35 protein-coding genes and 1 tRNA gene (2 of these 36 running past the window's edge) are annotated in these 57,671 nt (G+C 38.6%); 11 read left to right on the top strand and 25 right to left on the bottom strand.

Translation table 11 applies throughout. The annotated features are described in order from the left end of the window. The 7 genes from ACN9MR_RS06950 to ACN9MR_RS06920 form a co-directional block, all read right to left on the bottom strand. Window positions 1-1,537, bottom strand: the 5' portion of a protein-coding gene (locus ACN9MR_RS06950) for an efflux RND transporter permease subunit (protein WP_426328888.1). The gene continues 1,487 nt to the left of window position 1, outside the view; the window shows 1,537 of its 3,024 coding nt (coding positions 1-1,537); it begins with the start codon at window positions 1,535-1,537; the stop codon falls past the left edge of the window. Window positions 1,538-1,539: 2 nt separating this feature from the next. Beyond that, complete coding sequence (locus ACN9MR_RS06945; RefSeq protein ID WP_426328887.1) at window positions 1,540-2,466, bottom strand: efflux RND transporter periplasmic adaptor subunit; 927 nt, start codon at window positions 2,464-2,466, stop codon at window positions 1,540-1,542. A 2-nt stretch (window positions 2,467-2,468) separates the two neighbouring features. Continuing rightward, window positions 2,469-3,716 (bottom strand): hypothetical protein, encoded by a 1,248-nt coding sequence (locus ACN9MR_RS06940; RefSeq protein WP_426328886.1) that lies wholly within the window; start codon window positions 3,714-3,716, stop codon window positions 2,469-2,471. Between the two features lie 37 nt (window positions 3,717-3,753). Then, window positions 3,754-4,566, bottom strand: coding sequence for a phosphatase PAP2 family protein (locus tag ACN9MR_RS06935; RefSeq protein ID WP_426328885.1), 813 nt, complete (start codon window positions 4,564-4,566; stop codon window positions 3,754-3,756). Between the two features lie 265 nt (window positions 4,567-4,831). Beyond that, window positions 4,832-6,085, bottom strand: a complete 1,254-nt coding sequence (locus ACN9MR_RS06930; protein ID WP_426328884.1) for a sensor histidine kinase — start codon at window positions 6,083-6,085, stop codon at window positions 4,832-4,834. After that, entirely contained in the window at window positions 6,082-6,759 is a 678-nt protein-coding gene (locus ACN9MR_RS06925; protein ID WP_426328883.1) for a response regulator transcription factor, read from the bottom strand. The genes ACN9MR_RS06930 and ACN9MR_RS06925 overlap by 4 nt, the downstream gene beginning before the upstream one ends. Before the next feature lie 75 nt (window positions 6,760-6,834). Then, window positions 6,835-7,434, bottom strand: a complete 600-nt coding sequence (locus ACN9MR_RS06920) for an HD domain-containing protein (protein ID WP_426328881.1) — start codon at window positions 7,432-7,434, stop codon at window positions 6,835-6,837. A 271-nt stretch (window positions 7,435-7,705) separates the two neighbouring features. Here ACN9MR_RS06920 and ACN9MR_RS06915 point away from each other — a divergent pair, with 271 nt between their 5' ends. The 3 genes from ACN9MR_RS06915 to ACN9MR_RS06905 all read left to right on the top strand — a co-directional run bounded on the left by ACN9MR_RS06915 (window position 7,706) and on the right by ACN9MR_RS06905 (window position 10,891). After that, window positions 7,706-8,413 carry a hypothetical protein gene (locus tag ACN9MR_RS06915; protein WP_426328880.1) on the top strand — a complete coding sequence of 236 codons (708 nt, stop codon included), beginning with the start codon at window positions 7,706-7,708 and terminating at the stop codon, window positions 8,411-8,413. Between the two features lie 157 nt (window positions 8,414-8,570). Further along, window positions 8,571-10,514 (top strand): LTA synthase family protein, encoded by a 1,944-nt coding sequence (locus ACN9MR_RS06910; RefSeq protein ID WP_426328879.1) that lies wholly within the window; start codon window positions 8,571-8,573, stop codon window positions 10,512-10,514. Between the two features lie 11 nt (window positions 10,515-10,525). After that, the gene (locus ACN9MR_RS06905; RefSeq protein WP_215126174.1) at window positions 10,526-10,891 is read left to right on the top strand and encodes a helix-turn-helix domain-containing protein; all 366 of its coding nucleotides are present in this window, start codon (window positions 10,526-10,528) and stop codon (window positions 10,889-10,891) included. A 168-nt stretch (window positions 10,892-11,059) separates the two neighbouring features. Here ACN9MR_RS06905 and ACN9MR_RS06900 read toward each other — a convergent pair whose 3' ends face one another. Next, a complete protein-coding gene (locus tag ACN9MR_RS06900; protein WP_426328878.1) occupies window positions 11,060-11,554 on the bottom strand; it encodes an SRPBCC family protein in 495 nt (164 codons plus the stop codon). Between the two features lie 180 nt (window positions 11,555-11,734). On the opposite strand from ACN9MR_RS06900, the gene ACN9MR_RS06895 reads away from it, so the two are divergent. Beyond that, the gene (locus ACN9MR_RS06895; RefSeq protein ID WP_426328876.1) at window positions 11,735-12,715 is read left to right on the top strand and encodes a GlxA family transcriptional regulator; all 981 of its coding nucleotides are present in this window, start codon (window positions 11,735-11,737) and stop codon (window positions 12,713-12,715) included. Between the two features lie 114 nt (window positions 12,716-12,829). Here the strand turns inward: ACN9MR_RS06895 and ACN9MR_RS06890 are convergent, their stop codons facing one another. The 6 genes from ACN9MR_RS06890 to ACN9MR_RS06865 all read right to left on the bottom strand — a co-directional run bounded on the left by ACN9MR_RS06890 (window position 12,830) and on the right by ACN9MR_RS06865 (window position 22,764). Then, the gene (locus ACN9MR_RS06890; RefSeq protein ID WP_426328875.1) at window positions 12,830-13,279 is read right to left on the bottom strand and encodes a DUF1569 domain-containing protein; all 450 of its coding nucleotides are present in this window, start codon (window positions 13,277-13,279) and stop codon (window positions 12,830-12,832) included. After that, window positions 13,263-13,697, bottom strand: a complete 435-nt coding sequence (locus ACN9MR_RS06885; RefSeq protein ID WP_057934711.1) for a VOC family protein — start codon at window positions 13,695-13,697, stop codon at window positions 13,263-13,265. The genes ACN9MR_RS06890 and ACN9MR_RS06885 overlap by 17 nt, the downstream gene beginning before the upstream one ends. A gap of 73 nt (window positions 13,698-13,770) precedes the next feature. After that, window positions 13,771-14,193 carry a helix-turn-helix domain-containing protein gene (locus ACN9MR_RS06880; protein ID WP_426328874.1) on the bottom strand — a complete coding sequence of 141 codons (423 nt, stop codon included), beginning with the start codon at window positions 14,191-14,193 and terminating at the stop codon, window positions 13,771-13,773. A 342-nt stretch (window positions 14,194-14,535) separates the two neighbouring features. Next, window positions 14,536-15,222: a hypothetical protein gene (locus ACN9MR_RS06875; protein WP_426328873.1), complete on the bottom strand. Its 687-nt coding sequence runs from the start codon at window positions 15,220-15,222 to the stop codon at window positions 14,536-14,538. Continuing rightward, window positions 15,219-21,833, bottom strand: a complete 6,615-nt coding sequence (locus ACN9MR_RS06870) for an IPT/TIG domain-containing protein (RefSeq protein ID WP_426328872.1) — start codon at window positions 21,831-21,833, stop codon at window positions 15,219-15,221. The genes ACN9MR_RS06875 and ACN9MR_RS06870 overlap by 4 nt, the downstream gene beginning before the upstream one ends. Window positions 21,834-22,691: 858 nt before the next feature. Further along, window positions 22,692-22,764: transfer RNA gene (locus tag ACN9MR_RS06865), tRNA-Lys, on the bottom strand. Between the two features lie 1,006 nt (window positions 22,765-23,770). Between ACN9MR_RS06865 and ACN9MR_RS06860 the strand changes: the two genes are divergently transcribed. The 6 genes from ACN9MR_RS06860 to ACN9MR_RS06835 all read left to right on the top strand — a co-directional run bounded on the left by ACN9MR_RS06860 (window position 23,771) and on the right by ACN9MR_RS06835 (window position 31,325). Then, complete coding sequence (locus ACN9MR_RS06860; protein ID WP_426328871.1) at window positions 23,771-24,649, top strand: helix-turn-helix domain-containing protein; 879 nt, start codon at window positions 23,771-23,773, stop codon at window positions 24,647-24,649. Window positions 24,650-25,086: 437 nt separating this feature from the next. Next, window positions 25,087-25,623 (top strand): hypothetical protein, encoded by a 537-nt coding sequence (locus ACN9MR_RS06855; protein ID WP_426328870.1) that lies wholly within the window; start codon window positions 25,087-25,089, stop codon window positions 25,621-25,623. A 91-nt stretch (window positions 25,624-25,714) separates the two neighbouring features. Next, window positions 25,715-26,509 carry a fimbrial biogenesis chaperone gene (locus ACN9MR_RS06850; protein ID WP_426328869.1) on the top strand — a complete coding sequence of 265 codons (795 nt, stop codon included), beginning with the start codon at window positions 25,715-25,717 and terminating at the stop codon, window positions 26,507-26,509. Next, window positions 26,502-27,515 carry a hypothetical protein gene (locus ACN9MR_RS06845; protein ID WP_426328867.1) on the top strand — a complete coding sequence of 338 codons (1,014 nt, stop codon included), beginning with the start codon at window positions 26,502-26,504 and terminating at the stop codon, window positions 27,513-27,515. Before ACN9MR_RS06850 ends, ACN9MR_RS06845 begins: the two co-directional genes overlap by 8 nt. 68 nt (window positions 27,516-27,583) lie before the next feature. Further along, window positions 27,584-30,310, top strand: a complete 2,727-nt coding sequence (locus ACN9MR_RS06840; protein ID WP_426328866.1) for an MSCRAMM family protein — start codon at window positions 27,584-27,586, stop codon at window positions 30,308-30,310. 385 nt (window positions 30,311-30,695) lie between these two features. Next, window positions 30,696-31,325, top strand: a complete 630-nt coding sequence (locus ACN9MR_RS06835; protein WP_426328865.1) for a Crp/Fnr family transcriptional regulator — start codon at window positions 30,696-30,698, stop codon at window positions 31,323-31,325. A 223-nt stretch (window positions 31,326-31,548) separates the two neighbouring features. On the opposite strand, the gene ACN9MR_RS06830 is transcribed toward ACN9MR_RS06835, so the two are convergent. The 7 genes from ACN9MR_RS06830 to ACN9MR_RS06800 all read right to left on the bottom strand — a co-directional run bounded on the left by ACN9MR_RS06830 (window position 31,549) and on the right by ACN9MR_RS06800 (window position 50,366). Then, window positions 31,549-33,387, bottom strand: a complete 1,839-nt coding sequence (locus ACN9MR_RS06830) for a glycoside hydrolase family 35 protein (RefSeq protein WP_426328864.1) — start codon at window positions 33,385-33,387, stop codon at window positions 31,549-31,551. Window positions 33,388-33,510: 123 nt separating this feature from the next. After that, window positions 33,511-34,959: a glycoside hydrolase gene (locus ACN9MR_RS06825; protein WP_426328863.1), complete on the bottom strand. Its 1,449-nt coding sequence runs from the start codon at window positions 34,957-34,959 to the stop codon at window positions 33,511-33,513. Between the two features lie 88 nt (window positions 34,960-35,047). Beyond that, window positions 35,048-36,748, bottom strand: a complete 1,701-nt coding sequence (locus ACN9MR_RS06820; RefSeq protein ID WP_426328862.1) for a RagB/SusD family nutrient uptake outer membrane protein — start codon at window positions 36,746-36,748, stop codon at window positions 35,048-35,050. Window positions 36,749-36,753: 5 nt separating this feature from the next. Then, a complete protein-coding gene (locus ACN9MR_RS06815) occupies window positions 36,754-39,921 on the bottom strand; it encodes a SusC/RagA family TonB-linked outer membrane protein (RefSeq protein WP_426328861.1) in 3,168 nt (1,055 codons plus the stop codon). Window positions 39,922-40,151: 230 nt separating this feature from the next. Continuing rightward, on the bottom strand, window positions 40,152-44,276 hold the full coding sequence (locus ACN9MR_RS06810) for a hybrid sensor histidine kinase/response regulator transcription factor (RefSeq protein ID WP_426328860.1): 4,125 nt from the start codon (window positions 44,274-44,276) through the stop codon (window positions 40,152-40,154). A gap of 184 nt (window positions 44,277-44,460) precedes the next feature. After that, window positions 44,461-48,351, bottom strand: a complete 3,891-nt coding sequence (locus ACN9MR_RS06805; RefSeq protein ID WP_426328858.1) for a TIM-barrel domain-containing protein — start codon at window positions 48,349-48,351, stop codon at window positions 44,461-44,463. A gap of 470 nt (window positions 48,352-48,821) precedes the next feature. Continuing rightward, window positions 48,822-50,366: a glycosyl hydrolase family 28 protein gene (locus ACN9MR_RS06800; protein WP_426328857.1), complete on the bottom strand. Its 1,545-nt coding sequence runs from the start codon at window positions 50,364-50,366 to the stop codon at window positions 48,822-48,824. A 462-nt stretch (window positions 50,367-50,828) separates the two neighbouring features. Here ACN9MR_RS06800 and ACN9MR_RS06795 point away from each other — a divergent pair, with 462 nt between their 5' ends. After that, complete coding sequence (locus ACN9MR_RS06795; protein WP_426328856.1) at window positions 50,829-51,164, top strand: hypothetical protein; 336 nt, start codon at window positions 50,829-50,831, stop codon at window positions 51,162-51,164. Window positions 51,165-51,207: 43 nt separating this feature from the next. Here the strand turns inward: ACN9MR_RS06795 and ACN9MR_RS06790 are convergent, their stop codons facing one another. From ACN9MR_RS06790 to ACN9MR_RS06775, 4 genes are all read right to left on the bottom strand, one after another. Then, complete coding sequence (locus ACN9MR_RS06790; RefSeq protein WP_426328855.1) at window positions 51,208-51,996, bottom strand: NIPSNAP family protein; 789 nt, start codon at window positions 51,994-51,996, stop codon at window positions 51,208-51,210. A gap of 133 nt (window positions 51,997-52,129) precedes the next feature. After that, the gene (locus tag ACN9MR_RS06785; protein WP_426328854.1) at window positions 52,130-54,427 is read right to left on the bottom strand and encodes a DPP IV N-terminal domain-containing protein; all 2,298 of its coding nucleotides are present in this window, start codon (window positions 54,425-54,427) and stop codon (window positions 52,130-52,132) included. Between the two features lie 76 nt (window positions 54,428-54,503). Then, a complete protein-coding gene (locus ACN9MR_RS06780) occupies window positions 54,504-55,952 on the bottom strand; it encodes an APC family permease (RefSeq protein WP_426328853.1) in 1,449 nt (482 codons plus the stop codon). 42 nt (window positions 55,953-55,994) lie between these two features. Continuing rightward, a protein-coding gene (locus ACN9MR_RS06775; RefSeq protein ID WP_426328852.1) for a DUF885 family protein crosses the window boundary here: on the bottom strand, window positions 55,995-57,671 show its 3' portion. The gene runs 105 nt beyond the window's last position; the window shows 1,677 of its 1,782 coding nt (coding positions 106-1,782); its start codon lies beyond the right edge, outside the window; it ends in the stop codon at window positions 55,995-55,997.

The following is a 57,671-nucleotide window of genomic DNA, read 5'->3' as shown; positions in this document are numbered from 1 at the left end:
GCACCCAGTTTTGCGATTTAACCTCGTGTACGACTACTTTTTTGCCCGTTGCTGCATGACTGCCCCCTTTACGGGTAAGCAAAAGATAAATCACAGGTAAACCAATCCAGGTAACAAAGAAGGAACAGACCAGGGTAATGATCATGGTATTGGTCATCACCTGAAAATAAGAACCTGCAACCCCCGTCATCAGTACAAAGGGAACAAATATCACGATCGTACTGATAGAAGAACCTAACATGGCCGGGAAAAGATACGTCACCGCCTTGCTCAATAACCTCATGGTCAGCTCTTCGGGGTGTTCCTCATGTGTGCGATGAATCTGCTCTACCACCACTATAGCATCATCTATAATTAAACCTATGGCCGCTGCAATGGCACCAAGGGTCATGATATTGAGCGAATACCCAATAAAATAAAGCACAATTATGGTTAAACAAAGCGTAACCGGGATGGTAATTAAAATGGTAACACTTGCCTTGAACGATCTTAGAAAAACAATGGCCACCAAAATGGCCAATGCCAGACCAATTAACAAACTGTCGCGTACACTTTTTACCGATTCGTTTACAAAATCGGCCTGTATATAATAAGGTTTAATACTTACTCCGGCTGGTAAAATGCGTTTCAATTGTTCTACTTTGGTAAACATCTCATTAGAAAGATCGACCAGGTTTGCATTAGGTTGTTTGATTACTGCAATCAGGATTCCATCTTTCCCGTTGGCATTGATCCGGGTGTATTCTACACTCTGCTGAATATTTACCTTGGCAATATCCATTACCTTAATAATCCGGTTGCCCTTTCTGCTCAACACCAGATTTTCCAGATCGCTTTTGTTTTTTACAGTAGCATCGGTTACGGATAAATACAGATAATTATGATCGGCGAGGTAGCCGTTAGATTTTATAAAATTGGTTTGACTGAGCGCATTGCTGATCTGATCTGGGGCGATACCCAGTGTCTGCATTTTTTGTACATCGAGCTCCAGCCAGTATTCTTTGCTTTTACCGCCAATTACGCGGATCTCAGAAACGCCATCAACCTGCGAAAGAAAGGGTTTTACGGTATAGGTAGCGATTTTTTTAAGCTCAGCGGAAGAATAATTATGACTTTCCAAACTGTATCCACTTACCGGAAGGATAGAAGGATTCATCTTCTCTACCGAAATATTAACCCCGGCTGGCAACGAAGCACTAATTTTGGCAATCTGCGATTCTATCCGTTGCTGGCTCAGATCGATATCGGCACCAGGATTCATAAACGCAGAAAGCTCACAACTGCCCCTACTGGTGGTACTCCTAACCAATTGAAGATCGGGTACTTGTTTTACCGCATTTTCTAAAGGCCTTGTTACGGTAACCACCATCTTATCAACCGGCTGGAGTTCTGCCTCGGCAATAATTTTGATCTTTGGAAAAGTAATTTCTGGAAAAAGTCCTGTTTTTAGCTGGCTGAAAGCATAGACTCCGCCTATTAGTATAATAAGCAATACTGCCAGAATTGGGTTTTTATGGGAAATGAAAAACTTGTTCATGGCTACTTCTGGATTTTAACTTTGGCGGTATCGGCTATTCCATAATTTCCAGTTGTAATGATCCGGTCGGTTTTCGAAAATTTAGGATCGAGCACTTCAATTATATTTTGGTTTTCGATGCCTTTTTTTACATTTATTTTTACTGCGGTTGAATCGTTGATCAGTTTCATTACCCAAAACTTATCTTCGGTTTCGTTAGCCAATACGGCCGATTTTGGCAATACCTGGGCCTGTGCATGGTTCAATTTCGTTAATCTCACTTTCGCGATCAAACCTTCGGGAATATCTTTACCTGCCCCCACTTTAAGAATATAACGCTGGGTCTGTGCTGATGAATCTACAGAAGGCATCGTACCTGAAACCGTTCCAGTCATTTTGGTTCCGTCCGGTAAGAGGACAGCTAAGTTTCTATTCTGACTGATCAACTGATGATATTCGTAAGGCAAATCGAGCAGAAAAACCAGACTATTGCGGTTGCTGATGGTAGCCAAAGCTTCTCCATCCTGCACATAATCTCCTTTTTGATGATTTACCTGGATAATTGTTCCGGCTTGATCGGCTCTGATATTGGAAATACCAGAAAATTTAAACCCGGCATCGAGCTTATTTACGCTGTTACCAATCGATTTTGCTTCTTTGGTGATTAAACTAAACAACAATTGATGGCTCCCCACCTGCTTGCCCATTACGGCCTGGGCACTTTCTACATAACCGTTGATGTTTGCCTTCACAAAACTTTTCTCCAGATAGGCCGAAACTGCCGAAAGCTCCACAAATTCTGAAAGAGCGCTATCCCGAACTGTAGTTACCTGAACAGGCGTAATTGGCGAGGGCTCGTCTGCAGTTTCTGCCGGGGCAGAATGATTACATCCCGAAAAAACAAGCAGCGTGGCAATACCACCACACATTAATTTTAGATAGCTATTCATGGTTATCGGTTCCAGTAATTAAATTGGTTGATCAGTTTTAGACGGTTAATATTGGTTTGGCGCAACAAATTTTGAGCGGCCATATAATTGTTGATCGCAATAACAAAATCGGCCACTTTTAAATCGCCAGTATGCATCAATTTACTGTCTACCTCAATCAAACCCTTGCTAAAACGGATCTGCTCGTTAATTTTTGGAAAGAGTGCATCGGTCTGGTTAATCTGCTGACGGATCAGGTTTAGCTGTTGTTGTTGCTGGCGGACAAAAAAATCGCGGTAACTGGATATGGTTTTAGCAGAAAGAGTGAGTTTATTGTACTGCATTTTTTTCTGATGACCATCATAAATCGGAACGGAAAAAGTAAAACCAATACTTGCCCCAAAATTTTTATAGGGCTGCAAAACAAATGAAGAATTATATCCTCCATTTGCGTACACCCCAAGTTTAGGCTTATAGTTAAAGTCGATTGCGTTTTTTTGATTGTTGTTTTTTAAACTGTCGATATCAAAACGTTTATTAAAAAAGCCTTGATCGATCGAAGGGTTAGCGACTTGCAATTGGGGATCGGCTAACTTAACCTGTGTGGTATCGGCAATGCCAGCTAAATAGTTTAACGTGGCATAGTCATTTTTAAACTGCAGTTCGGCCTGTTTTACCACCAATTGCTGCTGTTGTAGCGTAACCAGAAAAGTTAAATACTCTGATTGCTTGTAAATATTGCTTCTGGTTAATTTTTTAAGCAGTGCTTCTTCTTGTTCGAGCAGCATAACCACTTCCCGGTTAAAACCTACCTGTTCTTGGCTGGCATAGGCTAAAATATATTGATCGGCAATAGACCTTTGCAAATCATACAGTGACAGTTGCCCGGCATATTTAATCGAATCGCTTTGGATTTTAATGCCCTCGAGCTGGTTATTGATACGTTTCTTGTTCAGTAGATCATAATTCACATTAAGTAGTGCTTCTAGCGCCTGCCCATTGGTAAGCACTTCGTCGTAACCATAACCACGCACAATTGGTGCATACATCCCTGCAGAACTGGCCGTAACCTGTGGTCTTCCTGTAGCCCGAACAATCAAACTATCTATCCCAGCAGAACGCTGTTGGTTCTGAAAATCTTTAAGTACTGGACTTGCAAATTCAGCCTGTTTTAAATAATAATCGAGACTTTTTGAGGGGATTTGAGCCGCTGCCCTTGCCGCCCAAAAGCTAACCAAGTATAGAATCAGGTATTTCAACTTTATATTCATTTTTGGATGATTTCAACTCAAAAAATATTGAACAATATTAAAATCTGCCCGAAAGCATTAAACCCGTGCTACCTTGTTGATGGAAAGGCATAAACGTAAAATTCCCATCTTTTTTTGTGGTAAAAAGGCTTTTGATATATGGATAAACAAGATAAGATATCTTTGTAGAAGCAATCCCGAATCCGGCACCTGCCACCACATCACTAAACCAGTGTTTGTTATTGTACATCCGCAGTGTTCCGGTGGCAGTGGCAACAAAATAACCAGCATAGCCAATCCATGGGTTAACATCTTTATACTCCTGGTGCAGAAATTCTGCCGCCATAAATGCAGATGCAGTATGCCCGGAGGGAAAAGAATTTTCTCCATTCCCATTTGGTCGCTCTCTACCTACGCCCTGTTTCACAAAATGGGTAGAAACACCCATAATTGCAGCTGAGGTAACATACAACATTGAAGCATCAAACAAATTGTGTTTACCTTTTATACCTGATAAATTCAATGCATACACCGCAGCAGCTGGTGCAAATTGAAGGTAATCATCAACATGAGCCGCAAATAAAGGATGATCTTCCTGTAGTTCAGCTTTAGTACTGACGTCTAGTTGATGTAATGCACCATGATCGTAAACGGCGGCAAAACCATAACCGGCAAGTAAAACAGGTGTAATAAATGCCGTTGCCTGAAACTTTCTTTTTGGGACCGGATGGCCAGTGTACCATCGACCTAGAGAATCTGCAGGGATATTTTTAAGCGAATCTATGTTTTGGGTATCCTGAATAACAGCCGTGGCATAAGTCTGACTTCTATAACTTACTATAATCAACAACACCCCTAAAAACCTTTTCATAGTTTAAATTTTAATCAAAACTATAATTGAATTATGGAGAAATTCTGAAGTTATCTGTTGGTACAGTTATTTTATAAATTAAGTGTTTGGGAATGAGTCTTATTAAGATGAGGGTGTATCATAAAGGCGATTTCACCTTAGATGTTGTCATGTTGAGCCTGTCGAAACACCATAAAGAGTATTTAAGTGGGTCCTTCGACAGGCTCAGGATGACAAAACTATATTTATGATACAACCTCATGACGATGCGTAAAAAATGTACAGATTAATCACCAAAATAAACAGTAAAAACATGTTCACCACTTTCTTCGCGATATTCAATACGAAAGCCATAAAGGTTACAGATCTGTTTGGTTATGGCTAACCCAAGCCCCATGCCTTCAGAATCTACAGATTTAGAAAAACGATCGAATATTTTGGTTTGCAGATGGCCGGGGTTTCCTGAATTGGAAATGGTTAAACGCTGCTGATTGAGTTTAATATGAATGTATCCACCACTTACATTATGCCGCACCGCATTGCTAAAGAGATTGTTTAGCAAAATATCAGCAAGGTATCGACTCATCTTAATCTCAACGGGCGTAAGATTTTCAGTTAATACCAGCCCATCCTTTTCCAATAACTCCTGAAACTGCCGGCTCTTGGCTTCTACCATTTCTTTGAGTTCGATATCCTGAAAATCAGGGATCAGGTTATTTTCAATTTTTGCCAGCAGTAATAACGATTGATGCAATCTTGATAATCTGCCTGTGGCATGGTAAATATCTTGCAGCAACGCACCTTGTTGGGCTGTAAATGACTCTGTTTGCAACAAAGAATCTAATTTAGAATTGATAACGGCTAATGGAGTCATCATTTCGTGCGAGGCATTATCGGTAAAACTTTTAAGTTCTTTATAGTCTTGCCGTACCCTTTCGGCCATGGTATTTACAGACTTATTAAGCTCGTTAAACTCATCAATTTTAGTTGGCTCTTGTTCAATAGTATCCATTCGGGTTACTTCGAAAGCTTTCATCCGGTTCAAAGTAGAATAAAAGGGCCGCCAAAGCCTGTTCAGTACAAATCGGTTAATCAGCAATAAGGATAAAAGCAAAACAACCGTAATGCCGAGTGTTATTAAAAGAATGATTCTAATAAGATCTTCTGATTCTACCCTCGATTTGGTTATGGTTACCTCAATGGTTTTACCGCCTAAGTGTACAACTGTAATCAGACTTCTTCCTGGTTCGTTTTCACGTTCTTTCGGGTTAAAATAGATTGTATTTAGAAATTCTCTTTCAGAAACAGTTCCGTTCAGGGCTTTATAAGATACCTGTTGGTCGAGATAGCTTGCAGGTAAGGGGAGTTTATGAAAAGTATTTACATATTGGTTAATCTCATTCTCTTCGACCGCTAAATCCCTATCCAATTTTTCGGTTAGAATAAAATGGATTACAACATAGTAGATAACCCCAGTGATGATGAGCACCACAATGGAGGTTAATATATTTGCCTTATTATAACGGTTGGAGAGTTTCATATATCGCCAAATTTATAGCCTATCCCATAAACAGAACGAAGATAATCTGCTGCTCCAGCTTCGAGCAGCTTTTTACGGAGATTTTTAACATGGGTATAAATAAAGTCGAAATCATCCGAAAGGTCTATTTCATCGCCCCAAAGATGCTCGGCCATTGCATTTTTAGTGACCACTTTATTACGGTTAGAAAGAAAATATACCAGCAGATCGAACTCTTTTTTAGTGAGTATTACCTGATTGCCTTTAACATTAATTTTCATTGCTGAAACATCTACAGTGATCTCGTTGAAATGAATAACATTGTCACCATCAAAATTTTTTCTGCGGATAATAGCACTTACACGCGCTTTAAGTTCCGACAAATGAAAAGGCTTAACCAAATAATCGTCTGCACCAAGATCTAGCCCTGCAAGTTTGTCATCTAAAGAATGGCGCGCAGAAATGATGAGTACACCATCCCTTTTTTTCAGTTGTTTAAGTTTGGTTAATAATTCCAGTCCTTCCCCACCAGGTAAGCCCAAATCTAATAGGATACAATCATAACTATAAAGTGATATTTTCTCATAAGCAGCGGCAAAATCTGAAGCATACTCGCAAATATTCCCTTCTCCTGTAAAATAGGCAAGTATGCTCTCCAACAAAGCCTGTTCATCTTCAATCACTAAGATTTTCATTGTTAATCTTTTTGTTATTAGTTGGACATAAAGTAATCATTAAAACCAGAAAATTAAAACTGTCTTGTAAAACCTTTAGGTAAATCGCTGTATCAATTTTTCGATGTTCAGGTTCTTTTTTTTCTGCAATATTTGTTTGCCAAAGGTGGTAAAGTATTCGTGCCCCGTAAGCATTTTGATATTGATGGCATCCCATTCCCGATCGCTGTATACCAAACGAAGGTTTTCTTCCCACTCTCTTTTCAGCCTGGCGGCAAAATCAGTATAACTTTGAAGTGAGAAATGATAAAAATCGGCATCACATATTATTTTTTCTAAATCGGTATCTGGCAGTTGAGGGTATTTTGTAGCAAGAATGCAGTTGCTTACCACTTCTATCTGATCGCGTTTAAGACCATTTTCCAGTAAAAATTCATATGCAATTTTAACACTGGCCAGCTCATGGCCAATATACTGTTTAGTATAGCCTACATCATGTAAGAAGGCAGCCAAAGTAAGCGTCAGCAATTCATTTTCACTTACACCATTTTGCTTACCAATAATTTTAACGCCCTCTACAACTAACAAAGTATGCGCAAAACTATGAAAGTACATGCTTTTTGGCAGCTCCTTTTCAAAAAGTTCTTTAACGAAAGTTTCAACCTTTTTCAGCAATATTCCCTGCCCTTTTTCCATTTATCAATCTTCAATAAATAGTACAATAGTATTTATCAATTCTGAAGAAAAACTGTAGCAATGATACTTATGGGCAGTTATCGAACCAGAAATCGTTTTTCAACAAATTCATATTCTCTTCAGAATTTCTTTCAGATTGAATTATACCTACAAGCTTTAAATACGAGTTAAGGAGATAAAAGGGAGAAGATTGGTACATCTTCAGAATTACTACAGAATTCGAATGTATATTAATACCACATAAACAATCTTTTTATTCCTTAAACCAAATATGATGAAAAAATTTTACAACATTATTTTTGTTGCACTATTAGCAGTGTTATTTACCAATTGTACAAAAAACGAGGTAGCAGCTGATACTAAATTAAGTTACAGTTTTAGTGCAGGTAATTTAAGCGCATCGCTAAGTAGTAATGCAGCGGCAAGTGGAGCGGTTGTTGCGCCGGGTACCAACGGAAGTATAAACTGGAATACGGCAAGTATCAATATCGCAAAAATAGAATTCAGCGCTACAAAAGCAGGTACGCCCGTGTCTTTAGAATCTAAAAATCTATATCTCGTTAATGCATTAAAACCCGATTCATTATCCGGAACAGTTTCATTAGTGGCTGGTGTTTATGAGCACAACCAGTTTAACTTAACCATGAGCAGTTCGCTTACCAACCCGCCGTTGTTATTAACAGGAACTTATATTGAAGCTTCCGGAACAAAAATCCCGGTTAGATTTGAAATGAACCAAACTCAATTGATCAAATTAGAAGCCGCCAGAGTAGAAGTTACTTCAGGAGCATACTTAGCGAAAGTAACCATTCAACTTAACGCATTGGTAACTGGGTTAACAGCAAGCGATTTCGGCCAAACCACACGTACAGGCACAAATAACACAATTATAATTTCGAACACAATAAATAAAGCCTTATACGAGAAACTCGTTGCCCGATTTACGTCAACACTGAGCGTTAACTTTTCGAAACAATAACAAATCGAATATTAATTAATTGTTAAGTATCACACTTTAATAATACCTTTAAAGCCTAACCAAACCTTCAGAATTCCTTCAGAATTGAAAACTACCTTCGCCAATGATTACATAAAGTGTGGCAAGAAAAGTTCAAGCTTCGGATTCACCATTAACCATGAGCATTAAAGAAAAAACAAATAAATTACTCCAGCATAGATTTGGACCAGTTTTTTTAGTTACAATACTATTATCTACCATATCTCTAATCACGAGGCTCTCTTTATTAATTTATAGTGCATCTTCTGTTGATTGGTCGATATTTAATCTACTTAAAATTCTGGTTATTGGTCTGTTTTATGACCTTGCTGCTGCATCTTTTGCGGTAATCCCGCTTGTAATTTACCTATGGCTGCTTCCTTCTAAATGGTATGCCAGCAAATTGAACAAGATTTTGTTGTTCATTTATTTCTTCTTTGTTGTTTTTACGCTAATTTTCAATGCCATTTCAGAATGGTTCTTCTGGGAGGAATTTTCAGTCCGCTATAACTTTATAGCTGTAGATTACCTGGTGTATACCACAGAGGTTATTGGGAATATCCGCCAATCATACCCGATCAACAGCATTATGGTGGGTTTGGTAATCGTCACAACCCTAATCGTTTATCTTTTAAGAAAACCTATTACAACATCTACAACTAATAAAACCAGTTTCGGCAAACGAACGATAATTGCGTTGATTCTTTTGTGCCTGCCTGTTCTTACTTATTTTGGGGTAAGCCATAGATGGAAATACCATAGTAAAAATCAATATGTAAATGAACTTTCGGGCAATGGCATGTACGATTTTGGATTTGCCTTTTGGAACAATCAGCTCGATTACAATACTTTTTACAAAATCCTCCCGATTAAAAATGCCGAATCTATTCTGAGCAATTTGCTTCAACAAGATTCTACCGCCAAAAACGGAGCATTTAAAAATACATACAGAGCCATCAATAACACCGGCATCGAAAACAAAATGAATGTGGTGCTGATTAGCGTAGAGAGTTTAAGCGCTGAGTTTTTATCGGCATTTGGCAATACACAGCACATAACCCCGCAACTCGATTCGTTGGCAAAAGAAGGTTTGCTATTTAATAATTTATACGCTTCGGGAACGCGTACGGTTCGTGGTTTGGAAGCACTTTCACTTTGCATCCCACCTACCCCTGGACAATCGATCGTAAAACGGCCTGATAATAAAAACCTGTTCACTTTAGGTAGCATATTCCGTTCGAAAGGCTACAACAGCAGATTTATTTATGGTGGTTATGGCTATTTCGATAACATGAACGAGTTCTTTTCGAACAATGGCTATCAGGTAACAGATAGAAGTGCGCTTCAGGATTCAGAAATCCATTATTCTAATATCTGGGGTGTTGCTGATGAAGATTTATTTACGCTTTCGTTACGCGAACTGGATAAAGATTATAAAGATAGGAAACCATTCTTCGCACAGATTATGACGGTTTCGAACCACCGTCCGTATACCTATCCCGAAGGAAGGATTGATATTCCATCACATACCGGCAGAGAGGGGGCGGTTAAGTACACCGATTACGCTATTGGTAAATTTATACGCGAAGCAAAACAAAAACCCTGGTTTTCAAATACCTTATTCGTTATTGTTGCTGATCATTGTGCTTCGAGTGCTGGTAAGGTACAGTTACCGGTAGATAAATATCATATTCCCATGATTTTTTATAGTCCGGGGCATATTGCACCAGGCAAATTCGAGAAACTCACCGCACAGATTGATATCGGTCCCACCATTTTAGGTTACCTGAATTTCAGTTACGACAGTAAGTTTTTCGGTCAGGATGTATTTAAAATGAAAGATAACGAACAAAGGGCATTTATAAGCACCTACCAGAGTTTAGGCTACATTAAAAATAATAAGCTGGTTATTCTCGATCCGAATAAAAAAGCAGCTACTTACAAACCTGATTTTACTAACGGAAATGCTGTAGCCATACCAGCAGATCAGAAATTGATTAATGAGGCTATATCCAATTACCAGATGGCATCGTACCTCTATCAAAATGGTTTGTACGGTTTTGAGTCTAAAAAGAAACCCTAATAAATTTAACCATGAGCATAAATATCGGGTTACTGATCTGGAAAGAGATGAAGGCAAAATCGATGAGTAGAAATCAACTTGCCGAGAAAATAAGCGTTAGTAAACACCGGGTAGATACTTTACTTAAATCGGCCTCGGTAGATACCAATTTATTAACAAAGATCTCTATAGTACTTGGTATTAATTTTTTCGAATACTACCGTAAAGATGAAGATCTGGCTCAATTTGAGATCGATATCCTTGCCCAAAGTGATGAGGAGCTTAATGAGCTTAAAAATTTAATCAAAGAAAAAAATAAATTGCTCGAACTTTACGAAGAAACCATTAAAAGCCAAAAGAAGATTATTGGCACACTTGAAAATCTTCGGAAACACTAACAATAAATTTAATGCATGTATTAACTGCAGTGGCCGCCCCATAATTATAGACTGTCATCCTGAGCCTGTCGAAGGACTAGCTTAAATAGTTTTAACAGAGCGTTTCGACAAGCTCACCGTGACAATGCGGATCGAATTTAACTTTTTGATCGGCCTCTGCAGTTATGATCAGGCTTCCAGTTTCCACTTTTTTGCCAATTCGGTATTAAATCCATCGTTTTCTTTAGGATTTGGCTCCCCTTTTCCTGTGGTAATCAACTTGTACAAACTTTCTTTAATATAGTTAGTCCAGGCTTCCCTACAAATTTCATAACATTCGTACTGCGGTACCAGGCCTTCGTGTGTAAAAGTTACAGCGGTTTGTTCGCCCTTTTTAGTAATATCGAAAACCAATTTCGTACCAATCCATTCGCTTTTATCGGTTGTAAACTTAAAGTAGTTATCCAATATCAACCAAACTACTTTTTGATCCGGAATCATTTCTACCAATTTCATTTTACAGTAATGAATATCTCTATAATGATAAACAGATTCGGCGTTAATAATATCGGTATCTCCTTCAATAGCTTCCGACCACCATCCGCTAACATTGGTAATTGCATTAAATGCTTCATTCGGACTTTGATCTACCAAAATGGTGGCTGTAAAATCTTGCTTTTCCATGGTTCTGCTGTTATTTAAATTTAAGATTGATTAGAACAAAACAAAGTTAACTGCAATATGCGCTGCAAGCAGGGTGTAAAATAGACATTGTAGCGGGTTGATTTGGACAGCTTTAAGTTTTATCTTTACTACAGAAAATCAGCAGATCGATGCTAAACCAATAGAAGTAAAACCATTAAGATGAAACACATTACCATCCTTGTACCCGACGGCCCGAACAACTTAAGTAGTATTGTTGGTTCTTACAAAATACTAAGCAGGGCTAATGCCTACTGGCAGGAAAACGGAAAAACACAGTTATTCAAAATTGAGTTGGCAGGTATTTCCAAAGCGGTCGATTTTTATGATGGTTTGTTTTCGGTGAAACCGCATAGGCATATTTCAACTATTACCAAAACCGACCTTGTAATTATCCCCTCTTTAAACCACAACTACCAACAGGCAATGGAAGGGAACAAAGAACTGATTGGATGGATTGCCGCACAGTATAAAAACGGTGCTGAAATAGCGAGTGTTTGCACTGGTGCATACCTATTGGCATCAACTGGTTTATTAGACGGTAAAACCTGTTCTACTCACTGGATTGCAGCTGATAATTTCAGTAAAATGTTCCCAAAGGTAAATTTACAACCCGATAAACTGATTACTGATGAAAATGGCATTTACACCAATGGTGGAGCATATTCTTTCTTAAATCTCCTTCTTTATCTGGTTGAAAAATACTTCGATAGACAAACCGCTATTTTCTGTTCAAAGGTTTTCCAGATCGAGATGGACAGGCAAAGCCAATCGACGTTTATTATTTTTAAAGGACAAAAACTACATGGGGATGAAATGGTAAAAGAAGCGCAATGTTATATCGAAAACCACTTGCAACAAAAAATATCTGTAGAAGACTTATCGACCAGATTTGCAGTTGGCAGGAGAAGTTTTGATAGAAGATTTATCAAGGCAACTGGAAACACACCAATAGAATATTTGCAACGCGCTAAAATAGAATCGGCTAAAAAGGCTTTAGAAACCACCAGAAAAACCGTTAACGAAGTAATGTATGAGGTAGGTTATGCCGACGTAAAAGCCTTTAGAGAGGTATTTCGGAAAATTACAGGAGTTTCTCCACTGGAATATCGAAATCGGTACAACAAGGAATTGGTAATGTAAAATCATCAGGCAAATACGCTCCTGATGATTCATATGTACTTTATAAATTATATCAGCCTCAACCAGCGTTATCCATTCAGCTTTATAAGCTTAAAACCTATCGGACAGCAGAAGTTAAACGCCAAACTGCCTTAAATGATGATCGGCGTGTTTATAAGAAAAAACACCGATCTGGTCTTTTGTCATCTTGCCAAAAAAATCGTGGACAAAATCAGGGTTATCATAGTTTTCAAATTCCTCGATGCATTTGATCAGAATCATTTGCTGTTGTTTCAGGTCTCCTTCTTTTTCTTTAATAGCAAACTCCCCTGCAGGCATATTTTTACCTATCGGTTTATCATCTTTGGTATTGCTTTTAAGCGCTATCCGGCCGAATAGCTTACCTAAAAAATCGACTTTGTAAACCGGTTTATTTTTACCTAAAACCCATTCGAACCAGATGGTACAATGTTTTGCCATTTGGTAAACATTCATTTTACCCCAAAGCCTGTTGCTGTTTTCGGTTAGTAAATTAACCCTATCAATTAATTCACTTCTTGTCGATGGCTCAAATACTGTTTTCATTACCAAAATTGTTTAGCGGTTGCAATGAAAAATAGTTTCCCGAATCGTCTTTAAATAAAGCCTCAGTTCCATAAAACTCTTTGGTAGGCGCTTTTATAAATTCAACCCCCTTGGCTTTTAACTCTTCGTAGGTTGCAAAAATGTCGTTGCAGGTAAGTACGCCACAACCGAAAATCCCTTTTTTGATCAATCCTATTAATGTTTCTGCTACATCCTTTGGAAACATTTTACTAACCGTAACAGGGAACAACACCAGCTGCAGGTCAGGCTGCTCTGGTGGCGACACGGTTAGCCAACGGCTTTCTGGCCCCATCGGGATATCATCTACCAGTTTAAAGCCCAATTTGTTTACGTAAAAGTCATAAGCACTATCCTGGTTCAGGACGTGAATGTTTGTGATGGTCATTTTGGTAATCATGGTTCTCAGTTTAATTTTATAAATGTTGAACCAAATTTCAGCAATGATTTAAATAATCACTTCTCCATAATTGCTATTCTTCTAACCAGCCATGTTGCAAGGCAAAGCAACTGGGTACGAAAGAAACTGGCGATTTTTTAATGGCTAACTTTAATTGTTGCATCTGTGCCTGATAACTTGAAGGTGATATACCTACGTTGCGTTTAAAAAGTCCGCTAAACGAAGTTAAGCTATCAAATCCTACTAAGAAGCAGGTTTCAGAAACGCTTTTATCTTCGCGCAATAGCTGCTGGGCTTTTTCAATTCTTACCCATGTAAGATATTGATGCGGTGTTTTAGCATAAATGGCTTTGAAAAGCCTGGTGAAATGAAATTTAGAAAAACAGGCTTCATCAGAAATGTAACTAAGATCTATTCTTTCAGCATAATTTTTATCGATGAAAAGTTTTGCCTGAACAATCCGTCGATATAGGTAAACTTTTGGATATTGCTCCATAATCGGTAAACGGTCTAATTTTTCGGTTTTAGAAAGTTACGAATAATTTTAAGCTCGGCTGGATACAAATGATGAAAATAAAGGATTTGGCAGGTATTGTTAAATAAGGTGCCCCTCAGTTCGTACTATCCTATATCTATTAATTTAGGTGTGTCTATAAAAGCAAGCCCCTGTCAATCTAAGCCTACAGGGGCTTGCTGTCTTATTAAAAGACCTTTAAGTGCCGTTTAATTCCCAGTGAAATTCAGAAGCTAGTTCTTATTCCAGCTTTTTCTCTTCCCTGGTTGTTTATTGGATATGCCCCTGGATAAATATCCGGCATTTGTTACTTCTTTACTGCTCCTAATTTGCCTTAAACTGGAATATTCCAGAATCTGAGGTATTACCTGCTAAATCTTTCGTGATCACCTTCCAGTAGTAAGTTGTACCTGAAGTTACTGCTATACTGTTCAAAAATTTATCGGTAATACTGGTTTTATAGAATGGCGGTGTACTGCTTGTACCAAAATATACATCGTAGCCCGAAATGTCATTATCCGGATCGCTTGCTGTCCAAGTTAGGTTAACCGTGCCAGATGCAGTGCCTTGCCCGAAAATATTAGAAAGATTGTCGGCGGGAAACGGAGGATGGGAAACACTACCTGTACCTGCACTATAAAACTTCCACACCTCACTCTTAGCCGTTGTTGATAATGCACTAGCTTTTGACAAAACATACCAAGAATAAGGCATATCCCGATCAAGGTTTACCGATAACTGATTGGTAGAAGTCGTTACTGTAGTAACAGCATTTGTCAGCAAGTTTTTGATGTTTATCTCATAATTATCAGTATTGCTTGCGCTGTTCCAGGTAAAGGTTATGGTACTTTGAGTGGTTGATATAACAGTTCCGGACGTACATACTGAGTTTTGAGCAGGATAGGTAAGTACTGCAGGTTGGGGGTCAGGTTTAATATATGTAGTGTCTTTTTTGCTACAACTAGTAAATAAGGCAGCAGTTATTAATATAATGGCGATGTACTTTCTCATAATTTCACAACTTTAAGTGTTTTTTCACTTTGACCGGTTTTCACCTTAAGCAGATAAACTCCAGGAGTAAGATTCTGAGGTTCGATTGGCACCGTCCCAGAAGTATTGGTAAACTGTTTGCTATAGACCTTTCCACCGGTAATTTTAAATAATTCAATGGTTGCCAAAGGAACCTCCTCATTGCCCAGATTTACATTAAATATTGATGTAAACGGATTTGGATAGGCCAGAATTCCGGTTGAAAGATCGAAACGTTTTTGATAAATGCCCTGACAAGATTTATCTGTAGCAACGGTTACATCGTTTGCACCATTTCTCAGGCTAAGTGTGATATTACCTGCTGTAGTTGTAGTGGTTACCCCGTTCAGAGTAACATAATAAGTACTACTACCATCTAAGGTAAGGTTTAAGCTCTGTGCAGTATTATTAACAGCGGCATATACAGCCAAACTTTTAGGTTCGGTTATTACTACATTAAAACACTGCTGATAACTGCTTTGGCCGCCAATGGTAAAGCAAACATTATAAGTGCCCGATGCCAGATTGTTAATACTGGTTGTGCTGGTAAAAGGATAGGTAGCATTTACACTTCCTCCAGTTATCGTGGCAGTATAATTCAAACTTTGTGCAGCATTAATCATAATTGTACCATTGGCTGATCCGTGACAAGTAGCACTATTAGCCGTTATCGTAAAGTTAGAAGCGGGCAATGCAAATGTTGAGGTAACTACCGTAGCCGCCGATGTTTTACTCACTCCGGCCAACGTTATAGTAACAGTGTATGCCCCGCTTTGGCTGGCTGTATAAGTACCCGAAGTTGCCCCTACAATGTTAACCCCATCCTTCATCCATTGGTAGATATAGCCAGCTTCCGAATTTGCCGTTAACAATACACTACCCCCTGGATAAAATTCAAGCGGCCCTGAAGCCGTGATGATTGGTATAGGCAAAACGGTAACCCGTTCAGTAAAGGTTGAAGTACCTGCTATATTAGTTACCGATAACGTTCCGCTTATTCCCAAAAAGGTTGCTGCGATCTGTGTATCAGACTTAACCATAAACGACACCGCAGACACACCCGCTATAGATACATGAGTAGTTTTGGTAAAGTTACTTCCCGATATTAGTAATTGCCCAGTACCATCTGTTGCTGCTACTGCTGATGTAATAACCGGAGGGCTTACAAAAACGAAACCTGGAAACGAATCTTGGCCATTCGGAGTTTGAACAGTGACGCTGCCACTCTCTCCCTCACCAACAATTGCTATAATAGTTTGAGGTGAAACTATCCTAAATGATTTTGCAGCCTTAGTACCAAAATTCACAACCGATGTTTGGTCAAAATATTTACCGACAATATAAACAGTTGAGTCTTTTGCTGCAATAAGAGGAGATACTGAGGTTATTTGCGGTATAGGTATAGGGCCATTATTATAAATCGTTATTTTATTTTTTATAGGGTCTAGAACCACAAGATCATTCCTGCCATCGCCATCCATATCACATACTTTATAATTATTTAAATTATCGTTAGTACCTGAAATTAGTTGAACAGGCGTTGCAAACAGAATATTGCCAACACTAGATAAATTACGCGAATAGCTAATAGTAGAATTTACCCCTCCCGTTACATCTATCTTACCGTCTCCATCAACATCAGCCAAACCGTTTCGATATTTCAGTCCCGTATTCGAAAACACTTGAGGTGTTTCGAGCGACGAGGTGGTAATCGTTCCCTTTGTTGCTATATTTCTTGAAACCAGAAATACATTGCCAGCATTATAGCCATAATCATTTTCAAGCACATCCACTTTATTATCTCCATCAAAATCGGCAGACATTAAAGTTGAAGGATAATAACTCGAGTGCTGGATATACGTAGTTGGAAACAGTTGAGGATTTAAACTACCTGGCACCGTATTATTTTTAAATATTGTAAATCCATTATAAGAACTTCCATATATAGGATCAGGCATATTGTCACCATCAATATCGGTTAAGCTAAATGAAATATTGCTGCTCGAGGGGATATTTTGAAAGTATCCTGCGGTACCAAAAGATATAGTGGACCCCCTTGAAGTATTAGGATAATAGGTTCCATCTGTACCTGAAAATAAATCTGGTCTGCCATCCATATCGATGTCTCTAAGCGTCATACCCGAGTATGAACTGTTTAATGACTCAAATGCAGTTGTGCTAAAAGATATGTTACCCCCGGTTGATGTATTATGTAAAAAAACAATGCTAAGTCCTGTACCAAATAAAATATCGGGTCTTCCATCTCCGTCTACATCATCTACTACCATGTTTATCACTTGTTTCCCGCTCATTAAATTAACTTTTTGAGTAAACGATGATCCGGACAATACTTTATCGCTACCATGTAAAAGGACATATAGCGAATCGTTTTTTGCAATTAAAAAATCAGGAGTGCCGTCCCCGTCAAAATCTTTAGTAGCTATTGAAGAAACTGCAGCGTTGAAATTTATATCGTGCTTGTTCGAATAGCCCGAAAAGGTGGCTGTAGTGGTAACCAAAAATGGCAAGTTCGAATATCCGGTTAACCCTTTATCTATATTGGTTACTGTAACTAAATTATTTGCGCCGGCCGGTACCACAACATCTAATTTCGTTTTGGTTGCATTAGTAACCTGGGCTTTAACGGGGCCAAAATAAACCACGTTTTTTTCAGGTACGGTATTAAAGTTATCTCCCATTATACTTAATGCTGTTCCAACCGGTCCAGATGTTTGTGAAAATGAAAGTACAACAGGCGGCTTACTATATAAAAATCCGGCTATTGCTCCAGATCCACCATCACCCGTAACAGTAATCAATCCGGTTTCACCTAAACCGGGTATTGCCTGAATACTGGTAGGTGAATTTACGATAAATGAACTTGCTTCCACACTACCAAATTTCACACTGGTAACATTAGTAAAATTAGCCCCGATAATTTTGACTTCTGCCGTAGCGCCTTCACCAGTTGTTGTAAATGAAGTGATTACCGGAGCAGGCAAAAAAATGAACCCCTGAAAAGAAGCAGTTCCCCCGGAATTTGTTACTATAATGGCTCCACTTGAGGCATTTGCAGGCGTGACTTTAATCTGAGTTGGTGATACCACTGTAAATCCAACCGTAGATGAGCCAAATTTAACCTGTGTTATTCCATTAAAATTACTCCCCGTTATAGTAACTGGAGTTTGCCCATTCGCAATGAGCGGGCTTACACTGGTGATGATTGGGGCAGGATACCAGGTAAAACCATCCATCTGCGCAGTACCTGCAATAGTTGTTAGAGAGATTTTGCCACTGGCTCCTGCATTTACTGTAACCATCACCACATTGTTAGTTACGCTGGTTATTGTTGCCTCAATACCACCTATCGTTACTGCCGATGTAGTGATAAGATTTGAACCATTGATAGATACAGATGTTCCTAAACCACCTGATGTAGGGGTAAATGAATATATTGATGGTGGAGGCAAGAATGTAAAACCAGCTATACTTGCCGTTCCTTCAGTACCGGCAATATTTACATTGCCAGTATTGCCTGTTCCAACTGTAGCCGTTATTGTGGTTGAGGAGACAACAGAAAAAGAAGCTGCATTAACACCTCCAAAGTTTACTGATTGTATACCGTCAAGATTGTTGCCGGTAATGGTAACTGTTTGGCCGGCAGCAGCTATTAGCGGGCTAATGCTTTGTATAACCGGTGAATTATAAATAAATCCATCTATTGAAGCGCTTCCCTCAACTGTACTCACGCTGATACTACCGCTCACAACGGTATTATTGATGTAAACGAAAATGGTAGTAGGTGAAACTGTAGAATATGAAACCGCAACACCTCCAATTTTCACTCCGGTAACACCAATAAAATTCGTTCCGGTAATGGTTACCTGTCCACCACTTTTTTGTGCAGCAGGAGAAAACGTTGTAATTGTTGGTGGCTTAACCCATACAAAGCCTGATCTAGCATCCTGACCGAGTGGCGTTACAACTACCACATCGCCCGATGCAGATTCAGCTGGCATAGCACTTATAGAAGTTGGTGACAATACTGTAAATGATCTGGCTGGCACTCCTCCAAAACGCACAGCGGTAGCATTTGTAAAATTTACACCAGTAATTGTTACTGGTGATGTTGACAATGTACCGGCATACTGTGGATTAAAAAAAGAGATCGATGGACCTGGATGGGTAAACCCAGGTGCTGAAATCCGTCCCAAAGGCGTTACTACCGTTACACTTCCTGATTTCCCTAAATCAACAACAGCAGTAATTTGAGTTGATGAATTGACAATAAACGAAGTGGCAGCAATACCCCCAAAATAAACATCGGAAGCATTTGTAAAGTTATTCCCAGTAATAACAACAGTTTGACCAGCACCAGTGCTTGTTGGTGTAAACGAAGTAATAGCCGGCCCCAAATAACTAAAACCAGGTAAACTTGCAGAACCACCTGGCGAACTAACACCAATAGCACCGCTCGCCCCAGCACCAACAGTTGCCTTTATTGAGGTGGGCGATAAAATGGTAAATAACGAATTAACACCACCAATTGTTACCGTACTTACTTCTGTTAAATCTGTACCACTAATCGTAATAAAATCTCCACTAGCCGCAGTTGTTGGTGTAAAAGCGGTAACAGTTGGAGCTGCCACCCAGATAAATCCTGGCATAGATGCCGTTCCGTAGGTATTTGTAACGGTTACATTACCCGATGAAGCACCACTGCCAACGTAAGCCAAAATCTGGTTACTGCTATTATAACCTATATTGGCCGGCACACCACCTATAATTACCTGTGAATTACTTAAATTAGATCCAATGATTGTAATTGAGCTATTTAATCCTCCTTTAAGTGGATATACCTGAGAAATAGCCGGAGGTAAAATATAAATAAAATTACTATATATTGCTTTTCCTCCGGGTGTAGTTACAGTAATGCCATTACCTGAGCCAGCGGCAATTACAGCCTTGATGGTTGTTGGAGAAACCACTGTAAATGAACTTGCAGGAGTGTTTCCAAAACTTACATTTGTTGCATTACTAAAATTACTACCGGTTATCGTTATATTATCACCTGTACCACCACTATAGGGAGATACGGTATTAATACTTGGAGTAGCAATATAAGTAAAGCCAGGAAAATTTGCACTTCCAGCAGGGGCATAAACAGTCACCGACCCCGATCCCCCACTATTTCCTACTACTGCATTTATTTGTGTTGGCGAAACGATTGTAAACGAAGCGGCATAATATCCTCCAAAATTAACCTGAGATACTCCGCTAAAATTTGTACCTGTAATCGTTATAAGACTACCTGCTGCCCCGCTAGAAGAAGAGATCGCTGTAATAGTAGGTGGAGGGATAAAGGTAAATCCTGATAAACTGGCTGTTCCGTACGGATTAGTTACCGTAACATCTCCTGATATTGAGCTACCAGCAGCAACAGTTGCAGAAAGGCTGGTTGGAGATGTTAAATAAAAACTTGAAGCGGGCTTTCCACCTATACTTACCGCAGTTGTGCCTGTAAAATAACTTCCTGTAATGGTAACTCCTTGCCCTGTATATGCTGATGTTGGTGAAAAGGAAGTAATTACTGGCGGTTCTGTAGAAACAGCGACCGTGAGATTTAAATTATAGGTGCTTATTCCGACTTCGTTTGATGCGGAAATTTTATAATTAGTGGCAGTAGAAAGTGCCTTTGGTGTACCAGTTATAGTACCATCGGTACGCAACGAGAGCCCCGCTGGTAATGTTGGGGTGACGGTAAAGCCCGTTGTTAAGATCTTATAAAGACCTGCTCCGAAATATACAATATTATCATCCTCATCAAGTATGAAGTTGTTATAATAGTCTTGAGCTTTCGTTTGTCCGTTCGGATCATAATATACTGGTCCTCCAATGGTAACCACATCTGCAGAAGGACTTACACGACGAAACAATGAATTTCCATCCGCAACAATTAAATTTCCTTTCGAATCCATTTGCATCATGATTGGAGCCCAAAAAGAAGCAGATGGCCCGCTGCCGTCCACACTACCAAAGCTCGAGCCAGCAAAGGTTGTTACAACACCTTCCTGCGTGATTTTTCTAATCAAACTATTGCCCGATTCTAACGCATACATATTCCCGTCAGTAGCTACCGTTATGGCAACCACATTGTAAAATGAGGCCGCGGCACCTGTACCGTTTGCTTTTCCTGAAACTCCAGACTTGCCAGCCAGAAAAGAAACAGTACCATCGGTAGCAACTTTCATTATCCTGCCCGGCGCTTCGGCAACATAGATTATGCCATTCGCATCCATAGCAAGCGCCTTTGGCATAAACAGCCCTTGCGCATAAGTTGATACAACACCTGCTGGCGTTATTTTTCTTATTCTCCCATTTGTTTCATCCCTGCTATTACTTTCAGCCACATACAAATTTCCGGCATTATCTTTTATAATATCATTCATCTTACCAAACAGCGCAGACGTACCTACTCCATCGGCATAACCGTAAGTTATACTTCCAGCAAATACGGAAGAACTTCCATCCGGTTTTACACGGATTATTGAAGCGTATTGAATGCCATAAAAATCCCCCGAAGAAGATTTCACGAAATGATCAATAAACAATGGGTTTGATGAAAAAAGTTGATGGACTTGAGGGTATACTCTGGTTGGAACAGCTCCACCAGTATTTGTTACATTAATGGGAGTTATTTCTTTTTCAAGAAAAACTGTTTGTGGGCTTGTATAACTAATATTTGGCTTTTGTGCGTACGATCCGAACGATATTATCAAGAAAAAAAAAGGCAGAAAAAATTTAAATAGGCCAAAGTTACCCCACATTAAAAGCAATTGATTTCTACTTGCTTTTCCCAAGGGTTTTAAATTGAATTTTAGGCATTTATTTAGGCACATAACGAGGCGTTTTTGTTTGGTTAAGCTGCAGCCATCTCTATTCACCTGTAATAATGAATAAGAAATAACTAGCCAATTAAAATATAGTTCGATTATAACACTGAAAGGCGGAAGGCCGAATAAGTGTGAGAGGGTTCAGTGTAGAAAAAACATTATCGAGATTGTTAATTAATTAAGAAAAATTCATGCCTCACAAATTTAGCATAAATATTCATAGTCAAAAAAAAGTGATCGAGATTATCAAAACAAATAGCACTATCACTAAAAGTAATTTGGAAGATTAGTGTTCCAAAGTACAAAAAGACACCTCAGTTACCTGGTCTGAAATATAATCATGAGCAGTTATGGCTTCCTGCAAGTAGGATAAGAAATTAGATTTCTCAGAAAATACCCTATCAGAATGGTGGGTGCATCGCCCTTCTAAACTCAATTTTATATTCAAAATCCACTACTTTGTAACTTGGGGTTTAATCAACTTTATCCCACGAAACATGTGTAATTAACAGAGATGCACGCCAACAAAAAAACCTCACATTTCTGTGAGGCTTTCTGTGATCCCGCTGGGATTCGAACCCAGGACCACTACATTAAAAGTGTAATGCTCTACCAGCTGAGCTACGGAATCATTTTGTCCCTTTCGAGGCTGCGAAGTTAGAAATTAAATTCATTCCTGCAAAGAACAAAGTCAATCTATTTAATAAAAACTTAACCTTAACTAAATAGAACACGGTTAAATCTTTATGGCTCATACGGTTAAACCGCTATAAAAAATCATATTTTATCTGTTTTTTCACTACTTTTTCTGTAGAAATCAATAAATATCTCGAAAATCACTTTTTTAACGTTCAAAAAAAATATTTTGCTTCCTGTTTATTTTTTCAATTTGGCTACAGTGGCACAGCAAGCCAGTATCAATTCCAGCCAATACTGTATTCCTTTTAAACTTAATTCGCAAATAACATTGCGGTACAGGCAATACTAAAAACCAAAAGTACATTAAGCTTAACGTTGCATACGGCTGCAAGCGATTTCACATCTACCCAAGAAACTACCCCCCACCTAACCAGTCTTAACTTTAGCCGAACCGACAGCATAAAAAGCTGGGGTGGCAATACCTAAAAATATAAGTGAGTACAACATCATTGCTATTGCTGGCCATTAATGGGCGGAGATTAAAATATGAAGCATAAAAACTCTGATCCAGAAACAGATGGAAAATTTGGGTTAGACTTATTGGTAAAAAAGCGGTAAAGGTAGATTTCGATAAGCAGGTAATCATCATTCATGAGGCATTGCCTAAAAAGATAAAGGAATACCAAAAATTAAACTTACTACTCAGAATGAGGCGGTGTTATTTAAGCAACCTCGCTTGTAAACGCTAAAACGTATCTTATAATTTCCTGACTTAATCTGGCTATTCGGGCGTAATTCTTTTTGATGATCAGTTTGTTTCCTAAACTAAAATAAACAGTAGCTTAAAAATTATTGGGAAAAAGGCTTTGCTGCTAAAGCAACAGGCTGATTTATTTTAAATTTTAGGCATCAACCAAGCTTTTTATAGCTAGAAAACTATATATTAGCAATTGCCTGTCACTTTAAAAGTCTGGCACTTTACAAATTGTCATCTCATTATGAATATCAGGGAAAGGATAGATTTTATAACTAAAGATCATATCCATGTTTGCCGTTCAACCAACTTAAAATCTCATTTTAAGGATATCAGTAGCCTTAGGCGCTGGCCCTATTTTTTTGTACTTTTTTCCATTGGGAAACCTGCTTTGCATTGCATCGAAAATGAAAGAATCCTGATACCCCTCAATCATTTCCTTTTTATTGGACCAGATCGCTTTCATTCTTTTATTCCTGAGCAAGAGGGCGAATTTTGGGTTATATTTTTTGATTATGGCTTTTATGCGCGCACGCCAAATGATGCCTATTTTATACAGAATAATGCTCTTTTTTTTGATTTAAGTAAAATTTACATCAGCAAACCTTCAATCGATATCGGAGAATATGTTGAACTTCAAATGGTTTTTCTCGAAAACCTGACCAATCAACCCATGGTTCCCCTGATGAGCGACATCATACACAATGCGGTTCAGGCCATTCTTTTAAGATCTACTTTTCTCTCGCAGGGACTTCAAACTCCCGAAATCCACTACAATAATAACGAAGACCGTGATATTGCAAACCGATTTCGCGAACTGCTGCACATTCATTATCAAAAAGAAAAGAAGTTAGATTATTATGCCAACGCTTTAAAAACCACACCGAGAAAACTAAATCAAGCCATTACAAATATTTATGGCCGTTCTGCCAAACAGCTGGTAACTGAAAAGATTTTTGAGGAAGCTAAAAGTAAACTGGCCCATAGTGCACTTACCATAAAAGAAATTAGCTACAGTATGGGTTTTACAGAGGAAAATAATTTTAGCGCTTTTTTTACTAAACATTCTGGTTACAGTCCAAAAAAATACAGAAATCTTCAGTTAAGTATCCACGCTGGATAGAAATCTGTTCCTGTTTCTAAATTTATATTTCTTTTCTCTGGCCACAAAACTGGTTTAAAAAAATGAAAACTATCAGGCAAGTTTAGGCGTATTGTCTCATTATGCAATCGCTAAAAACAGCCAGAAACCTCCTCATATCGACTATCCAGACAGACAAGATGAAAATGTTTGACAATTATCAACATTAAAATATAAAAAATAAAACACTGATTATCAAATGATTACCTAAAAATAATAAAGATTCAGCCTTGTCTGTTTTTTTTAATATGTTTTTGGTTATTTTTCATATTTTCTCGATTCGGAATAGCGATACCTTTGCACTCCATTCAAACAGGAAAAGTAACATAAAATTTACAGACTGAAACAAGTCTTTCTTTTTGGTTGGTATAACAAAAATAGCATAAAATTTTAAAAAGCAAAATAATTAATCAAAGATCATGAAATCATTCCTTTTAAGTATCTCAGTAATCGCATTAACATTGGTTGGAAAAGTAGCCATTGCACAAACTGATAACGCAACACTTAATATCCGTCTTTACCCTATTCAAACCATTACTGTAAACACTACTCAAAAAACAGTAAACCTTGATTACAAAACTACTGCTGACTATACTGATGGAGTAAGTTTAGCAGAAGCCGATCACTTAACAGTTTACAGTACTGGTGCATTTGTCGTTAAAGTAAAATCAGCATCGGCTAACCTAACTGGCGCAAAAGCAAATATCGATGCGAATGATGTAACTATTAGTCCATTAGCTGGTACCAGTAACCAATTGGCTAACGCTACTTATACTCCACGTAACCTGAGCAATACAGACCAAATGATTATTTCGAGCAATACCGGAAGTGTGAACAAAAACTTTAACATTACCTATAAAGCTGCTGGTGCTCAGAAATACGTTGATAAATATTTCAAAACTGAAAACCCTACAGTATATACTACAACTGTGACCTATACTATTGAGGCAAACTAGTTATAAATAAATCTACACAGAGGCAATTTTGGGAGATACTCAAAGTTGCCTTTGTTGTATATTTGCCTTTCTAAAATCATCCGCCGCTGTTATGAAAAAAATATTTTGCTTTATGCCGCTTTTGATGTTAATGCTTTCCATTGTGGGGCATGCACAAACTGGCTTATCGGTAACTCCACCAAGGGTGTACTTCACAGTAGCTCCCGGAGAATCACAGCGTCAGAAAATTACGGTAAGTAATGTGAGCAAAACTTCTACACTGGATTTAAGCATTTCACTAAATGATTGGTCTTATGATGAAAAAGGGAACAATCTGATCCATAATGCAGGCAGTACGCCTACATCATGTGCAAAATGGGTAGCCATTCTTCCTTCATCGTTTTTTTCACTTGCACCGGGCGAACACCGCGATATTGAAGTTCAGCTTGCACCGCCAGCAAACTTAAAAGATAGCATCGCGGTGCATACGGCCATGCTTTATGTAAGTCAGCTTAATCCGGTTGATGATGTTAGCCAGAAAGGTACCAATATTAAAGTGGCTGTTCGTACCGGTATTAAATTATACCAAAGGCTTCCGATTAGTAGGAATGCAAATCTGGATATCGAAAATTTTGCAAAGGTTAAAGAAGAACTGGTACTAAAATTTGCCAATATTGGCAATGTTTGGGCTGATGGCACCGCCAGCTGCGAATTACTAAACAGGCAAACCGGAAAAAAAACGACCTTGAAAGACATTATTTTTTATTCTCTGCCAGGCAATAAACGCGATATTTATTTTACCCTTCCCCAAGCACTCGAAAAAGGGGAATACGTAGCTTCTGCCGTGTTAAATTATGGCGATGATGCCACCGTAAAACTAGCTGAACTCGAGTTTAAACATGAATAGAAACAGCATTTCGCTTACTGGTATTATTATTTTAATGGCTGGCCTTCTACAACAGGCTATGGCACAGCCACGGATTGCTGCCAGCAACCAAAATTACATGCAGGTAAGTTCTTCGCAAACACAGACCTTTAGCAATGCTTATCAGGTTCAGATTTCGCTCGAAGGAAATAACAAAACCTATCCTAATTGGAGCCTAGCTACAGTTTTAAATCAGCAGATTACCAATAGTGAGGGTAAAACCCTTCCATACAATAAAATTAAGTTAAAACTGAGCGCCATCAACGGTGCAACCTTTCAGCAGATCGGCAGTGGTACTACCCCTGTTCCATTAAATTCTCCTGGCATCCAAGCTTTATTGATCAGTTCTTCCAATTACCCTTTATCAAATCACCAGGATGAATTTTATAAAAACATTGTGATCACTATTGATGTGATCCTTGAGGGAGGTTCCTATCTTGATGCGCTAAAAACCTGGCAGGCCTATTCCATTAATCTGGCGTTTGTTCTGCTGGATAACAACGGAACAGAGCTTGGCCGCTCTAGCGCCGTAAATGGTATGCAGATCCGTCCGGATGGTAATTATACTACGCCGGCAAGTTATGGCATTCAGATTCAAAACAATGCCAGATCGGGATTGCTGGAATTGAAAACAATGGCCGATTATACCAATGGTGCTTCGGTTAGTTATACAGACGGACTAACCGTAACTGCAGCTACCCCTTATGCTATTCAGGTGAGAACCAGCAGTGCAAATTTCACCGCCGGTAACAATAGCATTCCAGTATCGGTCGTAAATTTACAGCTAAGCGCAGGCAGTTCTGCCGGAGCCACCGTAGCATTATCAGAAACCAGCCAGACTATTGGCACCGGCGGAAGCAGTACCACCAATGCCCAGGCTTACAGATACAATCTCCGCTATTTTACCAAAGCAAACGATAACAGGCTGATGAACGCGGTGCCCAATAATTATAGTGGCATATTAATCTACGAGATTATTCCACAGTAAATACTAAAATGGCATTTTTCCATCAAAGGATATTTTTATGGTGTAGCATTTTAGTGCTATGCTTTAATATGCCCTCTTTCGCACAAAACAGCAGCGAAATTAAGATCAGCACTGATAGCCTGATCAATATCGGCCGCGAAAAATTAATTTCCTTAAGTATCAGGATCGACAATAATAGCGATCAGGACTTTGAAGGCCATATTATGCCGGTTTTACCTAAAGGCTTTGGCCTGGTTGCCGACCAGCCCATTAAGGTGAAAGTTCAAAAAAAAGCACATACCTTTTACCCCTTTAAATTTCTTGTACTAAATAATGCTGATGCCAAAACGAATCAAATGGTATTTCAGCTCCACGACTTAAACAATGCTTTACGCGCCGAGGTTAAAACGAGCATTTCTATGCTGCCTTTACGCGCTACAGAGCTTATTGTACTTACACCAAGTATTCTTTTAAAACAGATCGGCGATTCGCTAACAGTTAACCTGCTCATCCGCAATGCTGGTAATCAGGTTGAAGAATTAAAACTGATCGCCTCTTTCCCCTCAGACAACGGGCAAGGTAAAAATGTTTTACAAAAAGATATCAAACTATCTCCGGGAATGGAGCAACAGATAAGTTTTGGAAAGATAATTAACCGTGAGCTGTACCAGCTCAACAACTTTTACGTCAACATTGCTGGTATTTACAAAAACGGCGAACTTTTTGGCAATGGTATCGCCTATGTGCAGAATGCGGCAGCCAACAGGCAATTTGTTAGTGCCGAAATGCCTCAGAATATATTAAACAGAAATTTAACCAATCAGATTTCGCTCAGTAGCCAAAACCTCTTTAGCGATTCGCAATCCTGGCAGCTTAATGGCACCGGAGCCACTCAATTGGGGCATGGTATACTCGGCTTTAGCGTAGATGCCTATCAATGGAACAGCCTAGCTAACCGCCCGCTCATTAGCAATACCTGGCTTAACTACGAAGGAGATAAAAAAGGGATCACTGTGGGAAATATTTCCGAAAATCTCGAAAGTTTTATTAACGGAAGGGGTGTAAAAATTTATACCCGGGCCGATGAAGACCGCCATGGTGTAGAAGCAGCATTTGTACAAAAGTCTTACAATCTGTTGGGTGACAATTTAAACTACGGGTATTCTGCTTATCTAAAAGCGAATGTAAAGGATACCAGTGGGCATGAACTCAGCAGTTCGTTTATTTTTGATTACGCTCCGTTAGAACAAAGCAGGAGTATTTTATCGGCCAATACGGTTTCTCTTCTAAACAAACGCAACGTCGTTATGAGTGTTAACATTGGTGGCGGCCTTTCTCAGGATCTTTTAAATCCTGATGACATTAAACCCTCTTTTGCGTTGGGCACCAATTTTAGCGGCAATTGGCAAAAATTAAATTTTAGCAGCAATAATTTCTTTTCTACTGCATATTACCCAGGTATACGCCGGGGCGTACTTCAGTTAAATGAGCGGATTAGCCGTTACTTTGGGAAACACAATGCATGGCTCGGTTTTAGCCTGTACAATTTTGATCCGGCCTATCAAAGAAATATATTCTTATTCCAACGAAACTATTCGTTACAGCGCATGGAGGCAGGTTGGGCAATTCCAGTTAAGGTAAACTTAAATTTAACGCTTACCGCTTCACGCGATCAGGAAAAATCAGATTACAACTTTTTGCAGACCGAAACCAACAAATTAACGGCATACCGCTTAAATGAATCCATTAACTGGCACAGCAGTGATTTTAGACAGAATATCTTTTTCTCAATGGATAATGGTTTTGGGCAAAATATGAATGGGAAAACCGAACTCCAGCTTCGCTTAAATGCCACATGGTCTAATAGCTGGATGAACCTTAATGCCTATCTACAAAAAGGAAGTTTTTTACTTGCCGAATCTTATAATACTGGATTAAAGGAGCAAGAGATATACCGGCTTAGCATCAGTCCATCGTTTCATCAATATTTCTTTAATAAAAAACTACGCGCAGAAGCAGGTTTAATTTTTTACCGCGATGCTTTTTTCGGCAATAATATTACTTATACCGGTAAAGCAGATTATAAAATTACGCCTAAAACAGCTTTCTACATCAGCTCTTACGCGTATCAGTACAGAACCAGTTTTGCAAATTCTTCATTTAGAAGCTTACAGGCAGGTATTACTCAAAAATTACCTGATCCAAGGCAGCATATTCCTGGTAAAAAAGGGAATATTACCATCTTAATTTATAAAGACAACAACCAGAATGGCATTTTCGACGCTGGTGATGAACCTGCAAATTCAGGCACCTTATTGGTCAACAAAATTATTTTCATTATCCCTGCTAACGGCACCATCCAATACAGTAAAGTACCTTATGGTGATTATAGTTTGAACATGCCTTTACAAAACGGATATCAGATTATGCCGATGCATATCACCATAGACCAAAAGAACATGAAAATTAATGTTCCGATGCAGAAAAGTGGAAATGTAACTGGCAGAATTGCCATTAATTTTAACGAAACCAGAAGTCTGCAGATCGACCCATCGCTGGCAGGTATCAATATTCTAATAAAAGGCAAGGATGGTATGATCAGAGCTGTTAAAACAGGCGAAGACGGAGACTATTCTGTTTATCTGCCAGAAGGTAATTATCAGGCTTATCCAGATGTGATGCAACTGCCAGAACATGTTTACTTTGACGGCGAACCAGCTTTGGTTACCGTAAAATCGGCAATAGCTACCATAATACCTACAATAACTTTAAAGGTTAAGGAAAAGAAGATTGAAATTAAGCGTTTTAAAAATTAAAACAAAAAAAAATCATATATCAGTTGAAGGATTGGTTTTTAGGGAACCCGGCGTTTGATATATGACTTTAAATATTTTCAGGTGTATTTACCTTTAGGAAATAACTCTGCAAAGATGGTTTATTTAAAACCTATCGAAACTTTTTTTACATCAACCCCTTATTTCTTTACACGAAACCCCAATGTTGAAATTCAATTTCAAGTTTTACAACAATTCCTTTCAGAAAATGTTTTAATGGGTAGATACATTTTGTAAAAATAAAATCAAGATCAGTCAAAACACCAATCAAAGCAAGTTTAACATTCCCAATAGTTGTATATGGTAACGATCAATTTTTTATTTCCAAGTTAATTTCCATTTTTACAGGTATATTTCCGTTCCCTCAATGAATATTGAAAATACTTATGGTGAAGATAAGTGGGCTGCGTTCGGAGGCTTTTCGCCGCTCATTTCAGTTTTCAAAACTTATCATCCGCTTAATGATGAAATTGAAAGAATCATTAATGAGCATACTTTTCCCATCCGTTTTGCGAAAAACAAACACATTGCTTCACCTTTAAAGCGCAACCGGTATATCTTCCTTATTTTGGAAGGTGCAGTACATGGTTACCTTAAAATGGGAAACAAAAAGATCACGACCTGGATTGCTGCCGAAAATGAACTGGCGGGAACGATCAGAAATTTGTGGGAGAATGAAATCTCTGATGAATATATTGAAACGATCGATCCGGTATTTGCAATTGCCATTCCGCACGAAATGTCGAAACTGCTTTACGACAAGTTTCCAATTGCCAACTATGTGGGCCGCAAAATGACAGAGATTTATTTTTTGGGCGCAACTGAGCGTGCTTATATCAGCAGGCTACCTTCTGCATTAAAACGTTATCAAAGATTTTTGATTTCTTATCCTCATTTAATAAACCGCGTGCCACTTAAGTATATTGCATCATTTATCGGCATGCGGCTCGAAACATTGAGCAGAATCAGGAAAAAAGCACTAACTGAAAAAGAATAATGCGTCAGGTTCTTATATAAATCAACTCCTGCCCTGTATCAAACGTTTGCGCATTAATTTCTGAATAAATGAAAGGATCGTATAAAGTTCAGCGGAAGCTGTAAGCACATACCATTCCCTTCAATTCCTATCGCTTGGGCACATCTTTGATGTATGTTTTTTTAGGTTTTGTAATTAATATTTGGTTAGTGAGGCGTTAACCAGATGAAAATCGAAATGTTATTTATTTTTTTAGTTCATTTAAAATAGGTTTAGCTAAGCTGCTTAATGTATTCTGTTTAGGCTTAAGCAGTTCGAAAACTACAATTTCGTTCTTTCCCTTTTTAAGCCATTCTGCAGGCAAATAAATGGTCTGTTGTGGGCCAATAGCCCAATATTTACCCAAATTATGGCCATTAACCCAAACCAGGCCTTTTCCCCACTGGCGCATATCTAAATAAGTGTCGGTAACTTTTGTTAAATTAAAGGAAGCCGATTTAAGTACCGCCGCAGATTGGCTATTTATTTTAGGCTGTATTTTTTGGGCATCTATTTTATCAAATGGTAATGGATACATTTTCCATGATTTGATCTCTTCACCATTAAAAGTTACATTTTTAGTAATCCCTTTGTTATTTTTAAGCAGGTAAGGACCAAAATTAATTCTACCCATGTTTTCTACTAAAATATCGAGTTGTACATTGCCAGCAGGAAGATCGACTACTAAACTATCTTGATAAAGTCGTCTGTCTAAAACACCCGCAAGTTTTTTGTTGATATATACTAATCCGTAATCACGCAGCTCGTTGATTTTAATTACGCCCTTGCGCCCACCTTTTATTATGCTGCTGTACAATACAAAACCATAAGGTTGATTAAGGGCTTCGAAGGTTAATGGTTTTTCACTTAATTGTGGTTTCCCAACCAGGTTAAAGATGTCTGTTGATTTGGTAAAGGTAATTACTGGCAATGCAGCTGCCGGCTTGGCGGCAGGTACAACAGGAAGTGTTTGGTTTGCAGGCAGATTCTTTTTAATCACTTCGCGGAAAAGCATAAATTTTGGTGTCGCATTACCTGCCTCATCTAATGGTGCATCATAATCATAACTACTAATCTGCGGCTCGTAAGCTGTAGAATCGTTATAATTTGCACCATTCATAAAACCTCTGGTTGTACCACCATGAAACATATACATGTTAATAGAAATCCCTCCTCTAAGTGCGGTATCTAGTTTATTCGCATAAGTTTTCGGATCTACCTGATGATGTTTTGTACCCCACCAATCGAACCAGGCCGGATACCATTCTGGCACAAAGTAAGGTCCGGCACCGTTGTTATATTTATTAATCAGTGTTCTGATCTGAGCCGGATTATCGATGCCATTTACGCCTGGAAGCAAAGCAGCTAAATGACCGCCTTCTAATGCAGGCACAGGATCGCAGGTAGAAAGCACACCATCAAAACCGGCATCTTTAAAGAGCTGGGCATTAATTTTTAGGTATTCTTTATCATTCCCGTAAGAACCATACTCGTTTTCTACCTGTACCATTAAGATGTTGCCACCATGGTTAATCTGCAATGGCGCTAAACGTTTACCAATCTCTGTAAGGTATTCTTTATATTCTTTTAAATATTGTGCTTCTTTACTCCTTACCTGTAAACCTTTAATGTTCTGTAGCCAAAATGGATAACCGCCAAATTCCCATTCAGCACATACATATGGACTTGGACGGAGCAATACCCATAATCCTTCTTCTTTGGCTATACGTACAAATTCTGCAATATCATTATTGCCGGAGAAATCGAATTTATCTTTTTGAGGCTCATGTACATTCCAAAATACATAGGTACCAATGGTATTTAAGCCCATCGCTTTGGCCATTTTCATTCTATCGCGCCAGGCTTCTCTTGGTATGCGGGGATAATGCATTTCGCCTGAAATGATCTGAAAGGGTTTATTATCCAGCAGAAAAACAGAGTCTGCAAGTTTAAAAGTGTGTTGAGCCTGTGCAAAGACACCAAAACTAAAAAAACAAGTAATTAAAATTACTGTAATCTTCAAGAGTTTGAGGGTAGGTTTCATTTAAGATATATTTAAAAGGTTAAAAGCATAGTTTTCCCATATCGATTTGTAAAGTGCTTTTCAGCTCAAAACAAAATGATTGAAATAAAAAATAAGGAGCTTTATAATTACAGACTAAGAAAATTAATTACTAAGTATGGTGGTTACCGATTTAGCAGGAATACGAACACGTTTCGTATCCTTATATTGTTTATAGGGTGATAGATTGTATTCGGCTGAGGTAACATAGGTTTGTACAGAACTTTGCTTATTCCCTTTTACATCAATATCCAGATCGATATTATTTTCTGTAGGGTTAACGGCTACCGTTACAAGCTTTTTATTTTGCAAGTAAGACGACACATACAGTTGTGGTACTTTTTCTTCAATAGTTTTAACCTGAAGCCGCTTACTACCGGCCCCAATAAAACGGCTATAATTGCCTAAAGCCCATAACATTTTACTCTCGTATACTTGTCCGTCGGTTTTGTTTCTATCGATATAAACCAGACCATCCTTATAATCGCCAGTTGATACGCCCAGCCACCACTGCCATGAGGTTGCATTTGATAAAACGAGATCGTGGTGGATCAACTTTGCAATAAACAAAGCGGTTACCATACCCAGGTCGCGTTTTTCACCTTTAAGTACATCATCCCCCAGCACACAATATTCAGACATCCAATATCTTAAACCTTTTACACCGGCCACAGCATCGCCTGTTTTTTTACGTACATCAATAAATTTTTGTTCTGGGCTGGTGGTAAAATAGCTATGGCCAGAAATAGAATTATCGATATTGGAAAGATTGCCGACATAGTTCGGTGATGAAGCATTAAAGAACTGATATACCTGATTTCCCTTTGCAGTGTTTCCATTATCGTATAAGTAATCGAGCTGACCTGCCTCCCCTACCTGTATTTTGGTTTTGATCTGATTTTTAGCGAATGCATCATTTACACCTTTATAAAGTTGAGCCAGTTCAGTGTTGTTATAGGGGCAGCCTTCCTGGTTATGCTCATTCCATTTCCATTGTGGCTCATTTGCAGGGCTAAGGTAATCTAGTTCTATACCTGTTGTTTTCTTTATTCCATTAATAGTGGCTACGAGATCGGCAGAAAATTCGGGAAGTTTATCAAAATTCAGGTTGCAGTTACCATCTGTAGAATACGCTTTTCCGTTTTTGGTAAAAAGTACATGTGGACTGTTTACAAAGCCGATAAACTGTTTTACACCACGGGTTTTAGCAGCCTTTAAAAACCAGGTTTGCCCTGGCATCGCATTCCAATCATAACTGCCATCTGGTTGCAGAAAAGCGTATTGACGACGCCATTCGTCGCCAATATCGCTTGCCTTACCTTGGGCAGCACTGCCACCACCAATGCTGAAACGCCACATGTTTAAGCCAATACCAACAGGTTGACCTGTTTTTGTCGTTTGGGTACTAAAAAGCAGATCGGCCATCTTATCCTTTTTCTCTGCAGGCCATAATCCGGCGAACTGACAAGTCCAGGCATCAGATGCCCCGAAACCTTCTATTGTTTGAAATTGAACCAATGGGTCAATTTCAATTTTTACAATTTGCTGTGCCATGGCATTGCCAGAGCAAAACAAGGAAATGCAAGTAAGAAAGTAGCCGATTTGTTTATAATACTTTATCATTGATGGTTAAATTGTCTTATTAATAACCCGGGTTTTGCTGCAATTTACCACCTGAAGCTAAAATTTCGGCCCTAGGTATTGGTAACCAATAATGTTTGGTTTCAAACTTACGTCCATCTAAAGCAATTTTAGGTGTATAAGTAAATGTAGTACCCGTTTTGGTAATAATCATTCCAGCAGCAGGTTTGTTTTCGGTTACATCGGCAATTTTCCATCTTCTTACATCATAAAAACGATGTTCTTCGAAAGCAAGTTCTACCCTACGTTCATAACGGACCGCATCGCGCATTTGCGTTTGGGTAAGTCCAACGGCTAATGCAGGCATATTCACGCCTGGTCTTGCCCTTACCATATTAATAGCTTGCCTTGCCGACATTGTTGATCCAGAAGGAACAGCATCGGGGCCATAAGCTTCATTTGCAGCTTCTGCATAATTAAGCAAAATTTCTGCATATCTAAAATAAATCCAAGGCTGAAACCCTGCATTACCCCAGGGGTTTTGCAATGGATAAGCATCATTCATGAATTTTTTAAGGTAATATCCGGTTTTGGTGGTGTTCCAGTTATCATTTCCATCTTTACTATCTTTTCCGCCCGGAATAAAGGTTTCTACATTACGCTCGCGGTATGCTGCGCCATTGTATAAAATGGTTGCTGCAAAACGAGGATCACGGTCTTTGTACGGATTGTTCGCGTCATAACCAGAGGTAGGATCGGCAATGGCTTTACCGTTGGCCATTTCGTAATCATCTACCAGGTTTTGCAAAGGCGTATTACCAGCCCATCCGCCATAACCGTTTGGTCCGTTGGCAATTTCTAAATGGGTATGGTTTGCATTTTTTGTAAACAACCTCGCGAAAATAATTTCATTGCTTTGGTCGGTTAAGAATAAATTTCCATAGCCGCCCGTGTATATCCCATATTTGTTTAAAGAAATAACTGCCTGAGCTGCCGTAACAGCTGCCTGCCAGGTACCAGCATTATACAACGGACTAGCAGCATATAAAAGTAAGCGGGATTTTAGCGCTAATGCAGCGCCTTTTGTTGCCCTTCCTACCAACCAGCTACTGCTATTATCCAAAGGTAAATCTGCCGCAGCCTGGTCTAGCTGTGCTGCTACATAATCTATAGATTCTTTAATTGAAGCGCGTTGAAACAAAGCCGGATCCTGCAAATTGTCCGTCAGGTTGGTTACCTTATCGCCCATTAAAACTACACCACCATAATTCCTAATTAAATCCTGATAACGGAAGGCCTTAATAAACTTAAGCTCTGCAACCAACTGTTTTTTATGTGCTGCACTCATGCTAATTTTACCAAGCACTTCGAGCGCATAATTACATTCTCTGATGCTTTTGTAACTCCTTCCCCAATATACACCAGCACTACCTAAATTTTCAGGTGCCAGCTGTCCTCTTTGGATCAACCAGGTCGCATCGTCATTATTATAAATAGATTCATCAGTAAAAGAGCTCCACATGCTATATTCAAAACCTCTACCAAAACCCGGTGAAGAACCGTCGCCTTCCTTATCCTGCAATCTACTGGCGATATAACGGTTGGTTACATAGGCCTCAAAAACAGCCGTATCGGTTTCTATAGCAGCTGTAGAGATCCGGTCTGTTGGTTCTACATTTAAAAATTCTTTTTTACAGCCCACAATATTCACTGAGATGAGAGACAGGCCTAGAAGTGTTATATATATTGATTTGTTATTCATGATATTTAGAATTTAATATTGGCGCCCAAATTAATAATGCGTTGCTGTGGATAAAATTGCCCGCTGCCACTGGTTCCTTCAGGATCGTAATCTTTTACTTTAGAAATGGTGAACAAGTTAAATGCACTTGCATAAAGCCTTAATCCCGATATATTGATCCGATCCAAGAAACTGGCCTTAATGTTATAGGCAATTTCTACATTTTTAAGCCTTAAGAATGAAGCATCATTAAGCCAAAAAGTATTGTTAAACTGCCCACCGCTAATCGCATTCGATGCACGGTCAGTTACCCTCGGGTAAGTTCCGTTCGGATTTGCCGAACTAAACCTGTTATCGGCCCAACTGCTATAAAAGTTACCTACGCTACCCGATTCTGGCAAAACATATTGGCTTACCTGGGTTTGTCCGGCTAATACCATTGATACATCAAAGTTTTTATAAGATGCGCCAAGTGTAAAGCCATAAGTAATCTGAGGAATATTGCTATATGGCGTTCTGGTTTGGTCATCGGCCGTTATTTTGCCGTCGTTATTATAATCGAGGTATTTAAGGTCGCCTACTTTAGCGCCACTTACATGTGGGTAAGCATCTAACTCTTGTTGTGTTCTGAATATGCCTATGCTATTGTAAAGCAGGTTAGCGTTTAACGGTCTTCCGGTTTGACGTTGATAATCTAGCGTACCACTTGCTTCATCAATAAAAATTACTTTGCTTTTTGCATAAGTAATGTTACCAGATGCATTCCATTTAAAGTTTTCGCCATTGTGGTTATACCCTAAAGTAGCTTCAAAACCAGCATTATTAACCTTACCGATATTTTCTGACGGTACCAGCGGATCGGAACCAAAAGGGTTTACAATTCCTGAAGAACCAGGCAATGATGCGTTACGCGTGGTTAAGATATCGGAACGTTTCTGCTGAAAATAGATCGCTTCGATACTAAAGTTTTTGAATAAAACGGCATTGAAACCGATATCAAGTTTTTTGGCAACCTCCCAGGTAATGTTCGGGTTTGCGAGTTTAACTAAGTTTACACCTGGCTGTATGGTTGATGAGGTTGCACCCGGGCTTTGGGCTACAAAGCCATTCCCAACCAATACATAATTATCAAAATACTGGAAACCATTTACATTATCGTTACCTAGCGCTCCATATGAAGCTCGGATTTTTAAATTATCAACAAATTTAATGCTTTCGCTAAACCATTTTTCTTTTGAGATTACCCATCCTGCAGAAACAGAAGGAAAGTAACCATACTGTTTACCCTGAGGAAAAATTGAGGATCCATCTATACGCAATTGCCCTTCAAAAAGATATTTATCATCATAACTATAGGCTAGGCGACTGATAATACTCCGGCGGTTATAGTTTGTACTATAGCCTGAGTTTAAGAAATCGGTAGCTGCAGTACCTCCCTGAGAAAGTTCAGGCAACGAAGTAGAGAGGAAGTTAAAACGTTGTGCATCGAAATATTCTAAATGATTTTCGCTCTGCTCATAACCCACAAAAGCATTGATATCGTGCAGGTTAAAACGACGAGCGTAGTTTAGTTTAATATTCGAAGTAAGCAACGATTCATTTCTATGACTTTCGGTCAGCGTAGCTTTTTGGTTATTGCCACCAACAATAACACTATTGTAGTTTTTAGATGTAGGATCGTATTGATATAGCAGATATGGTTTGCTGAAACTTTTGGTAAATACATTAGATTTATCAGCAGAAAAGAAACCATCAACTGAAAGGCCTTCAACCCCGGGAATAATAAAACTAGCTCTTAAAATACCATTTAAAACCTGCGTAGGTGATTTATTCGTTCCCCCCATATCAGTAACCTGTACGGCAGGGTTTGCATTTTCTATACCAGTTGTTGGCAAACCATTTGGATAATAAGCAGCTACAATAGGTTTTGCTCTATAAATGGCCCTAAAAACATCGCCCGCACCAACCTGAGGAAACAAACGGTTTTCTTGTCTACCAGATACAGATAAGCCAACTTTAAGGTATTTAGAAACATTAGCATCTATATTCGTACGAAAATTGTACTGATTGTATTTGGTTACTCCATTTTTATACAAACCGTCTTGAGAAACAGTACCTAACGACATATAATACTTTACATCTTGTCCGCCACCATTAATGGAAAGGCTGTGTTGGCTCTGCAAAGCTGTTTTTTCTAAAGTTTGGTCAATCCAATCGGTGCTAGGATACAACAACGGATCAGAACCGTTACGAAACTTTTCGATCTGATCAGCCGAATAAGATTGATTAAGGCCACCTGCGGGATTCGAATCGAAACCAATTTCGTTCATTATCTGCGCATAAGTTGCAGCATCTGCCATTTTTGGCAATCTTGTTGGCGAGCTAAAACCCTGGTTAAAACTATAATTGATGGTTGGTTTACCAGTTTTCCCCTTTTTTGTAGTCACTAAAATTACACCATTGGCTGCTCGATTACCATAAATGGCGGCAGAGGCATCTTTTAGTACCGAAACACTTTCAATGTCGTTAGGGTCTAATCGTTCTAGACCGCCAATTTGACCAGGTATTCCATCTACAACAACTAATACACTGTTACTCCCGGTTGTAGCCAACCCCCTGATGGTGATATTTGAACCATCAAAACCAGGCTCGCCACTCCTATTGTTAATTACCACGCCAGAAAACCGGCCGGCTAATGAATTGGATAAATTCGGTTGCGGACTCTTCACCAGGTCGGCTCCTTTTACCTGCGAGATTGATCCTGTTAATGTTGCTTTTTTCTGGGTGCCGTAACCAACCACTACCAATTCGTTTAGGGTTTTGGTATCTGAACTAAGCTGAACATTAATGGTTGTTCTATCACCAACCGTTTGCTCCTGGTTGGTATAGCCTACAAAAGAAAAAACAAGTACATCAGTTTTGGCCGCAACATTAATGCTGTATTTACCATTTGCATCTGTTTGCACCGCTTTTTCGGTTCCCTTAATTTTAACCGCTACACCTGGAAATGTAGCACCTGTTTCGTTTGTTACGGTACCCGTTACCGCAATTTCTTTACGCTTGTTCTTTATCGCTGTTTTAACAGAAACTAAAGATGCCATTGCCGGTAAACTAATGGATACGATAAATAGAAATGCCAGTGTTTTAATTGTAAAGATTTTTGGCAAAAATCCTTTCAGAACTTTTCTTCTCATATTGGTTTGCAAGTTTAATATTTGGTTAGCAGATCAATTTTATAACCTACCCAACAGAACCCTCTATCGGAATCGCGATTATAGCACTGCTTTGTGGAAGGCTAAATTAGCGCCAACAAACTACACCTATGGGGTACAAACAATCCAAATTAGAGGGGTAAACAAACCGAAAAAGGCCCAAAACAATGCTTTGTGGCCGATTATTAAAAAAAGTAGAGAATGGCTACTTACTATTTACCTTTTTTAACTGTGGTATTAATATGATTGGAAAACGGCTTGCGGAATTTTTTAATGTATTGCGATGGGTTCATATTAAAGAGCTTATAAAACTGCTCTCTAAAATATTTGGGATCGTTAATACCCACCATGTAAGAAGCTTCCTGAATGGTTTTATCTGTATTGATGAAAATTTCGGCAGCTTTCCTTAACCTGATAAAACGGATAAAGCCATTTGCTGACTGACCTGAAATGGATTTTATTTTGCGGTAAAGATTAGACCTCGACATACCGATAGCCGCAGTCAGTATATCGATATTAAAATCGGGATCAATCAGGTGTTCTTCTACAATACGGATACAGGTATCCAAAAACTCTTTGTATTCTGCAGAGATTTTGGTGTTATTAGAATTGAGGGTAATCTCGTTATAAAAGTATTTTTGCAGCGCATTTTTACTCTTTAGTATGCTGGCTACCCTCGCTTTTAAAAAATCTTTATCAAAAGGTTTACTAATGTAATCATCGGCCCCACCTTCTATTCCTTTAAGTTTAACCTCTGGAGCAGAAATAGCGGTTAACAGGATAATAGGAATATGAGAAACGGCTACATCTTCTTTAATTTTACTACAAAGCTCTATCCCGGTTATACCATCCATCATTACATCACATATCACAATATCGGGCAATAATTCTTTTACCATATCATACCCATCTTCTCCGTTACTCGCTTCATAAAGGTGATAATCCATTCTGAAAACCTGTTTCAGGTATTCTCTGATCTCGATGTTATCATCAATAATCAAAAGCGTTTTCAAATCCACGGCTAGCTGATTATCAATCAATGGTTCTTCTGCTGCTTTTACAATATTATTTGCCGTTATTTCATCCTCTATTAATTCTTTAAATAATGATGAATCTGTATCTATCAGTTCCTCCTGCAAAATTACTGCATCTTTAAAATGGCTTATTCCTTTTAATAAAACAATATTAAATGCCGTGCCTCTATTTTCAACGCTGGTATAGCTTATTGCTCCACCATGCATTTCTATAAAATTCTTAGCCAGGTACAAACCAATGCCAAAACCTCCTTTTGCTGATTTATTTCCTGGATCCTGATAAAATTTTTCATAGAGTTTTTCTCCTGCAAAGCTGGTAATACCACAACCTGTATCTTCTATAAGTACATTTATATTTTCCCGGTTACTTGTTACAATCATTTTAACCGCACCGCCTTCGGGCGTAAATTTTATGGCATTTGCAAGGAGATTAAAAAACACAATCTCTATTTTTTCCCTATCAGCATAAAATGGGATCAATTCATCGACGCATATAAACTCAAATACAATATTTTTAGACCTGGCCTGGTGCACAAAGCAAAGAAATACTTCTTTACACAAACTCACCAGATTTACGGGAGCTACTTTTAACTTTCCGCCATAGGTATCGGCTTTTCTAAACAACAACAATTGATCTACCAGGCTTAAAAGCCGCTTGGCATTCCTGTATACAATATTTAAATCCGTAGTATCAACATTATTATCGTTTTTATACAAAAGCTCTTTAACCGGATTGATAATTAGTGTAAGTGGCGTACGAAACTCGTGTGATACATTGGTAAAAAAAGAAAGTTTTTTCTCACTGAGTTCTTTCTCTTTTTCACTTTCTACATGAGCCAGCTTCACCTGAAATTCGAGGTTTGTGCGATGCTCACGGTATTTAAGATAGGCATAAATCATCCCAAAGAAAGCCAGCCCATAAATACAAAAAGCCCACCAGGTACGGTACCATGGCGGTGTAATGGTAATTGCGATAGAGTTGCCCTCCATATTCCAGATCCCATCATTATTTGATGCCCTTACCTTTAACACATACTTACCGGGATTTAAATTGGTATAGGTAACTTTATGCTCACTACCACTGTAGTTCCATTTCTTATCGAAACCTTCGAGAAAATAAGCATACTGGTTTTTTTCTGAAAGCGTATAGTTAAGTGCAACAAAACCGAAAGAAAGCACACTCTGGCTGTAGGGCAAAGTAATCTCCTTAGTCATGTACACCGGTAATTTTAGTGGAGAATCATCGCCCGGCAGAATTAATTTATTGAAGATAGAAAAGTCGGAAAAATAAACCGCCGGAGCCGTTTTATTATATTTTAGCTGTTGTGGATTGAAATAAACGATACCTTTACTTCCTGCCAGGTAAATTTCTCCTTTTGCATTTTTACAGATAGCGGCATTGGCATAAACACCATCTTTCTCATCGTAATTTTTTACCATTTTGTTTACAGGATCAAAGAGCGATATCCCCTGTTCGGTTGTTACCCATAACCTGCCACTATTATCTTCTACCAGATCGGTAAAAACATTGCTTGCAAAACCGTTTTGCTTTGAATATATTTCGAAAGTATCTGTTTTAGCTACATATTTATTCAATCCATCGCGGGTACAGATCCAAACATTTTGGTGCGAATCCAGATAAAGGCTATTTACAATATTATTGCTGATACCACCTTTTCTTGAATTATCGATCATGTAATTGCGAAACTTTCTGGTTTTAGGGTTAAAGCGGCTGAGCCCACTTCCGTATGTCCCTATCCAAACATTGCCCTGTGCATCTTTTAAAAGGCAGTACAAATGGTTATTACTTAATGAAGACTGGTTTTTAGGGTCGTTAAAGTAATGTGTATAACTGCGGGTTTTATCGTTATATACCTTCAAACCAGCATCGGTAGCCAAATAATATTCGTTAATGTTTACCTCAATTAAATCTCTAAAAACATCTTCATTAAAAAAACTGCCAAGTGCCGAACGGTGGTGGTGGTGAACAAATTTATTTTCTTTTTCGTCGTAACGGTCGAAACCATTTTCGCCCATTACCCACAGCCTGCCATTTAAATCGGCAGATAGGTTAATTATATCAGAGCTCGATAAACTATTTGCATTACCGGTATGCTGCAGTTTAATTACTGAACGATTATCAGGATTATATTTAAACAAACCTTTGTTTGTGCCTACCCAAAAATCCTTACCGTAACTGATGATGGATTTGATGTCGGCCTGCCCAAAAGGAAGAGAAATAAAATTAAATTTATATTGGTTAAAGTCTATTTTACTGAGACCATTTTTACCACAAACCCATATCATTCCTGTTTTATCGCGGTATAGCCCCCCATTGGCAAAAAACTCAAGTTCTTCTATTTTCTCCCATTTATTTAATTCGGTGTTTACCCAAAATAACCCGGCATTTCCGCCAACCAGCATTTTTTTTGCACCTAAACTTAATACATTAAATACTGAAGCGTTACCAGTACCCTTACTACTGTAGGTGTTGAATTTACCTGTTTTCGGATCGAATCTGAACAGATCACCTTTCCAATAAGAACCAACCCATATCATGCCATCGGCATCTATACTAAGTGTCCAGATATCGTTTGGATTTTTTTCGCCCGCTATTTCTTTTTGCGTGTAATTGGTAAAGCGACGTGTCTTTTGATCAAATTTATTTAATCCTTTGCTCCAATTGCCTAACCATAGGTTACCTTCTTTATCTTCTGCAATAGCATTAACCGATTTTCCTTTAATGGCATTTGGATTTTTAACGTCCGGCTGATAAACCGTAAAAGACGCTGATTTTTTGTTAAAAAGGTTAAAACCATCATCGGTACCTACCCAGAGCTTATTTGTTCTATCGATGAGTAACGACCATATTTTATTATTGCTCAACGATGTTCTCTTGTTTTCTTTATGGTAAAAACGCTCAAATTTCTCTGTTACGGGGTCGAATTTATTTAAACCGTTCATGGTAGCCACCCAGAAAACACCATTCTGATCTTCTACAACAGCATTGATATAGTTATTGGTTAATGATGTGGTATCGCCAGGGATATTTACATAAGTTTTAAAAGAATAACCATCAAACTTACACAAACCGTTTTCGGTACCCACCCATATAAATCCCCTCTTATCTTTTAAGGCAGCTGTTGTACTTTTTGAGGGTAATCCTTCATTTATGCCATATGTTTTAATTACATAATGACCAGCTATTACCGGCTCGTTATTTATATGGAATACCTGCGCCTTAACATTGGTAAAGAGAAAAAAAAATTGCAGAATAAAACAAGTCAGACTAATTAATCTCATAAGTTGAACAACAAAATTTGAAAGGAGAATGCCTTAGCTAAACCCTGCCTCTTTTAAAATAGACGAGTTGTAAAGATACAATTTGCAAACTTATTACCGAATCTATTCTTGTGTTCAACTTAATGCCAATAAAAAAAGAGGCCGATTAAAAACCGACCTCTTTGCACTAATCACTACTAACTAACTAAAATTTAACTGAATTGAGATTTTTATCTACTAAAATGCCTTCGCTAATCTTAAGCCCGAACTGTAGCTTGCGTTTTGCCTTTAATTTCAGGATAAACAGATCGGCAGTTTCGTTTAAAGCATCTTTGTTTCCAATGTTTACAAAGGTTGGATACAAAACCTTAGCACCATTGGTGTGCAGGCGATCGTTGGTCAGGTTATCCATCTGTTTGGTGTTTAAAGGCTGAACACTTACAAAATCGTAATCCTGTGCATTGTATGGTAATGCAAAACTTAAAGCATTTACTGATTTCAGGTTTATTCCCTTTACTTTAATTTCGATGATTTCGTCTTTGTTGTAAACCTGTTTAGGGGTACTGATTTCCAGTTTACCTGCAACTTTATCAATTTTAGCATTTTTCACCCCTTTTTCAAGCTGTGTAGCCACAACTGAAATATCGTAAGCATCAATCAAATTGTTTTTATTGATATCGCCATTGCTGATATAACCTTCAAAATCAGCATCACCTTTTCTTAAACCAGTATAGTTGATGTAAGAAGTTAAATCGTTCTTATCAATTAAACGGTCGTTATTGATATCGCCCGGAAGATAACTTTCGGTACCAGGAACCTTAAATACATACAGCTCTCTACCTGAACCAAAACCACCTACACCATCAGCAACAGCAATTTTGATATAACGTGAAGCAGGATGCGCAGTGAAACTGAATATTTTAATTTCGTCGTTATTGGCCCATTCAAATGCACCAGCTTCTGTCCAGCTTTCTTTATTAGTGCTATAAAACACTTTGCCTTTTAATAAAATGCCGTTCCCTCTTCCTGTACGTGGCAGGTAGTGGAATTTATCCAGTTGATTAATCGATTTCAGATCAATGATCATATCAAAAGGAACTGCTTTAACGCCCCATTTGGTATGCCAGGTATTACCTTCATCAAAATCGAACAATTTATTGATACCAGAGCCTCCTTGATTTTCTACCGTAGTTTCGGCAACAATACCCTGAATGGCAAACTCAAGCGGATTGGTTTTAGTCGTTGCTTTAATTTCTGTCCAATCAGAATAACCATCTTTGTTTACTGCACGCAATTTAAAAGTGTAAGCTGTTTCGGCCAATAAACCATCAAACAACAAAGCAGTATCACGGATAGTGGTATAATGCATATCGTTAAAATCGATTTCATAAAAATCTGCATTGATCACTTTGCTCCAGCTTGGGGTAAGCGTATAAGCTTCTCTGTTTTTATCACTTACCCTTGCATTGGCAGGAGCCGATAATTTCCCTGTCGACAAACGTTGTTTATCTACAGGTTCAAATTTAAATCCGTCTATACTAAGTACTACCGGATTGATGGTAATATCGGTAGACTGAAGTTTAACCAATAATTGAGGGTTTTTAAGCATCGCCACTTTTTCAAACTCACTTCCCTTGGTAGCAAAACGGTTTAAGTTTGGCGTAGCATCGTAGAAATAAACATTAGACTGTTTTAAAAACTCATCTTTTGAGTTTACTTCTGTCAGTTTCACTTTACCGTTCCCAACTTTTGCCGTTAACCTTTTCGGTTTTTCGGTTACGTTAATTACGAACTCCGTTGTTTTTTCTTTCACAAAGCCATCAAAATCGCCCTTTGCAGGATGAATGGTAACCATAGCATTGTTCTTCTGATCTAGTTCTGATTCGATTAAAGTAGAAGCACCTTTTCCTAATTTGTAGGCTTCTGTTGCACCGTCGTCATCATATTCGGTAAATGAAGTTTTTCCAAAAGGATATAATTCATAAATACGGTTTGCTTGGTTAATTTCAGCAACGTTGTTATTCGGATTCGTCATCGGAATAATGGCACCATTTTTCACAAAAACAGGCAACTTCCATAATGGCGAGTCGAAACTGTTGAGAATGCTGTTTCCAGTGTATTTTTCTCCGGTAAAATAATCAATCCATATTCCCTCTGGCAGGTAAATACCATTGCGGATATCGTTACCTTTTTCGTCCGATTTGGTTGCCTGATAAATTGGCGCCACTAAGAAAGAAGGTCCGTACAAGTATTGATATTGTGTTGAAGTACCTTTGGTATAGGCATTAGGATACTCCAGAAACATTGCCCTGATAATCGGTAATCCAGTAACCGCTTCTCTAGCTACACTATAAGTATAGGGGATCAACTCCGATTTCAGTTTTAAATAGTTGCGGTTAATAGAAGCGACAGGCTCACCCAGTGCATGTGGATATTTTTCGTTAGCGCCCCAACCGTCCATGTTTAATTCCATTGGCGTAAAGGTTTTCCATTGGAAATCGCGGGTATTGATCGTTAGATTTTTACCACCAAAAATACCATCCATGTCGGAAGTAATGTTCGGTTGACCTGATAAACCAGCACCTAAATAGGTAGGGATGTGGAAACGGATATATTCCCAAACACCACCAGTTTGATCACCCGACCAAATACCGGCATAACGTTGTGTACCCGCCCAGCCATCTAATGAAATGATAAACGGACGGCTACTATTGCCGTAATAAGGCATAATCTGGGCTACATCGGCAACACCATTTAACCCGAACGAATAACCTGCACCTACCCATGCCACATCGGTTTTTAATACCCGAACGCCTGCATCTCTGGCTTCCTTAATAATATCACGCTGCAATAACGGACTTACCTCTGGTTTTGGGTGAAGATCAGATTGTGTCCAAAGTCCAATTTCCACACCGTTTTTACGGGCATAATCTCCAAAGCTTTTTAGGTTCTGAATGTTGCCATCCAATGTTTCAGTTTGGCCATAACCTGCACCGTAACCATCATTTGGAAGCACCCAGCCCAAAGGCATATCATGTTTTTTATAACGGTCGATCACCGCACGGGCCGAAAACTGATAATTGTTTTTTTCACCATTAAGCGATTCTTTTATGCCACCGTTATCCTTCTGACTTTCTTTGTAGCGTTTGCCATCTTCAAATAAGGTTCCTTTTTCGTCTTCTTTCCAAAAATCGCGGTTATAGGCATTTAGATGCCCTTGGTAGAAACCAAATTTTGGCAGCAAAATCGGATTTCCGGTAAGCTGATAAAAATCGTTCAATAAAGGTACTGCACCATCGTTAATCATAAAAAAGGCATCCAGGTAATCGGTTTCGTGCGTCAATTTTACCAATCCTTTTTCTTTAGCACCAAAATTGTAATTCCCTTTACTGAAGGTATGCCACATTACAGCATAACCATTGGTAGACCAGTAATAAGGAGTTGGTGAAGCTACTCCCCCATCTGTCCAGCTGTTTTGGTTTTCGATAGCAATGTTTTTTCCCTTGTGTGAGAAACGACCGTTCTGGACACCTCCGCCATAAAAATATTCCTGCGGATTTTCTTTCAAACTCAGGGTTACTTTTCCTTTCTCAAATTTAATCGGTGCTAATTCTTCAACAGCAACGGTTTGTGTAGCTATGTTGATAATTTTGATCAGCGAAGTATTTTTATCGAAAAGAACAGTAATCTTACCGGTAGATATGAATAGTTGGTTATTCTCATCTTTAATATCCAGTTTTGAAACTGGCCTGCGCGGGTTTTCCACCAAGATTTTGGCTTCTGGTTTTGCTTCCGGATCGCGTATAAAACCTCCTGTAGGGTCTTCGAAAAGACGGAAAATATGATCGCCGTAAAAATCTAATGTTAACCGTTGATTATCAGAAAGCAACAATTCTATTGTAGTGGTATTGATCTTTTTTGCACTAAGCACTTTGGTAACATTTTGTGCTACCTGATTGGTTTTCTGAATAGCTGGTTGAGCAGATACAAAAAACGGAGCGGCAATTAAAAAAAACGTAAATGCCAGAACAACGCTTTTAGGCTGATTTTTGGGATTAGCTATTTTAAAGTGTTTAAAAAAATAAAGCAGGGTCATTAAATTTTGATTTGGTTATGTGTTTATGTTAAGCAAGCTGATAATTAGTTGCTATGGGATAAAGTTAACAATCACGTTAAAGGAACTGGTGGGTTTTTAGGTACAAAAACCGCGCAATCGTTTGCCTATCTAATTTTTTACCAGAGATGGAGTGATGTTTTCTATCATTAAGAAATTAAAGGCATTAAGGTCGCAGAAGATCGATTTCATAGTTAAGAACATTAAGATTTTCATAGCTCAGATTCTGTGATCGTCCTCCTGAACTTGTTTCAGGATCTAAAATTGCATCATTCTGATCCGATAGCTATCGGATTTATTTCTGAATCTTTCTGGTTAGTTTTTTTGCCACGGAAGCAAAGATTTTCACGAAACAATACCCTCATCATTAAGTATTAAAGATTATTAAAGTTATAAAAAGATCAATAATGATTGTTTAATGATCACTAGTTAATGAACTAATGACTAATGAACTAATAAATCACCTCCGAACTATTGTTTACCGTGTACTGAGGTTTAGCGCCGGTGGCCGATTTCACTTCAGTAAATTTTATCTTTTCGGCATCATTTACAACAACTGTTGACTGCTCTGGCAGTGTGACGTTGGTGAAGGTTACATTTTTTAATCGGTGAGCAGGGTCTTTAAAGCCATTGATGTCGATAGCTGCACCTGCATTTGAAGCCATAGACATATCGATATTTTTGAATACAAAATTTTCGAAGGTTGGTATCTGTGGTGCGGCTTCGCCGTCGTTGTTATAGTTAACTGCTGAGAAGATGGTAATCTGCAATAGTTGGCAATCGGTTACGGTTACATTTTTCACATAACCACCTCTATCTTTTGTTCCTTTTATCTGCATGCCATGTAATAGTTTCCCAGCTTTACAGTCCTGTACCAAAACATCGCTTACCCCACCAGACATTTCGCTGCCAATCGAAATACCATGACCGCGTTTAAAGTCACAATCTGTTATCCGTACATTTTTGGTTGGCTTAGCTACAAAAAATCCTTCAGGATTTTTACCCGATTTAATGGCAATACAATCATCGCCGGTATCGAAAGTACAGTTAAAAATATAAGCATCGGTAGAAGAATCGGGATCTATACCATCTCCATTACGGATATTTACAGTTATGATGTTTAAATTCTGACAGGTTACCTTGTTACTATAAATATAATGAATGGTCCAGCAAGGCGGTTCAGTAATCGTTAAATCAGACAAACTTACATTCTGACAGTTCATTAAGCAGACTAAACGGCCTCTGCTTCTTATTCCACTGGCTTTGATCATCGCATCCCCAAGTTTTTTCCCTCCGCCACTAATGGTGCCTTTACCTGTAATTCTTAAATCTTTCACATTATAAGTCCCGTTGCGATTAAGCGTACCTGCGTTGAGTAAACTGGCATATGTTTTCAACTCCCAGCCTTCAAAACGGTTTAGGATCATCGGCAAATAATCTTCTACTAATGTTGATCCTTTTAATACACCACCTTCTTCTATCCGAAGGGTCATACTACTTTTTAAATACAACGCACCTGAAACAAAAATCCCTTTTGGTATATAAACCGTGCCACCCGCAGTACAGGCATTTATAGCTTTTTGAATGGCTTTAGTATTATTGGCGATACCATCTCCTTTTGCACCGAAATCTAAAATATTGTATACTTTCCCCTTGCTCTTTGTTTTAAAACGGATGGTATTTAAGCCAGCAGCATTATTTCCTTTAATATTTACACTTACTGTATACCAGGTATTTGGTGTGAGATTTTCTATTATATAATTGGTTTTTCTAGCAGTAGCGTGCACCTTACCATTTAAAGAAATTTGATAAATTATGTCTGTAGCACCACGTTGTTTATCCCATAATAAGGCTATGGAATTTTCTGATAACGTGCCTGGGGCAACCAAAAGATTAAACCGATTTATAGCCCTTGCACCAGCCCTAAAAGACAGAAAAACGAGCATAAACAACAGCAACATCTTGCTTATTTTATTGATGAGTATCGATACAGTCATGATGAGAAAATTATTTGGTTAGCGAAATAATTTACGGGTATTACAATTATCTCTTTACAAATATAACTGGCTCATCAGATTAACTGTCATGCGCTATAGGGTACAATATTTAAAGTAATAGTGTGTTTATCAAAAATGGTTTTTCTTTTCGATTTACATATTGAAGAAATCAGAAACGAGGAGTTGCGAAAAAGATTTCTTCAGGTTGCTATAAACACGAAAGTAGAATCGCAATTGCCTATACTATCAAAAAAAATACAAAGCACACAAATAGTTTGTTTTTTAACACTAACTGACCATAAAACATTGATTAGTTATATTTTAAACAAAACTTTTCCTGCATTATAAACTTAAAAAATAATCGAATGGCAAGCATTTTGTAAGTGTTTGTAAAATTGCTTATTACAAATGAATTCCCCTCTATCAACATCCTATAGCTGTGTAATTATAGATGACAGCCAAATGAGTATAAAAACACTTGAACACTTTGTTTCCAAAATAGACAAACTCCAACTAAAGGGAAGTTTTACGGATGCAATAGATGCCATGGCAGCCTTTTGGATTTACGGAAAAATTGATTTTCTATTTCTGGATATCCAAATGGGATTATCAGGAATTGATATAGCCAGAATGCTTCGAAACAGCGTAAAATTTGTTGTATTTGTAAGTGAAGATGACAATAATACCTTTGATAAGGGCAATTGTTATTTATTTAAACCCCTCGATTTTATAAAATTTGAAGACATGGTGAACCAGCTGATTCTGACTGAACGTGAGGATAAAGAAATACTTTTGTAAGTAGCTCACTGATGATGTTTTAGTCTTTCAGCTTTCACTTTTCTTAAAAATCTGAATAGTCTGTTGGGTAAACAAATTTAGTGTCGTTTTTGGAAACATTGTGCTGATATTCTGGCATTGCTGATAGCTTCTTCCAATAATCATCTGCCGAGAAAGCCTTCCAATGCGCATCTCTATCTGCCTTATTTTCGAAAGTGGTTAAATACATTAGATTAGGCATGCGACTACCGGCGATTACTTCGCCATAAAATACTGCATTAAAATTGAGTCTTTTAAACAACCCGATTTCATCACCTTTATTAAACATTTGGACCTTATTCTTAAAGTATTTCTCAGTGGGTGCTTCATAACTTCTTAATTCGTACACCCGTTCTTTCATCGGCGATTTTAGATTAGGAAGCATAAAATGAGGAGCATCTTCAAAAGCCTTTAAAACAATAGATTCTAATCGCTCGTAAGGAGTCTCGGTATAAGCCGCATCAAGGTAAGTTTTACCGTCAATGGCGTATTGTTTATCTTTGGCTAACTTTTCATCCAGCTCCAGAATGCCATTGAATGATTTCAAAGGAATAAATACATAAATAAGCTTTTCTGTAACCACAGCCTGATCACCTACAATCGGCTTAAACACTCCAACTTTTGTAATTCCGTTACGGTGTAATGCAGGTAAATATGCTTTCTGAAGGTAATCATCTACTGTTTTTTCTTGTGCATCGGTTTTCAAATGATAAATTTTGATCTGATAGAAATCTATCTTCGATGCATTGGCCACAAATGCGCTGGATAACAGCACAAATAAAAACAGACAGGATACTTTAATGCTTTGCGACATGGTTAAGGATGATTAGATAATGCAGCAAAGTAACGATTTATTTTTATGATTGAATAAGAGAAGAGTTGAGTCATTGTATTTTTAATGAGCAAATAACCGATAAATAAATAGCTAATCACCTATCAACCAACGACTATTGAACCAATAAGTTCGGATTTGGTGGTTCGGCGTGCAATAAATGTTTTACAAAGAAATCGCGTTTACGCCTACGTCCGTAAATACCTCCATCACTGTGCCCCATCCCTGGAATGCTTAAAATATCGAAATCTTTATTTGCTTTGATCAATGCATCGGCAAGTCTATAGGTTGATTCTGGTGGCACGTTTTCATCAGCCTCACCAACAATTAAAAACAGATTACCCTGTAATTTTGCTGCATTGGTAATGTTGGATTGTTCTCCATAGTGCGGTCCTACCGGATAACCCATCCATTGTTCGTTCCACCATTGTTTATCGATGCGGTTATCGTGACAACCACAGGCAGAAACCGCAGCCTTATAAAAATCGGGATGAAATAACAGCGCACCAGTTGAGCTTTGCCCCCCTGCCGAAGTGCCATAAATCCCCACTCTTGAAATATCAGCATTTGGATATTTAACGGACATGGCTTTCATCCACAATATCCGGTCAGGGAAACCCGCATCTGCTATGTTTTTCCAGCAAACATCATGAAAAGCTTTAGACCGGTTGGCGGTACCCATTCCATCAATCTGCACTACAATAAAGCCTAATTCGGCAATGCTCTGCATCTCACTGGCTGGTAAGAAACTTTTAGGCACAAAACTATCATGAGGGCCTGCATAAATATTTTCGATCACAGGGTAAGTTTTGTTCGGATCCATTTTTGAAGGGAAGCAAACAATGCCCCAAATGTCGGTTATACCATCTCTACCTTTAGCCACAAACACTTCAGGCAGTTTAACCCCTGTGGCTAAGTAAACATCCGTTTGGCCGTGTTCTATCTCGTTTATTTTTTTGGTGTTCGCAGTTAACCTTAACTCACTAACTGGCGGTACATTTACCTGTGAATAGGTATCGATATAATATTTACGATCGGGAGAAAAGCTGAGGTTATGGTTACCTTTTTCGGGCGTAAGATTTACCAATCCTTTACCGTCGAAACCAATCCGGTAATAATGGATAAAGTAAGGGTCTTCATTGGCATTCATTCCGCAGGCCCTAAACCAAACCTGGCGTTTAACCACATCTACACTATCGATATCCCTAACTACCCAATTGCCATTGGTAATCAGCGTCTGTTTTCCAGTGATGCCATTAACCAGATAAAGGTGTTGCCATCCATCCTGCTCACTGGTCCACAATATTTCATTTGTTTTAGGTAAGTAACGGGTATAAATGCGCCGCTCATAAATGAAGGTTTTTGTTTTTTCGTCGATAATGTTTTTGGTTTTTCCGGTTAAAACATCTACTTCAATTACCCTAAAACGTTGATGGCCGCGATCTACTTTCTCATAGGTATAATATCTGCTGTTGTTATCGCGCCAATGCAATTCTGGTGCACCAAAGAAATCTATAGGATCTGCATCTACTTTAATGGCAGTTTTAGCCGCTACATTAAAAACATAGGGCTGATAAGCAGTAAAATCGTCGCCAGGCTGCGCATACTCTCTTGATTTTAATTCACCACGGGTAGTGCCAGGAACCGAGCTTAATACATAATGTACTTTTTTAGTCTCTTTCGGATCGATTTTATAGGCAACAATATTTTTGCCATCAGGCGACCATGCAAATTCGCCATAAGGTTTATCAGCATTACCATCGGTGCTCAATTGACTTTCTGTTTTTGTTGCAAGATCAAGCAAGAATAAGTTGCCACCACGGATCAGGATTTCGCTTTTACCATCAGGCGATTTTCTGGATTCACGGTTCCGTTGCCAGCGCGATCTGCTTTGCTGCAAAGGTCTTTTGGCATTGTAGCGATAAATTGTAGTGTCTTTGGTGTCCGCCAAACTGTAATCGTTCAAGTTTAATGCATACCATTTATCCTGTATTTTTAGTTTTGCCGTATTACCCTGATCAGCGAAATACAGTTCAGCAAACTGAAGTTTTAATGGATTCTGTTTTTTACCCGTTATCTTTTCTATATTTTCAGCCAGTTTATCGTTGTCAAATGCAGCTTTACGTTTACCTGTTGCAGCATCAACATAATAATATTCCCATGTTCTGTTAGGAAGGTTCTTTTTATACCAAAATGCACTTCCGTCTTTTTTCCAAAAGGGAATAAGATCGTTGTTGGTTGGGATATTCCGTAATGCGGTATCCAGCTTAGTAGATAATTGGTAGGCATTTGCCATTTCAGCAGCACTTGGTGAATAAGGCTGTAAACCCGCTTGTTGTGCCAGCAGCTGAAAGGAAACAAAACTTAATAAGATGAACGCTATTGCTTTTTTAGCGGTTGGGTAAGTGGTCATTACAGATTTTTTATGGTAAATATAAAGCTACGGCTTTTCAGATTTCCTTTAGATTTTGATGAATAACATCATTTTTTTAACCGCTTATATCAACCGCTTCTTTTGCTTTCAAATCCTGGCGGGCAATACTTCCTTTAATCAGATAATAAACCGGTATGCCAATTAACGTGATGATTAATCCAGGCCAGGTAAATTTAGGCTTAAAAATAATCAGCAGTATACAAAATGCCAGTCCCATTATCATATAGATAATCGGCAGCACAGGATAGCCAAAAGCTTTGTAAGGCCGTTCGGCATCAGGTCGTTTTTTACGAAGGATAAAAATTCCGAAAATGGTGAGCATATAAAACATCACCACCACAAACGAGATCATATCCAACAGATCACCATATTTTCCGCTGACACACCATAAACAAGCAAAAATACACTGAATCCATAGACCAAAACCAGGAACTGCATTTTTGTTGAGTGTACCAACTTTTTTAAAGAAAAGTCCGTCTTTGGCCATAGAGTAGTACACCCTGGCACCAGCCATAATTAAACCGTTGTTACAGCCAAAAGTTGAAACCATAATCATTAATGCGATAATAACGGTACCCGCTGTCCCGAAAATATGATTGGCAGCAGAAACCGCCACCCGATCTTTATCAGCATAGGCGATATCATGTAATGAAAGTACCCCGGTATACATCACATTGGTAAGGATATAGAGCACCGTTACGATAATGGTTCCTAAGGCTAAACTCAAGCCAATATTACGTGCCGGGTTTTTAATTTCGCCGGCAATAAAGGTAACGTTGTGCCAGGAGTCGCTACTAAATATCGAGCCTACCATTGCTGCAGCAATGGCTCCGAAAGCCGCCAAAGTGGTATAAGAGCCAATATTTCCATCGGCAGATAGCGGTCCTAAAACCCACATATTTTCCCAGTTGGTTTTCCAGGTTCCTTTATCTAAAAAGAAAAGGCCAAACGCGATAAGGCCAAACAAACTTAACAATTTGGCCACTGTAAAGGTGGTTTGAATCACTTTACCGCCGTTTACCCCCCTATTGTTAATATAGGTGAGTAATACAATTACCCCAATAGCCAATAGCTGTGCTGGCGAAATGGTAAAGAAACCTAAATTGATGGCAACTAAATCTTCACTTAGTGCAGGCACGAGATATGCGGTAAACTTGGCAAATGCCACGCCTACTGCGGCGATAGTCGCTGTTTGGATTACCGTAAAAAAACTCCAGCCATATAAAAAACTGATCAGCGGGTTATATGCTTCTTTTAAGTAAATATACTGTCCGCCCGCTTTTGGGAACATGGCACTTAATTCGCCATAACTCAATGCAGCGGTTAGTGTCATAAAGCCCGTAATTAACCAAACCACTAACAGCCAGCCAGAACTGCCTACATTTCGGGTAATATCGGCACTTACTATAAAAATACCTGAGCCGATCATACTTCCGGCTACAAGCATTGTTGCATCCATCAATTTAAGTGAGGGTTTAAATTGTGTGGTTTCTTTTTCAATCATGTGTTTTGTTGCTTGGTGGTTCAAATGGTTTGGTGAGTTTATTTATTTAAGTCGGCCGTAAAAATGCCATGAGGTAGTGAAATCGCGGGTTAAGGGTTGATTGGTTAAAGTAGCCCTGATCATTTCTACAGGAATTAAGTTCTCTTTAATCACCGCATCGTGAAAAGCTTTGAAGCTCATCTTACCACTATCAACCAGTTCTTTTTTCAGTGCAAAAAGCTGAAGACCGCCAGTAAGGTAGGCTACCTGGTACAAAGGACTATAATCGCCTTTAAAAGATCTTCGTACTTCGCCTTCTGCATTGGCACGTTCGTGCCCTACACGATCGACCAGGAAATCGACACACTGCTGAGGAGTCCATTTACCAAGATGAAAGTTTAGCGAAAAAAGAATCCTGGCACAACGGTGCATCCGCCAGAAAAGCATTCCCATTTTTTCTTCTGGCGTTTTGGCAAAACCTTTATCGTATAGTAAAAGCTCCCAGTATAATGGCCAGCCTTCTACACTAAAAGGGGTTTTAAATGGATCTCGATAGCTTTTATAACGGTTATTGATAAAATATTGATAATGATGACCTGGTAAGAGTTCATGCTGTACCGTTCCTCTTGAAAAATAAGGATTATTACCACGCATACTCATTAACTTATCGTCTTCTTCCATCGAATTTGTTGGATAAGAAATACTAATTTCGCGCCCGCCGGTAAAAAATGGATTTACCAATTGGCGTTCTGCCGACATCATTACCATACCCCAGGTTTCTTCAGCAAGAGCCGGAATATCGATCAGGTCGTTCGCTTTTATAAAGCTTAAGGCATCGTCCTGCAGTTTTACAATCAACTCTGGCTGCTTACCTAAGGGTACGTAGCTATTCTTGATTTTTTCCTGAGCTTTTTTCCAATCTTTACCAAAGCCCATTGCTGCTGATGCTTTTAAAAGTTCTTCGTCGCAAAACTTAAATTCTTTTTCGGCAAGCTGGATCAGTTCTTCTGGTGTATAAGGAATAAGCTCTGCATTTAATTGCCTGATCAGTTCTTCCCTTCCGATGGGATTTCCTTTAATTTCTGGTTTGTTTGATTTTGCCGCAGGTACAGGATCTCCTTTATCGTTAAAAAACTTAGCATAATTGGTCAAAGCGAGATCTAACCTTTCGTAAGGTTTTGGTGCCCACCAGGTAAAACCAGGCTCATAATCCATATAAAATTGATAAAAACCTTTTAAACGGTGTTTTAAACTCGAGGTTATGGCCATTGCCATTTTTAGCTGATCGGCTTTGAGATTTGCTTGCTTAGTGAAATTTTGGCTTAGGGTATCAATCTGCTTCGCGATTTCGTCCATCTGGGCAGCCAGCAAAGAACCATCTTTATAAGTGCCTCTTCTTCTCAGCTTTTCGAGTGCATAAATTGCATCGGCAAAGGTAAAATACTTCGATAGGGCATTGTACTCTGTTTCCTCTTTACTTAAGAGCCAAACAGAAGATTCTATCTGTTTTTTAAGGAGGATATAATCTACTTTGCCATAAATACTAAAGCCTTCAAATTTGGCCGATTTTAACTTGCTTAAATAATCTTTATTGATGTCTTGCAGGCGTTTTCTTTGTTCAGGGCTTTTAAAAGTAGTCATCGGAAAAGAATAAGTACCTCCTGCAGCATAAGGATAATAGAAATCGTTAATGGCATCTACATCCCTTTGGTAGCCTACTATCAGCGTACCCATTTCGCT

Source organism: Pedobacter sp. R-06 (assembly GCF_049913135.1).
In the GTDB taxonomy this organism is placed as follows: Bacteria; Bacteroidota; Bacteroidia; order Sphingobacteriales; family Sphingobacteriaceae; genus Pedobacter.
Note: the sequence above shows the minus strand (reverse complement) of the source record. Positions and strands in the feature narration are given on the sequence as shown.

Coding starts and splice junctions, on each gene's coding strand:
- ACN9MR_RS06945 (WP_426328887.1), bottom strand. CDS start 2,466: ATGAATAGCTATCTAAAATTAATGTGTGGTGGTATTGCCACGCTGCTT.
- ACN9MR_RS06940 (WP_426328886.1), bottom strand. CDS start 3,716: ATGAATATAAAGTTGAAATACCTGATTCTATACTTGGTTAGCTTTTGG.
- ACN9MR_RS06935 (WP_426328885.1), bottom strand. CDS start 4,566: ATGAAAAGGTTTTTAGGGGTGTTGTTGATTATAGTAAGTTATAGAAGT.
- ACN9MR_RS06930 (WP_426328884.1), bottom strand. CDS start 6,085: ATGAAACTCTCCAACCGTTATAATAAGGCAAATATATTAACCTCCATT.
- ACN9MR_RS06925 (WP_426328883.1), bottom strand. CDS start 6,759: ATGAAAATCTTAGTGATTGAAGATGAACAGGCTTTGTTGGAGAGCATA.
- ACN9MR_RS06920 (WP_426328881.1), bottom strand. CDS start 7,434: ATGGAAAAAGGGCAGGGAATATTGCTGAAAAAGGTTGAAACTTTCGTT.
- ACN9MR_RS06915 (WP_426328880.1), top strand. CDS start 7,706: ATGATGAAAAAATTTTACAACATTATTTTTGTTGCACTATTAGCAGTG.
- ACN9MR_RS06910 (WP_426328879.1), top strand. CDS start 8,571: ATGAGCATTAAAGAAAAAACAAATAAATTACTCCAGCATAGATTTGGA.
- ACN9MR_RS06905 (WP_215126174.1), top strand. CDS start 10,526: ATGAGCATAAATATCGGGTTACTGATCTGGAAAGAGATGAAGGCAAAA.
- ACN9MR_RS06900 (WP_426328878.1), bottom strand. CDS start 11,554: ATGGAAAAGCAAGATTTTACAGCCACCATTTTGGTAGATCAAAGTCCG.
- ACN9MR_RS06895 (WP_426328876.1), top strand. CDS start 11,735: ATGAAACACATTACCATCCTTGTACCCGACGGCCCGAACAACTTAAGT.
- ACN9MR_RS06890 (WP_426328875.1), bottom strand. CDS start 13,279: ATGAAAACAGTATTTGAGCCATCGACAAGAAGTGAATTAATTGATAGG.
- ACN9MR_RS06885 (WP_057934711.1), bottom strand. CDS start 13,697: ATGATTACCAAAATGACCATCACAAACATTCACGTCCTGAACCAGGAT.
- ACN9MR_RS06880 (WP_426328874.1), bottom strand. CDS start 14,193: ATGGAGCAATATCCAAAAGTTTACCTATATCGACGGATTGTTCAGGCA.
- ACN9MR_RS06875 (WP_426328873.1), bottom strand. CDS start 15,222: ATGAGAAAGTACATCGCCATTATATTAATAACTGCTGCCTTATTTACT.
- ACN9MR_RS06860 (WP_426328871.1), top strand. CDS start 23,771: ATGAATATCAGGGAAAGGATAGATTTTATAACTAAAGATCATATCCAT.
- ACN9MR_RS06855 (WP_426328870.1), top strand. CDS start 25,087: ATGAAATCATTCCTTTTAAGTATCTCAGTAATCGCATTAACATTGGTT.
- ACN9MR_RS06850 (WP_426328869.1), top strand. CDS start 25,715: ATGAAAAAAATATTTTGCTTTATGCCGCTTTTGATGTTAATGCTTTCC.
- ACN9MR_RS06845 (WP_426328867.1), top strand. CDS start 26,502: ATGAATAGAAACAGCATTTCGCTTACTGGTATTATTATTTTAATGGCT.
- ACN9MR_RS06840 (WP_426328866.1), top strand. CDS start 27,584: ATGCCCTCTTTCGCACAAAACAGCAGCGAAATTAAGATCAGCACTGAT.
- ACN9MR_RS06835 (WP_426328865.1), top strand. CDS start 30,696: ATGAATATTGAAAATACTTATGGTGAAGATAAGTGGGCTGCGTTCGGA.
- ACN9MR_RS06830 (WP_426328864.1), bottom strand. CDS start 33,387: ATGAAACCTACCCTCAAACTCTTGAAGATTACAGTAATTTTAATTACT.
- ACN9MR_RS06825 (WP_426328863.1), bottom strand. CDS start 34,959: ATGGCACAGCAAATTGTAAAAATTGAAATTGACCCATTGGTTCAATTT.
- ACN9MR_RS06820 (WP_426328862.1), bottom strand. CDS start 36,748: ATGAATAACAAATCAATATATATAACACTTCTAGGCCTGTCTCTCATC.
- ACN9MR_RS06815 (WP_426328861.1), bottom strand. CDS start 39,921: ATGAGAAGAAAAGTTCTGAAAGGATTTTTGCCAAAAATCTTTACAATT.
- ACN9MR_RS06810 (WP_426328860.1), bottom strand. CDS start 44,276: ATGAGATTAATTAGTCTGACTTGTTTTATTCTGCAATTTTTTTTTCTC.
- ACN9MR_RS06805 (WP_426328858.1), bottom strand. CDS start 48,351: ATGACCCTGCTTTATTTTTTTAAACACTTTAAAATAGCTAATCCCAAA.
- ACN9MR_RS06800 (WP_426328857.1), bottom strand. CDS start 50,366: ATGACTGTATCGATACTCATCAATAAAATAAGCAAGATGTTGCTGTTG.
- ACN9MR_RS06795 (WP_426328856.1), top strand. CDS start 50,829: ATGAGTATAAAAACACTTGAACACTTTGTTTCCAAAATAGACAAACTC.
- ACN9MR_RS06790 (WP_426328855.1), bottom strand. CDS start 51,996: ATGTCGCAAAGCATTAAAGTATCCTGTCTGTTTTTATTTGTGCTGTTA.
- ACN9MR_RS06785 (WP_426328854.1), bottom strand. CDS start 54,427: ATGACCACTTACCCAACCGCTAAAAAAGCAATAGCGTTCATCTTATTA.
- ACN9MR_RS06780 (WP_426328853.1), bottom strand. CDS start 55,952: ATGATTGAAAAAGAAACCACACAATTTAAACCCTCACTTAAATTGATG.